General features: G+C 56.4%; 22 protein-coding genes. 5 read left to right on the top strand and 17 right to left on the bottom strand.

The genetic code is table 11. From position 1 onward, the window contains the following. The 11 genes from WCO56_11480 to WCO56_11430 all read right to left on the bottom strand — a co-directional run. On the bottom strand, window positions 1-734 hold a 734-nt coding region (locus tag WCO56_11480), incomplete at its 3' end, for a hypothetical protein (GenBank protein ID MEI7730186.1). Window positions 735-906: 172 nt separating this feature from the next. Beyond that, window positions 907-1,788, bottom strand: coding sequence for a hypothetical protein (locus tag WCO56_11475; GenBank protein ID MEI7730185.1), 882 nt, complete (start codon window positions 1,786-1,788; stop codon window positions 907-909). 229 nt (window positions 1,789-2,017) lie between these two features. Continuing rightward, entirely contained in the window at window positions 2,018-2,449 is a 432-nt protein-coding gene (locus WCO56_11470) for a hypothetical protein (protein ID MEI7730184.1), read from the bottom strand. A 174-nt stretch (window positions 2,450-2,623) separates the two neighbouring features. Further along, on the bottom strand, window positions 2,624-3,535 hold the full coding sequence (locus WCO56_11465) for a hypothetical protein (protein ID MEI7730183.1): 912 nt from the start codon (window positions 3,533-3,535) through the stop codon (window positions 2,624-2,626). Window positions 3,536-3,696: 161 nt separating this feature from the next. Further along, entirely contained in the window at window positions 3,697-4,431 is a 735-nt protein-coding gene (locus WCO56_11460; protein MEI7730182.1) for a chitobiase/beta-hexosaminidase C-terminal domain-containing protein, read from the bottom strand. A gap of 124 nt (window positions 4,432-4,555) precedes the next feature. Next, window positions 4,556-5,146 (bottom strand): hypothetical protein, encoded by a 591-nt coding sequence (locus WCO56_11455; GenBank protein ID MEI7730181.1) that lies wholly within the window; start codon window positions 5,144-5,146, stop codon window positions 4,556-4,558. A gap of 1 nt (window position 5,147) precedes the next feature. Further along, window positions 5,148-6,038, bottom strand: coding sequence for a hypothetical protein (locus WCO56_11450; GenBank protein MEI7730180.1), 891 nt, complete (start codon window positions 6,036-6,038; stop codon window positions 5,148-5,150). Then, window positions 6,035-6,508, bottom strand: coding sequence for a hypothetical protein (locus WCO56_11445; protein ID MEI7730179.1), 474 nt, complete (start codon window positions 6,506-6,508; stop codon window positions 6,035-6,037). The genes WCO56_11450 and WCO56_11445 overlap by 4 nt, the downstream gene beginning before the upstream one ends. A gap of 170 nt (window positions 6,509-6,678) precedes the next feature. Beyond that, window positions 6,679-7,206, bottom strand: a complete 528-nt coding sequence (locus WCO56_11440; protein MEI7730178.1) for a hypothetical protein — start codon at window positions 7,204-7,206, stop codon at window positions 6,679-6,681. A gap of 104 nt (window positions 7,207-7,310) precedes the next feature. After that, complete coding sequence (locus tag WCO56_11435; protein ID MEI7730177.1) at window positions 7,311-9,425, bottom strand: phage protease; 2,115 nt, start codon at window positions 9,423-9,425, stop codon at window positions 7,311-7,313. Window positions 9,426-9,513: 88 nt separating this feature from the next. After that, complete coding sequence (locus WCO56_11430; protein MEI7730176.1) at window positions 9,514-11,535, bottom strand: DUF935 family protein; 2,022 nt, start codon at window positions 11,533-11,535, stop codon at window positions 9,514-9,516. Window positions 11,536-11,682: 147 nt separating this feature from the next. On the opposite strand from WCO56_11430, the gene WCO56_11425 reads away from it, so the two are divergent. From WCO56_11425 to WCO56_11415, 3 genes are all read left to right on the top strand, one after another. After that, window positions 11,683-13,635, top strand: a complete 1,953-nt coding sequence (locus WCO56_11425; GenBank protein ID MEI7730175.1) for a glycoside hydrolase family 97 catalytic domain-containing protein — start codon at window positions 11,683-11,685, stop codon at window positions 13,633-13,635. Between the two features lie 125 nt (window positions 13,636-13,760). Beyond that, entirely contained in the window at window positions 13,761-14,339 is a 579-nt protein-coding gene (locus WCO56_11420) for a hypothetical protein (protein MEI7730174.1), read from the top strand. A gap of 6 nt (window positions 14,340-14,345) precedes the next feature. After that, window positions 14,346-17,732, top strand: a complete 3,387-nt coding sequence (locus WCO56_11415; GenBank protein MEI7730173.1) for an SUMF1/EgtB/PvdO family nonheme iron enzyme — start codon at window positions 14,346-14,348, stop codon at window positions 17,730-17,732. Here the strand turns inward: WCO56_11415 and WCO56_11410 are convergent, their stop codons facing one another. The 6 genes from WCO56_11410 to WCO56_11385 form a co-directional block, all read right to left on the bottom strand. Then, window positions 17,733-20,882, bottom strand: coding sequence for a PEGA domain-containing protein (locus WCO56_11410; protein ID MEI7730172.1), 3,150 nt, complete (start codon window positions 20,880-20,882; stop codon window positions 17,733-17,735). It lies immediately after the preceding gene. Window positions 20,883-20,904: 22 nt separating this feature from the next. After that, window positions 20,905-24,390 (bottom strand): type VI secretion protein IcmF/TssM N-terminal domain-containing protein, encoded by a 3,486-nt coding sequence (locus WCO56_11405; GenBank protein ID MEI7730171.1) that lies wholly within the window; start codon window positions 24,388-24,390, stop codon window positions 20,905-20,907. Window positions 24,391-24,409: 19 nt separating this feature from the next. Further along, window positions 24,410-25,225, bottom strand: a complete 816-nt coding sequence (locus WCO56_11400; GenBank protein ID MEI7730170.1) for a hypothetical protein — start codon at window positions 25,223-25,225, stop codon at window positions 24,410-24,412. 25 nt (window positions 25,226-25,250) lie between these two features. Then, window positions 25,251-26,480, bottom strand: coding sequence for a hypothetical protein (locus WCO56_11395; protein ID MEI7730169.1), 1,230 nt, complete (start codon window positions 26,478-26,480; stop codon window positions 25,251-25,253). Window positions 26,481-26,630: 150 nt separating this feature from the next. Continuing rightward, window positions 26,631-28,397 (bottom strand): ShlB/FhaC/HecB family hemolysin secretion/activation protein, encoded by a 1,767-nt coding sequence (locus WCO56_11390; GenBank protein MEI7730168.1) that lies wholly within the window; start codon window positions 28,395-28,397, stop codon window positions 26,631-26,633. 42 nt (window positions 28,398-28,439) lie between these two features. Further along, window positions 28,440-35,327, bottom strand: a complete 6,888-nt coding sequence (locus WCO56_11385) for a filamentous hemagglutinin N-terminal domain-containing protein (GenBank protein ID MEI7730167.1) — start codon at window positions 35,325-35,327, stop codon at window positions 28,440-28,442. Between the two features lie 865 nt (window positions 35,328-36,192). Here WCO56_11385 and WCO56_11380 point away from each other — a divergent pair. Beyond that, window positions 36,193-39,642, top strand: coding sequence for an NPCBM/NEW2 domain-containing protein (locus tag WCO56_11380; GenBank protein MEI7730166.1), 3,450 nt, complete (start codon window positions 36,193-36,195; stop codon window positions 39,640-39,642). Window positions 39,643-39,737: 95 nt separating this feature from the next. Continuing rightward, entirely contained in the window at window positions 39,738-40,292 is a 555-nt protein-coding gene (locus WCO56_11375; protein MEI7730165.1) for a histidine phosphatase family protein, read from the top strand. Window positions 40,293-40,710 lie beyond the last annotated feature (418 nt).

Here is a 40,710-nt window from a genome sequence, read left to right as displayed (position 1 = left end):
TCCATATCCTCGATTGATAATGCCAGCTTCGGACGCACCATCGCGGTTACCGCCGACATCGGCACCCCGTGGAACAGTAAATAGATATACCTCGCACGGATCACGCAGTACCGCGTCCCGTCTGTTCGGGTGCGTGTAAAATACTTTTGGCCGCCGTCCGCCGACACATAATCCGCATTTCCCTGGGTTACCTCGTAATACATTCCAGGGATGGCATTCGTCCAGGCAAAATAACCGCTGGATTGGAAGGCGTAATCTGATAAATCCTCCCACTCCGAGTATGCATTCAACCACCGAAACACTGGCGCGTTTTGAAACGCATTATCAAACCAGGCGCCCAGCACCTTCAGTTTACTATCATATAACGCCACCGCATTATCCGGCGCTCCCATAAACGCCCCCGTCACCGCATTCGTCAGCCCCAAAGCGATCCGGTTCGTGGCCGCCACCAACGGTGCCGTCGTGGCGGTCACCAAATTCGTCAACTCCTGCCGCGTCGCCAGCCCCACCACATTCGTCGCCACCAGATTCGTCACCCCCGCCAGCACCCCCGGCAGCGTATTCGAAGTCACCAGCCCATTCCGCGCCACAAAATTCGTCGGCCTCACCACCGTCCCGGTGCCATCCTCCATCACCGTCGAATACCAATTCGTCGTCGCCCCCTGGCTAACCATCGCCAGCATCAGCATCACTCCCACGCCTCCCATTCTTCCCAAAAAGTGTTTCATCTTCATATCTTTCTGCCCGTTCATTTTTCTGCAAGTTTATTCGTCTTATCCGTGCCATCCGTGTCATCCGTGGTTAAAATTTTCCGGTCTTGGTCTTCATTTTTCTGCCCGTTCATTTTTCTGCAAAATTCCCGGTCTTTTGTCTTTCATTCCGCATTCCGCATTCCGCATTCCGAAATTAAGTGATCTGCTCCACCACCAGCACCCCATTATTCACCCGCACCGTCCGGTACTGGCCCGTCGCCACATCCTGCAGCCGCAACCAAACGAACTCCGTCCCGCCCAACTGCTGATAACGCGCGTCGGACTGCTCCGCCGTGAAATACGCCTCCGCCCTCACCACCGCCGTCACTGGCTGTAGTTGCGTGCCCAAAAGCGTGACGTAGGTATCCGCCGCGACGAAGGCACCGTCCACGACCTCCTGACCCCCCGTGCCCGGATTCAACAACTTGATATCGTTCGCCCCGCGGTAATACGAATAAGCCCGCCCCGGCGTCAGCCCCTCCAGCACATACAAATCCCCCGCCTGAAACACCGCCCCCACCGGCACCAGCGTCCCCCCCGCGATCACCGGCCCCCCGCTCGGCGTCCCGTCCTCGAACACCGTCAGCGGCCCGCCGTAGATCGTGATCCGCCGCGCCGGGCTCCCGTTCGTCAAATAACTAATCGCCAGCCAGAACGTGCGGCTCGCTGCCCCTCCCAGATCCAGCGCACTCTCCAGGTTCGAGAACGCCACCACCGCGTGTTGGCTCGATCCATCATCCCATGCCGCCTGCGAGAGCGCCTGGTTCATATCCGCCGCCGCCACCGTTCCCGTCGCCAAAATCGTTGGTGCCGCCGCCTGACCGCTCAAAATCTCCACCGTCAAACTCGCCAGCGCCGAAATATTCGTGATCACCGTCTCCCCGTCCGCCTCCAACAGCGCCACCTCGAACCGCACATCATTCCCTCGCCAAAACCCCGGCTGCTGCCCCGTGAGACTATTCGCCACCCCGGCCTGCCCAGGATACGCCCCCACAATGCACCCAATCCGATTCCTCAACTGCGTCAAAACACTCATAGTTCTTTATGATTTCGGAGTTCGGAGTTCGGATTTTCAACATCCGTCCCATCCGTGTCATCCGTGGTTAAATTTCCCGTCTTCCATTCCGCAATCCGCATTCCGCAATCCGCATTCGGTGGTTCCGTGGTTAAAATTTTGATTCTGGTCTTCATTTTTCTGCCCGTTCATTTTTCTGCAAGGTTCCCGGTCTTCCATTCCGCATTCCGCACTCCGCACTCCGCATTCGCTAGCTCCAATCCTCACTTACCCAATAATGCTTATACGCCACCGTGGTCCCCGCGCTCGAACCCATCACCGGTTCCACCGCCTCAAACACCGCCACCGCACTCGTATTCCATCCATCCACCGTCACCGTCAGCACCCCCGACCGGCACACCTTCTCCGCATACGAATGCCGGAACTCCACCGCATCCTTATACGTCTCGAACGTCCGCGTCACCGTGAACGACCCATCATACTTCCGCGATCCCCGCGCAAAAATCTTCTCCGCCTCCCCCCGCGCCTTCGCAATCCGGTCCACCTCGATGCCCACGCGCGGCCCCTCATAATCCCGGATTGGCAGCCCGGCCAGATCATCCCCCAGCACCAGCGTCTGCTGGCGCGTGGTAATGCCACCCCCCGCCGCCACCTCCTCCGTATATTTCCAGGTTATCTTCACGGTTCACTGTTCACTGATGACTGATAACTGATCACTGATGACTTGTCTTCTCTGTGTTCCCTGCGTTCTTTGCGGTTAAATCTCTTCGGTCTTTATCTTTCTGCCCGTTCATTTTTCTGCAAAATCCCCGTCTTCCATTCCGCAATCCGCAATCCGCATTCAATGGTTCCGCAATCAGGCAATGAGATACGGCACATTCGGCCTGCCGGTCGTAAACTTCCGCCGCGTCACCAGCTCAATACTCCTAAACCGGTCCTCCTTGATCCCCCAAATCGGGTCCAACTTCTCCATCACCAGATTATACAACGTGCAGCTCACCCCCGTCCCCGTGATTACCAGGTCCGCCCCCGCATCAATCGCCCCGCCGATGGCTTTATCGAACGACCCCCCATTCAACAGTCCCACAATGTCGTCTTCCGAGAGACTGCGCGGCGTAAAACTCACCTTCGCGCTGATCTCTTCCATCGTGAAATTCACCACCCCAAACGTATCGGATGTCACCTCATCCAACTTCCAATCCGCCGAGAGTTCCCAGCCTTCCTTCGTCTCGATCGCCGTCGCGCCCAGCGTCCCAACGTAGGGCTGCGTCTGGACGTCCGCCGACGCGAACGACGTATCATTGAAAGTATTCGTCTCCCGTTTACAGAGCGAATCCGCCGTCCCTGGGGCCGTCGCATACTTGCCCAGCGCCGTGAACTCCACCTCCCCATAAATCTGCTTCGCGGCCGAGAGCCGGATCGTGGGCGCTTTAGTAATCCCCGCGCCGTAGAACGTCCACATCTTCTGCGTCGTGTCCAGCGGCTGAATCACCAAATCCTTCTGTGTGGCCGGCATGATCGTCGCCCCCAACGTTTGCGCCAGCGAGGCGTAGGGCCAGAGACTCGTGAACCACTTCCCCACCGGCGTGAACATGATCTTCGCCATCCGCCGCTTCACCCGGCGCGATACCACCCCGTATTGCCCCGAGTTCACATCAAACAACTCCCAATCAATCGCGGCCTTGATGGGTGCTTCCGTGTAAAACACCTGGCTGTTAAACGTCACAATCGCAGGCCCGCGCGTAATCACTATCGTTGGTAACGGCATATTTGGTTCTTTCTGTTCTGTTTTTTGTTTGTTTTCTATCCGGTCTTAATCCTGTTTTTATCCTGTCTTAAATCTTCGGTCCTATCCGTGTTAATCTGTGTTTATCCGTGGTTTAAATTCTTCGTTTTTCGTCTTCATTTTTCTGCAAAATTCCCGGTTTTCTATGTGTACACACTCTGCGTCACATCCCCCGGCAGCCACCCGGTCTTATACCCCGCCGCCCGCACCGTCTTCGCCGCCGTCACACTAAACGGCGCTGTATATAATATGGCAGCCGCATTCCCCGAGCGCGGATAAGAGCCGTCGAGGGTATAATAAATCGCCGCCCCCGCCGTATTACAGGCCAGCGTCACCGTCACCGGGTACGTCTGCACCCCCGTTGCAGGGCTGATGCTCACCGCCTGCAACTTCGCATATCGCCCCGGATCAGACTCCCGCGTCGTGAACCGCACCTCGTATGCCACCGGCGCGAAACCATCCTCCACCGGCACAATAGACGGTCGCTCTGGGCACAGCGCCACGAACCGCCCCTGGCTGGCGAAATGCTTCAAACAGCGGTGTACCCGACGCGCCAACGTCAGCGCCTTGATCTGCGTGCCCGTCCCCGCCACATTATTGATCTTGGGATCCACGCACACCCGCACCGCCAAGTGGATATCCAGCGGCCCGCCCGGCGTATCCGGGTTATCATCATTCCCGATCGGGCTCAGCACCACCAGGCACGCCCCATACGCATCCTGCTGCCCGCTCGTCAGCCCGAGCGCGATCTGCACCTCACTGGCCAAGTCCCCCTTCTCCTCGTCGAACACCGGGATGCTCGCCAGATACGTATCACTCCGCAGCCGGTCCCCAATGTCCGCCTGCATATCGCTCAAAATTGTCTCGCACGGGTCCATAATTTTCTTTAGCTATTTCCCCTGTCCATTCGGTCAATCAGGTCAATCATGTCTTCGGTTAAAATTTCCCGGTTTTTGGTTCCCATTTTTCTGCCCGTTCATCTTTCTGCAAAATTTCGCGGTCTTAATTCAGTCGTTTCGCTATTTCCGCGTCCAGGTAAGCCTCCATCCCGCGCCGCCCCGCCAGCCGGATTTCCGCATCACTCGGCAACAACGACCGGTCCTGCTTCAACGTCACCGATGGCACCAGCTTATAAAACAACCGCACCGCACCCCCCTCACTCTTCGCCAGGTACGCCTTGCCATCCTTCGCCTTCAGGACGAACAGCCCCGGCATCCGGTACGCCCGTTGGTTATACGCCTCCGCCACCAGTGGGATCGTCAACGCCTTCTTCCCGGCCCCCGGCACAATCGTCACATCATGCTCGGCCCGGCTGATCCCCGGATGCGCAATCGTGATCTCCGCCCGTTGCCCGTCCGCATTCAGCCCGATGTTGTCCACCGCCTTCTCCCAGAACCCGCTCGGCGCCGCGCCCAGCCGCATCGCCGTGTTATGCCGAGTCCGCGACACCTCCGCCAGGTGATCCCGGATGCCCTGCTGCACCGATTCGCCAATGGATTGGTGCAACGCCGTCCGGTCATTCAACTTGCCCACCACCTCACGCATCGCCGGTCCAGCCCCATCCAGCACATTGATTTGGATGCCCACGCCCATATCACTCCCCGCCTTTCTGCCCCGCGACCATCATCTCATCCTGCCTGATCAGGATGGCATTCTCCGCGCGCGCCCGCTTCAGCAGCTCCAAATCAAACCCCTCAGTGCTCACCTTCACCCCGTCATTCAGCCCCGGCCCCTTCTGTCCTTGCTGTCCTTGTGGTCCTTGCGTTTCCGGCAGCTCGATACCCAATGCCAGCGCCTCGGACCGCCGCACCGCCCGCCACCCCATCCCCGAATTAAACGCAAACGGCGGATACGGATTATCCAGCCCGTCATCAAAGATGCCGCTATCGCCCAGCGTATCCCACACCTCATCATCCTTCGCCGCGATCATCCGGCCCTCGTACAGCGTGCCCCCGGCCCGCACCCACCGCTCCGGCCACGAATCCCCTGGCATCTCCGTCAGCGCCCCGCCTTTCCCGCGTTGAAACCCGCGCGGCACCATCCGGATCCCAATCCGCACCAGCTCCCACGCCGGGAACTGCCAACGGCTGGCCGGCGTCTGCCCCTGCTGATGCAGCGCCCAATTCCCCGCCGTCTTCAACCCCGTCTCCAATTGCAGCCGGATTCGCTTATCACTGCTCAGATCCGTCAAATCCCCGCGCACCGCCCCGGATTCCACCGGGTCATACCCCAGCGAATCATACAAATCCTGGAGCTTCGCCCGCGCCGTCGCCTCATTCGTCTTCCCGCTTGCCAGATCAGCGATGGCATCCTTGAGCGCCTGGATTACCTCCAGATTCGTCAACCGCGCCGAAAACACCGACCGGCGGCGGATGTCCGCCGCGATTCCCTGGAGTTCCTTGGAACTCAGCTCCGTGGGCATCAACTTGCGCGAATGCAGATACTGCATCGCCGCCTCCCACGTCATGCCGGAATCTTCCATCATGAATTCGCTTCCTGGTTCGGTCCGGTAAACTGCGTGCTGGCTGGCGGCACCGGGTGCGTCCGCATCACCAGCTTGTTCTCACTATTCCACTGCCCCGTGGGCCGCTGCACCCCCGCCGTCGGGCTTTCCACCGCAAATTCCTGCTTCGAGATCGCCTTCAGCTTCGCCTGGGCATCCGTGAACGCCTGCTTCCGCGCCTCCGTCTGCAAATTCTTCAACGCCGGAAACGCGATCAGGAACCGCCACCGCGCAATCGCGATCACATCACTCGCCAGCCCATCCGGCACCGTCGCGGATGCTCCCACCGGATAATTCCCCGCCGCGATCGCCCCGCGCACCTCATTGATCGCCCGCGTCAAGATCCCCGCCAGCGACGACGCCGTCCCCGCCTGGATCCCGTCCAGGATCGTCTTCTCCTGCGGCGTAAACTCACTCAGTACCTCATCCGCGCTAATCGTCGCCCATGCCATAAATCTGTGTTTATCCGTGTTTATAATTCTTCGTCTTATTTTTCTGCCCGTTCATTTTTCTGCAAAATTCGGTGGTCTTCATTCCGCACTCCGCACTCCGCATTCCGCATTCAATTGGCTCCGGCGGTAACCCCTCAGAAACCGCCGGAGCCGCCCAACCCTCGGCCCCGCTAAGGATACCGGATCGGGATGATCTTTGGGCTCAACCCGCACAACACATTCGTCAGGTTGCCATTCGCCCCGGCATTACTGTTCGTACACGAGCGAATGCCGATCCACTGCGCCCCCTGCAAAAACGCCGATGGCAGATTAGTGAAATACGTCTGCGCCCCGTTGCCCACGATCGAGACGGCAATCGAAATCACCGGCGTCCCGGTTTCAAACGCATTATACGTGCTCGTCACCGTCGGTGGATTCTGCGACGCACTCCGCACCAGCGTGATCGTCACCGTGCTATTGGTGTTCGTCGTGCTGTACCCGCTGAAATAAAATCCAGCCGCGTCATAATTCGCCAGGTTGATCGCGCCCCCCGTCTGCATATTCAGACCATTGGTGCCCGCCACATTCGTTGGCCAGGCGTAGATCGTATCCCCGCCCGCCACCGTGTTCGTTAAGTTAAACTCCGCCGCCTTCGCCGGAGTGACCGCCGGGGTCACCACCGCCAAAATCAGCCCAACCGCTAACAATAATTTTTTCATATCTTCGTTCCTATTTTTCTGCCGGTTCATCTTTCTGCAAAATCCGGGGCGGTAAAATTGCTCGCCCGCCCCGTTATTCATTCATCCTATTCGTCCTATAGGTCCTATTGGCTCGTCATCAGCAACCCGCCGCGCTTATCGCCCACCGCCGCGCCCAACATCACCTGGATGCGCCACGTCGCCATGCCCAGCTTGTGATCCACATACTGCACCAGCGTCGCGCTGATGCCCGTGTCCGGCGAAGTGATCGTCATCACCGAGCCGTAGCTCGATCCGGGCAACGCCTGCGTGTAGTCGTTGCTCGTGCGGGTGGCGATCACCAGCCCGGACTTGTGCCCGGCAAAGCCGACCATGTTGGCCGTGGTCGGCAGGTTCGGAGCCTCGATCGGCTTGAACCCGGCCAACTGCGGGATCAGGCTGTCCGTCACGATCTCCGGGTTCCGCTGCCCGGCGTAGAACGTCACCAGGCTCGGGTCCTGCGCCAACTGCGCGTGATAATCGCTGTTCAACAACACAAACCGGTTGTTCAGCGGCACCTCGTTCGGGTTGAACACCGCGTTCAACTTCGCCAGCGTGCTGCGCCCAAAGTCGCCCAGCGCCACCGGGTACTTCGCGTAAGCCTTCGGGATTTTCGTCCCGGAAACCGCCGCGTACCCGTTGAAGTTCGCCAGCAACAGCAACGCATAGATCTTGTCCACGAAATACTTGGACAACGCATAGCTGGCCGCCGGGGCCTGCTCGTCGAACAACCGGCGCATCGTGCTCGCCAGTTGGTTCGAGTTGAACGTGATCGGCACGCCCACATGCTCGTCCAGGGTGATGGATACATCCGTGGCGGCCGCCGTCGGGCTCGTCCAACCCGTGGTCGTGTTGTACGTCGCGGGCGTCGGCACGCTCACGATCCGGCTGATCACCGATTGCCCATACTGCGCCGGCATATCACTGAAATCCGTGCTGATCGCCGAGAGCACCGGGAATTGCAGCTTGAACAATTCCAGCGTGCGCTGCGCAATGAGCGACCCGGCCATCGTGCCCTGGTTCGTGTCCGTGCTGTCCGCCGCATAGAGCGGCATATCCAGCACATCGGCGTTGTTGCGGATGTCGCGGGCATAGAGCGCGGCGCATTCGCGGGCGATCTCGTTGCGTTGCGATTGGCCGAGCAGGCCATGATCGCGCACCTTCGCGGCCTTCGCCGTGAGCTGCTCGTATGCCTGCATCACCAGCTTCGGGCCGGGTTTCGCTTCCAGTCGCGGCGCGGCCCCCGCCGTCAACCCCGATTCCATCGCCGGGTTCGCGGCCATCCCCTGGAGCATTTCCAGCGCCTCCGGGTTTTCCGTGATCTGCTTCACCCACTTGGCTTGCAGCTTATCATTCTGCGCCGGGATCGCCCCACGCTTCACGGCAGCGGCCACCGCGTCTTTGGCATCCTGCTCCCGGCGGGCCTTCAACGCCGTTTCCAGCTCCAGGATTTTGGAATCCTTGGCCTTCAATTGATCACTGTTATCTGCGGTCAGCGCGGCCGCAGCCGTTGGTGTTTCTTGTCCCATAATACGTACTTGGTTGTTGTTGTTGGTTGCAGCCGCCACGGGAACCACCACGGCCCCCCCAGCGGAAATCTTCTCGTTCGGAGTCCCGGCTTCAGCCGGTCTTAATTTTTCTGCCGGTTCATCTTTCTGCAAAATCTTCCCTTCCTTCGCCCACAGCGGTTCAATCTCCTTGAACGCCGGCTCATTCACCAGGCTCCCCAGGCACAAATCCGCGTCCGGCTTGCAGATCACCTTCGCCGGATTCGTCCGCGTCACATAAAACACCGGTGAAAACGCCCGGAAATTCTTCCCCTGGATCGCCTCCGCCCCCGCCTGGCTCAACTCCACCCGGCAATACACACCGGGGGCCTCGCCCGTTTTCCAATAAAACCCGGTCGGCCATCCGCTCGCCTCCCGTTCCTCGTGGTTAAAATCGAAATACGCCCGCTGCTTCGTCCGTCCGTTCACCGCCTGGAGCTGCTCATTCAGCGCCGTGGCCGCGCCGGGCTCCACCACCACCGCCCGTTGCGCCAGCGCGCCGCCCTGCGTAAAATTCCCCGTATGCTGTCCGGCGGGCATCACCATAAACTCGATGACACTCCCCGCCTTCAAATCCCCCTGCCAGTTGCTCGCCACCGCCATCCGCGCCTTCAGCGGTTGGTTTTCTTCGCTTACTTGACTTTTATCATTCATTGTCGTATGTTCTTTTTAGCCTTAACTGAGTGCTGACAGCAGCCATACTCAGAGCGGGCGACCTGGGCGGCTGTTCCACCTGTACGGTCTACCAATCTCTTCCATGTGTCAGGGTTCCCTCTCTTAATTTGTTGGACTGAGTAGCGCGCTCAGTATGGTAAAATGAAATCACGTCTCCTGTTTGGTCTGTGACAAAACCAACATGATACCGACGCTTGTTATTTCCGTCCGCCGATACGCGCAGATAATTCCTTTGCCAGCCCTTGTCCCACTGTTCCCTGGGGTTTTCCCCCGTTGCAATGGCGTCGTTAATCCGCCGCAGCCTTCTGTCTTGCTCTGCTTTGGAGTAGCCCTCATGTTCCCAGTGTTCGATCACTTTTTTAGTGAACAAAAGCTCTCTTCCAGCATAATCTTTTATTTTGAATCCGGACGTGAGCTTCTGTCTCGCTTCATTGGGATCCATTTCCGGACTCGCTGGATCTGCTTTTATCTTCACCGAATGAGGCAATCCCAATTTGCTCCAGTCCCCAGTATTCCCAATCGCACCTTTATAGGTAAATTGTCCACGCTCATCACGCGGTTGCAGTTCCTCATCAAATTCCCCCGCCATCAGCGGTTCCTCTTCCCCTGCGTTCCCTGCGTTCCTTGCGGCCAATCCTTTTTGTCTTAATTTTTCTGCCGGTTCATTTTTCTGCAAAAGTTGGGCTTCCTCAATCCCCTGCACCCACGCCGCATTCAGCGCCTGTTGCATGGCATCCACGGTTTCCGTGTTCGCGTTCACCGTATCCAGCAACTCCGGCAACGCCGCCTCCAACTCTGCCAGCGCCTTCGCCTGCTGATCCTCCGGCAGCGCCAGCACCTTGGCCAACCGCGCACGCACCGGCTCCATATCCTTCGCCAGCGCCCCCATCACCGGCTTCACCAACCGCCCCGAATCCACCCCAAACCCACCGCTCTGAGATTTGAAATCTGAAATCTGAGATTTCCCCGTCCTGGCCTTCACCGTCTCCCCCTGTCCCTGCTGTCCTTTTGGTCCTTGTTGGTTTTCGCGTGTTTCGCGTGTTTCGCGTGTTTCGCGGTTTAAATTTCCAGTGTTTTCTTTTTCCAATTTTTCTGCCGGTTCATTTTTCTGCAAAATCGGCTGCTCAATCACCGGCATCTCCACCCCCTCATTCAGCGTCAGCCCCGCATCCCGCACCAGTTGCTTCACATCAATCAAGTTCGCCAGCGCCGGCGTCAGCGCCGCATTTTGCGCCAGCAACTTCAAAACCTCCTGCTTATACTCGACCGTCTTCTCCTCCTCCTTGTCACTCTCATACTGCGGCAACTCCGCCTCATCCCCGTAATTCAACCGCAAGATCGAAGGCACCAACTGCGTATTCAGCACCCCGGCCACATACCCGCACACCGCCTCCACAATCTCATGCTTCACCGTGGCGTGGACATCCCCCAGCGCCCGCGACCCGCTGTTCCCCACGTCACTCGTCAACGTCTGCCCCAGCACGATCAAATCACAATTCTTATCCGCCCGGTCCAGCATATCCCCGCTCGGGCTCGCCGATCCCGTCTTCCCGGCCTCCTTCAACTCCAGCGTCGTTCCCGCCGGAAACGCCGCCCAGGCATTCGACCCCATCCCCTCCAACATCGCGCAGATCGAATCAATCGTCGCCTGCGGCGCATTGGGATCATAATTCGCCCACCGAAACGGCAGCCCGAAAATCTGCGCCAGGTTCAACAGCCAATCCGCGCTGAAATTCGCCGCGCACCACCACCACGCCAACGCCCGCAACCGCGCCCCGCCCAGCGCCGTGCCCGACTTCGCCTTGCAGATCCCGATCAAAAACTTGTCCGGCGGAAACGCCCCCACCTGCGACGGCCTCGGCTGCATCGTCGTGGAAGTAAACACCCCCGGCGACAAACTACTTCGGTTTTCGGGATTCGGATTTCGGAGTTCCAGCCGCAGCCCCAGCCGCCCGTTCATATCCCACGCATAACACACCGGGTGTACCCATTGCGTCGCCTTCGGCGCGATGATCTGCCCCGCCTTGCCCGCCGCGCGCGATTCCCAAAACCGAGTACAAACCCTTTCAAAACCGCCCCTTTCAGACAAAACCTTTCCAAACCACCGCCCCGCTGCCAAACCCCGCCCCCAGCCCCATTTTCCCGGCTCTTTCCCCCTAATCCCCCCTCTTCCCATATCAGACTTGCACGTCGTCACCTCGGGTTGCCTTCGGGCCAACCCTCACTTTCCGCCAGCTTGACCTTACTCGTCACCGCCCTGACCCTTTGCCTGTCCCCGGCTACTTCCGCCAAAACCGAAAGCTGGTCGGTCACCTCCCCCAATGGGCAGGTCAAAATGACGGTCCAGCTCGCCAGCAAGGGGACCCTCACCTACCGCGTCGAACACGGCGCTGAAGGCCATCGCGCGGTGGTGATTACGGATTCCCCGCTTGGGTTTCGTCTCCAACCGGAAAATTTCGCGCGGAATTTGAAACTGAAATCCGCCAGTGAACTGCGGATCATCGAAGAAGCCTACACCATGCCGCACGGCAAACGGCGCGAGTGCCGCAACCAAGCCCAGCACCTCACCCTGGCCTTCCGTAATGAGAACGGCCTGCCGCTGGAATTGGATGTGCGCGCCTACAACGATGGCGCAGCCTTCCGCTACCGGCTTCCCGGCTCGGGTTCGACGGCCCATACGATGGAAACCGAGGCCACAGGCTTTGGCCTGCCCCAAGACGCCCGCCTCTGGATGCAGCCCAGCGACAAAGCCACCACGTATTCCCCTGCGTATGAAACCTATTATGAGAACGAAATTCCCGTTGGCACCCCCGCGCCGCTCGGTTTGGGCTGGGCGTTCCCCGTTCTGTTCCGCACGGCGGATGCCCAACACTGGGGTCTGATCACGGAAGCCAACGTCGGCACCAACTTTTGTGCAAGCCGCCTCTCCAGCACCGCGCCCAACGGGGTGTACCAGGTCAGCCAGCCAGACCCGGCGGAAGGCAACGGCTCCGGCTCCAGCAAACCAGCCTCTACGCTGCCATGGGAAATGCCCTGGCGCGTAGTCATCCTGGGCAGTTCGCCCGCCGCCATTGTGGAATCCACCCTCGTCAACGATGTCTGCCCGCCCAGTCAGCTCAAAGACGCCAGTTGGGTGCGGCCCGGACGGGTTGCCTGGAGTTGGTGGTCTGACCCGCCCAGCCCCAAGGATGGCATGAAACAACGCAAATTCATTGATCTCGCCGCCGAAATGGGTTGGGAATATTACCTGGTGGATGCCAACTGGACCATCATGGACAACGGCAACATTCATGACTTGATCCGTTACGCCAAAAGCAAAAACGTCAGTGTCCTGCTCTGGTACAACTCCGGTGGTCCGCATAATGTGGTCACGGAAAAACCACGGGACTGCCTCTGCTATCCCGAGGTGCGCCGTTTTGAATTTGACCTGCTCCGCCAATGGGGGGTCAAAGGCGTCAAAGTGGATTTTTTCCAAAGTGACAAACAGGATGTCATGGCCCAGTACCACGGCATTCTACGGGATGCCGCCGATTACCAGATCATGGTCAACTTCCATGGTTGTACCCTCCCGCGTGGCTGGTCGCGCACTTGGCCGCACTTGGTTGCTATGGAGGCCGTGCGCGGCGCCGAATGCTACATCTTTGCCCCGGAATTTCCCGAGAAAGCGCCCGGGCAAAACGCCATCACCCCCTTCACCCGCAACGTCGTTGGCCCGATGGATTATACCCCAGTCACCTTCTCCGATAACAAATACCCGCACCAAACCACCTGGGCGCACGAATTGGCGCTCTCGGTTGTGTTTGAATCTGGTTGGCTGCACTTTGCAGACAAACCCGAGGCCTATTTGAGCCTGCCCGCCGCCCCCAAGGAATTCCTGAAGCAAGTCCCGACCACTTGGGACGAAACCCACGTGGTCGCCGGTTACCCAGGGCAGGGCATCGTGGTGGCGCGACGCAAAGGCACCCTCTGGTTTCTGGCCGGCATCAACGGCCAGAAACAACCCCGTGAAGAGACCCTCCAACTTGGTCCCTGGCTGGGCACGGGCAAGTACCTGTTCACCCGCATTGGTGATGGCGAAACGCCGCGCAGTTTCGCAACCGAAAATCTGACCTTGGGCGCGGGCGATACGTTTCCCGTCAAATATTTACCGTGTGGCGGCTTCGCGGGCGTGCTGAAGCCGGTCCAGTAGGGCAGGTCAAAATAGCCAACGCCAGCGAACTTTTTCCATTTGACCCCGTTTTAAGGACCGTTTAGGATTTATGCCGGAATTGGCCGTTAAACATTGCTAAACAACGTCATTAGAAAGACACAGATATGCGGGCGCGATCCCACGTTCGTTTTTCCCCAACCGTGATATTGCTGGTTTTGGCGGTTGCCAGTCTCCTGCTGGCGGGGTGCCGACATCGAGTAGATGGCTTTGTCATTCCCAAAAGTGAGCCAAAACGGTATAATATCGAAGTTGTCCTGGCCAACAACCTGCAAAACCGCTCTGTGGTGGTGGATCTTGTGCCGGTGAACGCGGCCAACTTGGAACGTTGGCGCACCTATAGCATGACGCAGTACTGGCAGCGCGAGGATCCCATGCGCGCCAACGCCGATAAGGCGACCTTTAGCTTCGTAAAAAGCGCCTCGCAACAAACCTTGAAGCAAAGTGATGACGCCAAGTGGAGTAATTGGATGAAGACGGGCGCACAATACGTTTTAGTGCTGGCTGATCTGCCAGGGTCGCATGCCGATATGCCCGGCAATCAGGATGCGCGCCGCCAGATTCTGCCGCTGGACATCAACTATTGGCTGGATAAGCCGATCGTCTTGCACATCAAGGTCCAGGAAAGTGGCGTCCTGGTCACCACGCCCACCCGCCCTGGAATGCCGCGGCCAATCGGTTGGTAGTTCATTATGCGGGCCAGCCAAAACTTCGAGACCGTAACCAAATTATGGAGGGATGAGCATTCCCTGGTGGCACGCGTGCGTCCAGCGGGCTCGAAAGGCAAGGCCACGCTGACGCTCAAACAATACCGCCTCCGCAAGCCTTCCTATTTTGACGCGCAGGATGAAGCAACGCTGACCTATTCGGATGAGGCGTTCGCGTTGGAGTGCCGCAAACGCATTGAAGTCCAGAAACACGCCGGAAAATCTTCCAGCCACGTCGCCCGCATCAGCGAATCGTCCGAAGATGGCTGCGAGAACTGGTACGTTACCAAATTCTATCCCCTCTCGGCGGCCAAGATCCTTAACGCCAACTTCCGGCTCACCGAGCGGGCGTTTATTCGCCTGATCCGTGGGGCCACCCGTGGCGCGTTGGACCTGAAGCGGTCGTGCAACCGTTCGCACGGCAACCTGAAGCCGGAAAACATTTTGGTTAGCAATTACCGACTGGCCAAGGCGCGCGTGTTGGTGAGCGATCCCGCACCTGGCGGGGCCAAGGATGCGCAGACACTGGAGCGCAAGGATTTACAGGCCTTGGGGCGGCTCATGCTTTCCCTGGTGCTGCGCAAGCCGCTGACCGAGGAGCAGGCGACCGCGCTATTCCCCGAAATTCGCAAGCAAGCGGCGTGGGGGGAAGTCTGTGGCAAAAATGCCGACGCATGGGCCACACTGTGCGCCACGCTGCTGGATCCCAAGTTGGATAGTCGCACGTTCGGCCTCGAACAACTCTGGAAGAAAGTGCAATCGCTAACCCCACTGCCAGTGGGAGCGATCGTCAAAGGAATCGTTAGTGTGGCGTTCCTTGCAGGAATTGCCGCAGTGTTCCTGCGGCCTCCATTGTCGCCAAAAAATGGGGTGGTGAACATCGTTACCAAACCTGAGGGAGCGAATATTTCCGTGAACGGCGAGAAGAAGGGCAAGGTTACCAGTATCGCGCTCACCAATGGCACATATAGTTTACAGGCGGAGTACCCGGAGTACCCAGGGTTGGGTTCCATTCTCACCAACGGTTTCACCGTTAAAGCCGGGGAAACCAGTCATTGGGAGATAAGTTTCGCCTGTGTGGAATTACTGGTTAAGGTCATCCCAACCGACGCCCTCATTACCATGACCGATCCGCGAGGCACTATTTTAAAAAAGAATGCGGCCGCGAATGGGGTCTTTCGCAGCGGTTATTTAAAACCGAATACAGCGGTTGATCTGAGTGTGGAAAAGAATCCCCAAGACACGAATTCATATAGTTCAAAAGATATCCTATCGTACATCGTGTCGGACACCAACAATACCCTGAATATTCAGTTAACGAATCGAGTGACGACCACCACAGGCCCCGGCGAGCCCATCGACCTTGCGCTGATGTTGTATCCCAAGCCCACGAAGGAAACGGCTGGGAACTGGCAACAACTCGATTACCAGATCAAAATGGGTGAGGTGGTATTAACGAACGATTTAGTGGCAACCAGAGGCATTGCCGAGGTGACTTTCCCGGCGGAAAAAAAAGGGATGAAAGTACTCATCGAGGTTTCGCTGCGGCACGGCCGGGCACAGTGGGACAAATGGAGTACGAACTACGTCATCGGCAGCAGCGATAAGCTGCGAGTAGATCTGCCGTTTGTCTCGCTCAACATCGACAGCTTGCCGCCGCGTGCGGAAGTGACCATGGCTGGCGACCTTTTGTTGGGTGCCACGCCCATCAAGGATGTGCCATGGCCATCGGATCGGTTGCTAAACCTCAATTACAAATTGGATGGGTATCATCCCACAACCATCACCACCAACCTGCCGCACAACGGCACGGTAAACTTGAGCGCCAGTTTAAAGGCCATGGCTGGTTTCCTGCAATTTTCCAGTGATCTTTTCCCGGTCACCATTGATGACGGCAAGGGCACACAGTATTACCTGGCGAGTGGGTCACCGACCAACTTTCAACGGAATGCGGGTTCGCTAACCCTGGAGGCAGAGTACCAAGGCTGGTACGCCGGGGCCAAACCAAAAAAACAAACCACGACGCTGGTCAGCCGAGCCGGTGAAACGGCCGCATGGAATATCAAATTCCTTCATGGCAAAATTAAGCTTGAACCAGGATCGCCCAATATCCAATTGGAGTTGAACGATGGGGTTGTGACCAATGGCACGGCCTTGCTGGTGGTGGGTGACAGCAATTCTTTCCCCGTGATAATCAGCCAGGATGGCTATGAGCGAATCACCAACCAATTCGCCGCCGTCATGGGCCAGACTCAAACGATCACGCTGCCCAAACTGGTTGAACGCAAGGTGCTGGTAGCAATCGAGACGGATCCACCAAACGGTCAGGTCTATGATGATGAGAAAAATGCATGGGTGCCGGTAAAACAGTTGGCCAAGCTGCGCTGGGGACGCCGAGCGCTACGGTTCCAGCATCCGCAGTACGAACTCCCGGAGGCGCAACAGACCTACGACGTAAAATCGTCGGGCACCAATGAGCTGACCTTCAAATTCCAGTATGCGAAGGTGGCCGTGCAAAGCACTCAATCCGGCGTCTCGCTCTGGCTGAACGGCACCAATAAATTGAGTTTGCCCCAGCCAGAAATCATCCAACCCATCGCGGTCAACCTCACCTACAAATTTGAACGCAATGGTGTCGCAAGCAGTGTGAGTTGTCGCTGGGATAAGCCGCCATACGTTTTGACCGCGCCTGCTTTTTCCGAAAGCAAGCTGCTCAAATCCTGGCAAAACAGCGCCGACATCCGGCTGGGCTGGATTCCCAATGGTCCCGGTGGCGCAAACTGGCCCGGAAACAAATACATACCAGCCCATGCTGAAACCGGTTTTTATGTCGGGCAGAGTGAAGTGACCCAGGCACAATATCAAAAAGTCACTGGCAAAAATCCAAGCAAATGGAAGGATCGCGGGGATTATCCGGTCAGCAATGTGAGTTGGACGGATGCCAAAGCATTTTGTGAAGCCCTGACCGCCTTGGATCGGACGGCGGGGGTGATTCCGGATGATTGGTCCTATGCTTTGCCGACGTTTAACCAGTGGCGGGCATTTATGGGTGACCTTTGGCCCAATTTTCCCTCTAAAGCATCGGTGCGATTGGATTTGGTGGTATGCAATACGAGCGCAACTCCGGTGACCCAATATTCACCCGTGGGCAGCAAAGGCGAAAATAGTTTTGGTTTATATGATGTGCTCGGAAATGTCTCCGAATGGCGATGGGACTGTGTTGACGGACAGCCTTATGCAATCGGCTGCAGTTATGAAGCCGCGCCCGCGAGCCCCTTTCTCGAATTGTCGTATGAGAGCACCTCGGTCGCCACGAACGTAGTTGGCCTTCGGGTTCTGCTGCTGCCGACCAAAAACATTACTCCAAAATAATCATTTTTCAATCAGGATACAACGAAATCCACCAACGGTTGACTTGGTCTCGGGAGCTACGATGTTCGCAGAATCGTTCAAAATGCCGCTCACAACTTTTTTAGCACTGAAGACATCCATGACATTGGTATAACAGCCGCCTGCCAAATGCCATGTTGGCCCGGATGCCGCTTCGCTTTTGCACCATTCCTTGAGATTGCCCATGGTGAACGCCAGCCCATAACTATTGTCATTGGCCTTGGAGTGATCCATCGGCTGGCCGTCAATGTCACGAATCGCGTTATCCCTCTGCAATCTCCCCAAGCCATTCTCCTTGTCCCAATAGAAGGGTTCATCCGCAAAAATTTGCCATTGCTTCAAGGTAGGCAGCGTATATTCCGCATTCTCTGGCAACCGCTTGAGTTGATGCTCTTGGGCGGTAAGCTGGCGGCAAAATTCCTGTGCTTCCTTGACACTCACGGAATCCACCGGCAGATCCGGGCTCCACAGATTAGTCAATTTGGCTTGGTTAAACTCGCTGGGCTCCCGCTTGGTCACCTTGGAGAATTCATTCTGTGAAACCTCGAATCTTCCAACATAAGCTCCCTTGGTCCCTGGCAGATTGGGTATCCAGGTTAGAACCATGCCGATCGAGTTCGTAAACGTCCCTGCTTTCTTGAAACCGACTGTCATAGCAGGGGTGCCAGTGGGCATCGCTGCCACATTGGTGATAAAGTTACCCGTGATGTTCGTGGATTTATCGGGAACGATATACGCGCTAACAACGTTCGTTTTACCCCCTAACACCATCGTCAATTCCAAAGGCCCGGGCTTGAACCACCATCGCGTTGGGGTTTCAATTTTTTTATTGCCATAATAAACCACTGCGCCCGGCGGAGAACTGCTCAGTTCCGCCAGCCCACAACTGAATTCATAACTTATTTCCACCACGCCCGCCACATTGGTGCCACGTGTCTCTTTCGGATCACTCAGATCATACTGGCGGAGATATACTCTGGGTTGGGGCGGGAGCTGATTACGGTTGGTAATTTGGGTGATCGGTATTCCCTGCTCCCTTTTCGGATCGGATACGATTTCGGCTCCGGGCGGAAAGCTATCCAGTTTCACCCGCAAATGCTGGTCTTTCTCCAATTGCAGGGCAAGTTGATTGAGTCCTGGTTGCGCCACGTAATTGGTTATCAATGGGGTATATCCCTCCGCCGTGACCACATACGTTGCCTTAAAACCTGCCTTTTGGAACAAGTACTTGCCAACCGATAGGCTGACCTCCTGCTTGTTGATTTCCAACTTGGCGTTGGGAGGTATCATCGTGATCAACAAATGCCCACAGTCGCAGCGAAAGTCGGCCAGAACCTGCGCTTCCGCTTTAACCGTTACCGTGCTTTCCGAAATAATGTCATTCGTATCATCGCGAATCACTTCTTCCAACAACTTGGCCTTGAACTTATACGTTCCCGGCGGATACGGCAGGACAAGCATTTTTCCCGGATTCACAGGCCCCCCCAAAGCATTTCCGTTTTCGTCCAAATATTGCAGTTTGGCGAACGCATTGGAAAACAACACCGTGCCTTTTAGTTGTTCCAATTGTAGCTTGACAGTCTTATAGCCGTCTTTGGTTACGACAACCTGAACATTGGTTGGACAATATCCACGCGCTGCCAGTCGAAATTCAACCGATCCCACCGGCACCGGTAGATCGTTCAGCGGAGTAACCCCCAGGCTACGGGTGCCCATCTTAACCTCGGCTCCGGGTGGGTCGCTGATCAGGTTTACCGTACCGGAAGGGAAGACCACCTTCCACGGAACCACCTGCTCGTTTTGAATTAAAAACTGGTTCGTTTGATCTCCAAATCCGGGAGCTTTGGCGATCAACGTCCTTTTTCCAGCCGCCAAGGATAATGTTAATGGGCTCCGCCCATCCTCCGGCACAGTACCCAAACTGCGTCCGGTATGATCTACGATTTCCACCGCCACCGGAGAACTGGTCACGGAGAGAGTGCCCGTTCCACCCCTGCCCAGCAAAGCCATCAATAACACGCCCAACAGCCCCAGCACCGCAACGCCAATCCCCACCCACACGTACCACCGCTTGAACCACCCACCTCGCAGCACGGAAAGTTTATCGTAGATTCCCGCCATTCCTTCCGGCGACTGCGCTTCAACGGGTTTAAACGCCAGCGACTCCGTCGGCTGCCCAACCTGGAATGCGGCGATACACCGACGTGCCCGCTCCACAAATTCCGCCGTCAACTCATAGGGCACATCGCTGGCCACTGGAGTGACTTTGGTGTTCACGCGCAGACAATACCAGGAATCGACCCGGGGCTCACCCACGATGGCATCCACCCAGTTCTGGCCCAATGGCAACACGAGCAGGAGCGGTACCTCCGGTGACAGTTGGGTGGATAAAAATTGTTCCCAAAACAACAGCGCCTGAAACGGCGAGGCGGACTGGGCGGGCAAACGAATTTGTTGGGGACGCAGGCCGTCCGGGCTGGTTTGCGCAGAAAAACTCCCCAGCGCGTACGGGCCAAAATGCTCGCTGAGCTGGTACAATACCCGTAACCAGCCTTCGCTTTCTTTATCCAACAAGGCAGGCGTCGGCTTGGGCCGGACATCCGGGACCTCGCCAGCGTCCACCGGGGCATCCGGCGCCACCGCGATTTGATTCAATTCCTCGCGATATTTGGCAATGATGCTGCGCACTTCCTGGGCGGTCTTGACCTGCTGGCAGGCGGTTTCGATTTCCTCGAGCTTGGGCACCATCCGCAGCAGCGCTTTTCGCAGGGGCACACCCTGGCACTGAGCGCAAACAATCATGGGATAGGCCGCGCGACCAATGCCATCGGAGGACGGCCACATACGGCCCAACATGAATTGGCCCGCCCGTCGCCAAAGAAAGAGATGCCCGAATTGTGACAGCCGTTTGCCATCCTCCAGCTTGGTCCAATCCCCCGAATCAATCTGCTTGCCGATCCCCTCGACGTACATGAGGGATTTCGCGATGGAAAGCGTGCCGGTATCCAAACCGACGTTGTCCATGTGGTCATTCCAGCCGGGATGTTTACCAAACGCGGCTAAAAAAACTTTGGGGCGCCGCTCCGTTTCGGAGGCAGCAGCCTGCAAAAATTTATCGTAAAACGCGCTCATAGTACACCTTGCCAACACCAAATTACTCTAATTTCGACGGCCATTCATCGGGCCTGGGTAATTCGCGATCAAAGCGGATTTCCAAAGGCAACTCACTTTTGTTATAGTCGGGCAAATCCATCACCAAGCGAACCGTGAAACCCCGGCGGTCCAACCCGCGCTCCGCCGGGAACGGCTTTTTACCCAAATAGAGTCGCAACATGGCCCAGCGATCATCCATAAAAAATCGTTTTTGCAGGGAATTACTATCATCATTTTCATTCTCCGCCACCACGACCACCAACATGTCATCCAAAACCAGTGGCGCATCAAGGTTGAGCGAGGTGGTGGAACCGAGGATTATGCCCCGGTATTTACGAGTCTGGGTTGAAAACTGAGCGCCCCGCCAATGTTCACGCCATTTCTGGCGTTCAACGGATTTGTCCCAGCCCAAAAGAGTAACGGTGACCGCCGGCAGCCCCTGCCCGGAGCCGGAGAGGGCCCGGGTGACCTTTAACACGGATTCCACCAATGCCTTCCCCTTGTTCCATTCTCCGCCGCCGGCCATTACGGCTTGCGATTCCACCTCGCTGTTTTGAAAATCGAGCTGGTATAGGCCGAGCGTATCTTCCAGTTCCTTGAGTTTATCGTTTAAATCCGCCGGGGTTGAATAATCCAAATTAGCCGTGGCATCTTTGAACAACGGAAAGGCTTCCCGCGCCGCGAGGTATTCGCGCATTTTTTTAAGATAATTATCAAAGTACGCGCGTCGGCACCCGGTGGCGGTGAGCTTGGCATAGTAACCGGCAATTATCCCTGCTTCGGTTTTTAGTGGCCCGGAGTATTCCCCGATTCGTTGGTCAATCGGTGCAGCCAAGGTCTGGAGCGCATCCGCCAATGGCCGTCCTTTTCGTCCCGGCTTGTCCGACATGGACGGAATGCTCGCGCTGGAGCGTTTGGCATCATCGTAAAGCTCCAGCCGGACTTTGATGTACTTTTCGTTGGTTTTCCATTCCATTAAAAATTTCTCGAGCCGCATTTTCTCGGCCAGCGCTTTTTCATCCAGTTTGGCTTTTCGCAAGGACTCCTGCTGCGCCTCCGCGAGCCGTTGGCGAATATCGCCGAACAGTTTGCAATCCGAATATTCAAGCGCGGCAGTGTTTGCCACCCTATCCAGGAGGGTCATTTCATCCGTCAGCACTCCCAAGGCGCCCCCGTTTTCGCCACCCAGCCCCCCCGCCCTGGTAAGGTCCTCATACCGCTTATTCATCTCGACTTTAGCCTGTTTGAGCGTGTCGTATCGGGGGTCCACGTCCACCCCGGCTTGGGCGGCTTCAAACAGTTTCTTCTCCAGTTCGAGATAATTTTGGTAGCAAGTTTCGAGCGCCTTAAGCTGGCTCAGGCGTTCGTCGAGTTGCCGGCGTTTGCCGTCATCAGCTTGCGCCCGATGATCGAGGCTCCGGAAAAAAAGATCCAACCCGGCGTTGATTGCGGGATGATCGGCCAATGACTTGGAAGGGGATGAAATTTCCGCCAGCTCTTTGGGTGGCCACTCGACCTGGACCTGTTTATTTGAACCGTAGGTCCAGACCATGGCGGCAACCAAATTAGTGAGCGTGGCCGAGTCGGCCATCGCCGGATCCGGGGCGGCAAATTGGTAGAGGGGGCTGATAAACTGCTCCGCTTGGCCCCAAGTCAGGCCGTTCATTCCTGGGTGGCGCTGCCTTTTTTGAACGTCTGCTTCGAGCTGGATCAACGCCATCAACGCCGGGCCAAGGTTGGTAGCGGACGCATCCGGACTTGCGGGCCGGCTCATTTTGCGGCGGGCGGCACCCAACAGCGGCCTGATCACACTGGCCTCAAACACCACGCGCTGGGCGCTGAAGCTGTTCTGGTTGTATTCATCCACCAAGCCGGGGAACATCCAATTGCGATCCAATTTTCGCTGCGCGATGGCAACCAACCCCGTGTGATACTCCCCGACCGGCATGACGACCCCGCCCACCTCGATGTTGGTCATTGGAATAAGGTCATAATTCCCTCGATCCAGCGGGGTAAATAAACCGGCTTTGAGGACATTGCCTTCCCACCCCAGCCTGGTGGCCGCACTCCAATAATCGCTATGCCGTTTGATGCTGTCGCGTAAACTGCCCACACTCAACCAAGCCGCTACTGATAACACTGCCAGCGCGGCAAAACCGGCGGTAAACATGGCCATTTTCCATGAACGACGCGATTTTTTGGGGCTTTTAATGCTGTTCTCGACGATCAGGCCTTTTTCCTGGAAGATTTTCTTGAGGAATAAATCCTGGAGGAAACACGGTTTCGGCACCGGCTTGGTCTCACCCACCTCAAAGCCCAACGCGGCCAGCAATTCCTTGTCCGGTGCCCAGCCTTGGGGGCGCATCGCGGAAGTAAAATAAATGCCACGCAAAAACAACGGCGGCAGACCAAAGGCATCCTGGGTAAAAATGTTATCCAGATACACTCGCAACGTAGTGGACAACTGGGCCATACTAGCCGGGAAACTATAGAGCACGTCCACTTCATCCACCCGGCGGTTGTCAGTGGCCACCGGCACCGGGTCTTGCAGAATCCCCATGCACCATTTCCTCACCTCGCTGGTGATATCCGTCAAGTACTGATCCACCAACTCGGTCTGAAAAGGTTTGTCCAGCGGATCGGGATTGGACCAGCCAACGATTTGTTTGAGTGATTGGAAATTTGACATACTGTCAAAAAATTCACGAAATCCCGTAATGAGGTCGCATTTGGTCACCAAAATGAAGACCGGAAACCGCACACCCAACGCCTCCTGCAACACATATAGTTGCCGGGCAATAATCGCGGATTTTTGCTCGACCTCTTTGCTGGAGTCTTTGATCAAGCTGGTGGATGGGATCACCAGCAACAGCCCGTTGATGGGACAACGGGGACGGAATTCCTTGATCAAACGCAGAAACTCCTGCCACTCCGTGACCTTGGCCCCTTTGGCATCTTCAAACATCAGGCGGCCGGCGGTGTCGAGCAACACCGCTTGGTTTGTGAACCACCAGTGCATGTTGTACGTGCCACCCGTCCCTTGTAACTTATCTTGCAGCCGCGCCGGAAAACCAACGGCACTATGCCGGATGGCTTCGGTTTTACCCGAGCCAGTCTCACCAACAACCACATACCACGGCACCTCATATAAATTCTTACCACATGTCTTGTATTCTTTAATCCCATCCAAAAAAGCATCTTTCACCCGGCCCAAGTTGGCAATCTCTTCCCTCGACAATCCATCCATGCTCACGCTGCCCGACAAACTGGATACCACCTTGTTCAAAAACCGGCTGCTCTGCGATGCCCGGACCATCCCGATCCAGAAAAAACCCAGCCCCAGCCCCAGCGTTACCAGCAACAGCAGCATCAGCAAAAATTTCCATTGGCCCGAAAAATAGGCAATGCCGACTCCCAACAGCAGCAAGGTCACCACGCTGATAATCACCCAGCGGCCCCACGCCTGCCAAAATGCACTTTTTTCCATAATAAATTACTTTTGGGATTTATTTCTGCGTGCCGACGTTTTTGATTTCCAGCAACGATTGTTGCAACGCCTTGGACGCGCCACGGTACATACTCACATAGAAACCGCCCACCGCCAGAGCGAAGCAGACAAACAGCACGCCGATCAGCTTGACAATGGTGCTGGGGGCTTCGGAAAGAATCGCAGTATCCGTATGATCATACGCCTTGGGGGTGATGCGGTTGTGCGCCATGTTTCCCGCAGAATTAGTGGCAATCATGGGCGTGATGTACGAAGCAAGGTCCTCCATGCATTTGTGCCAATAGTCCGGATTGTTCGGCTTGCTCCCGGTGTAGCCCAAGCCAATGCAGATATAAAAAACCGGCAACAACTCCAGCATGTCTTTATCCCCATCATCCACCGCCCGGATGGTGCTTTCGAGCAATTCAATAAATTTCTGATCGCCAGCCGCTTTCTGCGCGTCGGGGGATTTCTTTTCTCCGGGCGATTTCGGTTCTTCGGACGACAACTTGTTGCGCTCTTGCGCCAGCCAATTATCCCGCCACTTGGCGACGAATCCAAGCTTGCTCTGGGCGATGATATCATCAATAAATAAGACCAATAGCGTCTCGGCCTTGCGCGCCAGGGGAATCAACCGGGAATCGGTGCGACTCGTGCGCAAGAACACGTCCAAGAGGGTATTCACCTTGCGGCGTGTGCTGTCAAAATCCATCACGTTGGCCTTAGAGCGAACGCTGGTCTCGGCCACGCTGCACATTTGATTTGCCGCGCGCGCCACCCGGTTCAGCTGGCAGACATACTGAAAGATGGGCTCGGTTAATTCGAGTAAGGTCATACAGTATTATTTGTATTTACAATCGTTATTCATCCGCCCCCATCACCAGCGGTGCTTCACCAGAATGGTCATCGGTGTTTTCCGCCGGCGGACTCGCCCGGCTGCCGGGGGCCTGTCGCATCAACGCTTTGACCCCTTCTGCCCAAATGGCATTCATCTCCGTAACCATCGCTGGCACATTCAACTTGGTCTGCGCATGGTCCTTAAAAATCAACCAACTTGCCGCGTCCAAGCTTTCCAACATCTTCTTAGTGTCAAAGGCCTTGGCCTGGATAATTTCCGGGTTGAGTGGGTCACATACTTTTTCCAAATATTGTGGCGCAGTCCCACCCACCGCCACAATCATGGCCGTGCCCAGTGAGGTAGTCCGCTCGACGCATTGCCGAATATCCTGTGGAGTCCACGTCGAATTATTGTCTTTCAAAAAACCTAGCGCCAATTCCGAGAGTTCACGGTGCTCTTCCTGGATGCCATCCGGGTTCATTTGAGCCCAGATGTTCCAGATCATCTCGTATCGAATGACTTGTTCGAGCAAAATTGCCAGCATTTCCACCGCCCGGTTTGCCATCACCCAATCCCCGGCGGTGATGCCAGACAGGTTGGTTAAACTCGCCGGCCACTGCACACTGCTGGTCGGTTGAATGATCCGGCCATCCGTCGGCTTTCCCGTCGGCTTTTCCAGCGCCAACCCGGCATTGGCAAGGCGTTTAGCAACGGCTTCGTTTTGCTGTTTGGTAAAGGTGGGAACCAGCTTGATCAAGGCCTCCAAAGGTGGTTCGGATGGGCGCTCTTGGTGAATAATGAAACCAGCCGCCGCTAACTGTTCGCTATAATGCTTGCGTTCCTCCACGGTAAGGCTGCCCGCTTCCTGAATCAGACGCTCAAGCGGCGAGCCATCCGCTCCGTCAGGCGGTTGGCGCATGACTTCAAGCTCGTTGACCAACTGCTGTTTCTCCTCCTGAGACAAGGCCCCGATCATTTCCAAAATGGACGCAACGGAAATAACTGGTGCGTCATCGCCGGGCAAAACCGGCTTTGGCTTTGCAGTGTCAAAGGGAAAATCCGGCATCTCCTCCTTCAGCGCGCTACAGTAGGCCGAGTGTTGGTCGGCGGGAATTTCCTTCAGCGCTTCGGCCAACGCTTCTTGCTGGATGGTATCTTGAACATTGCGCGAGTAGGCTGCGCTGCGCTTGCGCAGTTCCTCGATTTGAATGGCGAATTTAAACGCCCACCGGACTTCTACTTTAGCTGCCATAGTAATGATTTGATGCGATGCGCCAGTTGCTGTGGCCGATTATCGTTCGGTATCGTCATCCGTACTTTCGCGGGCAAACAAAAGGCCCGTTCAGAACTTCGCAGTTGCCTGAACGGGCCATAAAATTGCAACAATTAAATGGTATTATGCCTAAAAACTCAATACGGCAGAGATATGCGCCCGCGAACGCTTTTGGTCAGCACCAGGCGCTGTAAGGATCACACTGTCGCGGACCAATTGCCAGCCGTATTCCGCCCGCACTTGGAAATGGGTCGTCACCTGCAGGTTTATTCCGCCGCCCACCGAGGCAAGATCGGCATGGGGGTTCGTTAAATCACCGTTTACGGTAATGGCGCCACGATCGTAAAAACCATACAATTGCGTGGCCACCGGAGTGGAACGGTCCTTTGACAACTGGATGAATGGCGTCCGCAACTCCGCGCTGACGCTATAACCACGATCCCCGTTGGCAATACGCTCATTATACCCGCGCACCGTGCCAAAACCACCAATCCCAAACTGCTCACTGGGCACCAACACATTGGGGCTGTATTGGTAAGAGCCCTTGGCCACCACGGTCCAACATTTGGCGGAACTGTTATTACGCCAGTCGGTGGTCAGCGGTAATTTTATCACCCGTTTGCCTTCGGCGCGAACCAAGAAGAATTGTAACTGAGAACCGTTGCGGATGAGGGTATAGGATTCCTGCATCTTCTGATCGTGCCATGGGCTGTAATATACATTGCCGTTGAAGGTCAACTCGCCGAGTGAATCGTTTAAGGCACCCGAGTAGCCGCCGACAAACTCCCGAACCGTGGCCATGGAATTAAACATTCCGGTGCCACCAAAATCAGCATCGTTATTAAACTTCTTATAATCGTAACCCGCCGACAATTGGTGATTATATTTGCCGATATCAAACAAGGGCAAGGTATAACGGCCACCCACTTGATAAAACCAGCCGTTGACGTGCGCGATATAATTACCAAGCGTGGTCAAATCCGGTTGAAATTCAGTATGGACACCATACAAGGTGATGGTATGACGCCACGGCAGCGGCAGGATATAACTGCCATAATGGGATTTGTAACGATCCAAATCGAACCCGCTGGTGTACTGATAGTTCAGTTGATGATCCAACCCAAACAGGTTGCCATAATTAAATCCGCCAAACAGCGAGTGGCGTCCGAGAATTTCGCTGAGGGAATCCTCATAACCGACATAGGGGCGCAACGGGAACCGATCATTGACATTGAAAATCAGGTCGGTGCTGCCTTCCCCAATGGAACTCTGCTTGTAACTGGCCGTCACTTCGCGAAACATGGGATTACGGTTCATCCAAGCCAGATCATTCAATAACCGCCGCTCGCTGATCGAACTGCCTGGCTTCAAATGATTATTGTTCTTGATGAATTTATCGCTGAACCATTTTTTACCCTCGTTATTGACAATCACCGCGCCAACTTTACCTTCAATCACGGCAATCTGAATACTATCCTCAATTTCTTGCACCGCTAGAAACACATCCACCACAGGGTGGTCTTTGGCGCGACAATACAAAATAATGTCGCGCTGCATTGCGTACAGCGATTGTTCGCTCAGCGGCTTGCCCAAATAAGGTTTCAAGGCCTTGACAAAATCCCACTGATATTTCAGGAAATCAGGTCCCTCGACCGTAACCCCTGGCTTCAAGTCCTTGCGCCCGGCCGTAACCACCTTGGCCGGCGACGCGACAATCACGATGGACTTCAGTGGCTTTTCCGCCACCAACTTGGTCGCATCGCCTTTAACCGTTTCCGCTGCGGGTGCGGTTGCGGCGACAGGTTTGCGCTCCGGTGGCTTGGTCGCGTCTGGTTTGCGCTGTTGACTCCATGCCGCCATGCTGCCCAACAGCAGAATCGTAATCGTCAGTTTCATATTTTTCATAGCGAGTATAATTAGTGAATTATGGTTGGTGGATTAACGAGTCGAGGCCACTTGCTTTTTCTTTTTGTATTTGCCTTCCTGGTCAATTTCGGAACTCCGGGTTGAAACCCCGGCGGGCCGGGCTCCCGCTGACTCAGTGGATTCAACCTTCGCCCCTTCAAACGTGGGAAGTTTCACATTCGGCAAAATGGCGACCAGAATATCCTGCAAGCCAACCGCCCCAACGCTCACGCCATTGTCATATACAAACGCCGGCGGAGGCCCAGACGCTGCGGTAATTGAGCCTTGGTAATGTATGCGCCCAATTAAATAAGCGGTGACATTTGCCTGGATACCACCATCGTAATTTTGATCCCCAATCGTGGTTATCGTCACCGTTCCAGGATCTGAAGATGTAACACCAAAATTCGCCTTTCCTTTTATCCTTAACGCCGACAAACTGTACACTGCCGTGCTGTCGCCCACGAACGTCGTATTCGCATTCACCGTCAACACACTTGCCGGACCAACAACACCTTTTTCAAACTTCACATTGGCTCCAGTCAGCGTGGTATTCTGCGACAAATCCACCTTGCCTTGATAGTCCTGATTACCAGTGGTGGTAATCGCTGTGCCACTGACATTTAAAGTCGCATCGTCCTTCAATGTCACTGAGGTTGCGCTGATGTTGTTATTTACCACCACAGTTCCGGGAGCATCCGTCGTCAGTGCGTTCACTCCAGTCACCGTACCATCAAATGTCGTTGCGCCACTTGCGTTAACCGTCAAGTTCTTGCTCCCGCCAGTCACTGCCTTTTTCAAAGTCACATTGGCTCCGGTCAGGGTCGTATCCTTCGCCAAAGCCACGGTGCCTTCGTACAACTGATTCCCGGTCGTCGTCACGGTTGAACCGTTCAAGGTCGCCGCATCTTTCAAGTCCACCGAGCCAGCGCTCACCGACGCATCCAGTGTTACGGTGCCCGCCGCATCCGTCGTTAGTGCATTCACGCCACTAACCACGCCGCCAAACGTCGTCGCGCCACTCGCGTTCACTGTCAAGTTCTTGTTGCCACCAGTGACGGTGTTGTTCACCGTCACATTGACTCCGGTCAGGGTCGTGTCTTGCGCCAAAGTCACCGCGCCATTATAGGTCTGATTCCCGGTCGTCGTCACCGTAGAACCATTTAGAGTTGCCGCGTCATTCAAAACCACCGTTGCAGCGCTCACCGACGCATTCAATGCCACGGTCCCCGCTGCGTCCGTCGTCAGCGTATTTACCCCACTCACCGCGCCGCCAAACGTCGTCGCGCCTGCTGCGTTCACCGTCAAACTCCTGTTGCCGCCAGTGACTGTGCTGTTCAAGGACACATTTGCTCCATTCAGTGTCGTGTCTGACCCCAAGGTCACTGCGCCATTGTACGTCTGATTACCAGTCGTGGTCACCGTGCCACCGTTCAAGGTCGCTGCATCATTTAACGCGACTGAGGAAGCACTGATGGTATTATTCACCACCACCGTGCCAGCCGCATCCGTCGTCAGGGCATTTACGCCGCTCACCGCACCATTCAGCGTCGTTGCGCCTGCCGAGTTCACCGTCAAATTGTTATTACCACCGGTCACCGTGCCGTTCAACGTCACATTCGGTCCCACCAGTACGGTCGCGCCAGCCAGGGTCACCGGATTGGCATAGGTTTGGCCCGCCGAGGTCGTGATCGTGCCACTCAGCGTGGCCGCCGTATCATTCAGTGTCAGGGTGCCCACCGTCACCGGCCCCTTTACCACCACGGTGCCAGCAGCATCAGACACCAGCGTATTCACGCCTGTTGCTCCGTCCACCGTCGCCACTCCCGAGGAATTCAAGGTCAGGTTGTTGCCGCCACCCGTCACATTCTTCACCGATACATCCACGCCAGTCAGGGCCGTATTTTGCGACAATGTTAACCCGCCATCATAGGTTTGATTGCCGGTAGTCGTCACCGCCGGAGAAGAACTCACGTTCATGGTGACCGCGTCATGTAGGGTCACTGAGCCAGCGCTGATTGTATTATTCACCACCGTGGTTCCGGCGGCATCCGTCGTCAGGGCATTCACACCGCTCACTGCGCCATTGACCGTCGTTGCGCCGCTCGCGTTCACCGTCAAATCGTTATTACCACCGGTCACCGTGCCGTTTAACGTTACATTCGGCCCCACTAGTACGGTCGCGCCAGCCAAGGTCACCGGATTGGCGTAGGTTTGATCCGCCGTGGTCGTAATCGTGCCACTCAGCGTGGCCGCCGTATCATTCAGTGTCAGGGTGCCCACCGTCACCGGCCCCTTTACCACCACGGTGCCAGCAGCATCAGACACCAGCGTATTCACGCCTGTTGCTCCGTCCACCGTCGCCACTCCCGAGGAATTCAAGGTCAGGTTGTTGCCGCCACCCGTCACATTCTTGACCAGCACATCCACGCCCGTCAGCGTCGTATTCTGGGCCAGCGTCAAACTGCCATCAAACGTCTGATTACCGGTAGTGGTCACGCCGCCGTTGTTTAACGTGACCGCGTCATGCAAGGTCACCGAGTTGGCTGCAAGGCTATTATTCACCACCGTGGTTCCGGCGGTATCCGTCGTCAGGGCATTCACGCCGCTCACCGCGCCATTCAGCGTCGTCGCGCCACTCGCGTTCACCGTCAGGTTCTTGCCAGCGCCAGCCACCGTGTTGTTCAGCGTCACATTCACTCCGTTGAGAGTCGTGTCTTGTGCCAACGTCACCGCGCCATTGTAGTGCTGGTCAGCCGTGGTCGTCACTGTGCCACCGTTCAACGTGGTTGCATCATTCAACGCCACCGAACCGGCGCTCACAGCCGCATTCAGTGCCACGGTGCCCGCCGCGTCCGTCGTCAACGCGCCCACGCCACTCACCACGCCGCCAAACGTTGTCGCACCACTGGCGTTCACCGTCAGGTTCTTGCCAGCGCCAGCCACGGTGTTGTTGAAGCTCACATTGGCTCCGACCAACGTCGTATCCTGCGCCAGCGTCACCGCGCCATACAAGTATTGATCCCCAACCGTGGTAATCGCTGTGCCACTCACATTCAACGTCGTTGAATCATACAGCGCCACTAAACCGGCACTGACCGTATTGTTCAGCACCACCGTTCCGGGCGCATCCGTTATCAGCGCGTTCAAGCCACTCACCGCACCGTTCACAGTTGTGGCACCGCTGGCGTTCACGAACAGGTTCTTGCCAGCACCAGCCACGGTGTTGTTCAGCGTCACATTCACTCCGGTGAGGGTCGTGTCTTGCGCCAAAGTCACGGCGCCATTGTAGGTCTGGTCAGCCGTGGTCGTCACCGCGCCACCATTCAAGGTCGTCGTATCATTCAGCGTCACCGATCCCGCGCTGATCGTATTGTTCACCACCACAGTCCCGGCGGCGTCCGTCGTCAACGCATTCACTCCGCTCACTGCGCCATTGATTGTTGTTGCACCCGAGGCGTTCACCGTCAAATTGTTATTCCCACCGGTTACCGTGCCGTTAATCGTTACATTCGGCCCCACCAGCACCGTCGCACCTGCCAGGGTCACCGGATTGGCATAGGTTTGATCCGCCGTGGTCGTAATCGTGCCATTCAAAGTGGCCGCCGTATCATTCAGTGTCAGGGTACCCACGGTTACGTCCTTCACACTTACCGTCCCCGCCGCATCCGTCGTCAAACTCGCAAGCGCCTGACTGCCGCCCACCGTCCCGCCAAAGGTCGTCGCGCCCGCCGTGTTTACCGTCAGCGTCCGGTTGTTCGCGGCGGCATCCGCGTTCACCGTACTGGCAAAATTGATATTTCCACTGCCCGTGCTCGCCACCACCGTATTGGCCCCCAACGTCACGGCGTCATTGTACGTCTGCGCACCCGTGGTGGTCACCGCACCACCATTAATCACCGTGCTCCCCGCAGCATCCGTCGTCAACGCATTCACGCCGCTAACCGCGCCATTGAACGTCGTGGTGCCAGAGGCATTCACCGTCAAGTTCTTGCTGCCACCAGCGAGCGTGTTATTCAACGTCACGTTGGCACCAGACAACGTGGTGTCCTGCGCCAAAGTTACCGTGCCATTGTAGGTCTGGTCACCGGTCGTCGTGATCACTGTGGACGGACTCGCCACATTCAGCGTCGCCGCATCATTCAGCGTCACCGAACCGGCACTGATCGTATTGTTCACCACCACAGTCCCGGCGGCATCCGTCGTCAACGCATTCACTCCGCTCACTGCGCCATTGATTGTTGTTGCACCCGAGGCGTTCACCGTCAAATTGTTATTCCCACCGGTTACCGTGCCGTTAATCGTTACATTCGGCCCCACCAGCACCGTCGCACCTGCCAGGGTCACCGGATTGGCATAGGTTTGATCCGCCGTGGTCGTAATCGTGCCATTCAAAGTGGCCGCCGTATCATTCAGTGTCAGGGTACCCACGGTTACGTCCTTCACACTTACCGTCCCCGCCGCATCCGTCGTCAAACTCGCAAGCGCCTGACTGCCGCCCACCGTCCCGCCAAAGGTCGTCGCGCCCGCCGTGTTTACCGTCAGCGTCCGGTTGTTCGCGGCGGCATCCGCGTTCACCGTACTGGCAAAATTGATATTTCCACTGCCCGTGCTCGCCACCACCGTATTGGCCCCCAACGTCACGGCGTCATTGTACGTCTGCGCACCCGTGGTGGTCACCGCACCACCATTAATCACTGTGCTCCCCGCGGCATCCGTCGTCAACGCATTCACGCCGCTAACCACGCCATTGAACGTCGTGGCACCCGAGGCATTCACCGTCAAATTCTTACCAGCACCAGTAATCGTGTTCAACGTCACGTTGGCACCGGACAACGTGGTGTTCTGCGCCAAAGTTACCGTGCCATTATAGGTCTGGCCAGCCGTGGTCGTCACCGCACCACCATTCAGCGTCGCGGCATCATTCAGCGTCACCGAACCGGCGCTGATCGTGCTGTTCACCGCCACCGTGCCAGCCGCATCCGTTGTCAACGCATTCACTCCGCTCACTGCGCCATTGATGGTCGTGGCACCCGAGGCATTCACCGTCAGGTTTTTGCCGCCACCCGTTACAGTAGTCACCAGCACATCCACGCCAGTCAGGACAGTATTTTGCGACAGCGTTAATCCGCCATCATAGGTTTGATTACCAGTGGTCGTCACCGCCGGAGAAGCACTCACGTTCATGGTGGCTGCGTCATGGATGGCCACCGAGCCGGCATTAAGCGAGCCATTCACCACGGTGGAGCCGGCCGCATCCGTCACCAAACCGTTCACACCGGTAAGCGTCCCATTAAACGTGGTAACTCCGCTGCCATTCACCGTGAGGTTCTTATTTCCACCAGTGACATTTCTCAACGTGATGTTTGCTCCCGTGAAAGTAGTGTTGGCACCCAATGTCACACCATTTATAGTCTGATCGCCGGTCGTCCTAACAACACCTTTGGCCAAGGTAATGCCACCATTGAACGCAACCGAGCCCAGCGGCGTGATACTACCAATGGTTTCATCCGCATTTGCGCTGCCACTCACCACCAAGGCGCCAACCCCGTCCACCTTGCCAGCAAAATCCGCCTGCCCGGAATTGTTCACGGTTAGATTATGCCCGTTGCCGGTGAGGGTACTAACGAAGGAGATATCGGTACCGGTCAGGATTCGGTTGCCGCCCAAGTTCACCGCACCTTGATAAAACTGAATTCCGGTGGTCGTTACATCGGCATTCAAATTCGCCGCCTGACGAAGCAAAAGATTATTGGCGGCCAAGGCGGCGTCCACCGTGATAACACCCGATGCTACAGCAAGGTCCAAATTGCCCGTGCCGGTGCCGTGAACATTGACGGCACCCGAATCCAATATGTATGCTGAACCGCCGGACTTGGCATAGCTGATGGTATTAACCGCCGTATTGATTCGCGACGGTGATGACCCGAAATTACCCGCCCCATTCAACGTCAACGTGTCCGCCGACAAAACACCAGTTCCTGACACCGCCCCCGAATTGTCCAAACTAATCGTACCGGCGGTACCGGCATCGATGTCCCCAGTCAGCGTGACAATCTTGCCGGTAATGGTGGCATCCACCGAATCCCCACCGTTTTTCGCGGTCAAGGTCGCACCCGAATCCTGAGTGATGTCGCCATTCAGACCCGACGTGGTATCCGTAGCCCGGAGAAATACCCGGCCGTTGACGACGCCAAATTTGGTGGCGCGAATTGCGCCGCCGTTATTGATGGCCAACGCATACGCATTCCCGCCCGCCGCCTTTAATTCAGTCGTGGCAGCTTCAATCACACCCGCTGCCGTGTTGTCCACGCCCGTGCCGGCCGTCACAGCGCCAGCGACGACGGTCAGACGTTCATCACCAGAGGGCACCAACTCGATGGAGGTCCCCGCAGCCAAGCCAACTTGGTCGGCAGTAATGGTCCCTTTGTTTACCACTTGGCGGGCGATCAAGTACACTTGGCTGCCAACACCCGTGCCAGCGATGGTCCCTCGGTTTTCAATCGTGGTGGTGGCACTGCTGGCAAACGTCAGCTTGGTGCCGTTCTGCAGTGCAGTGTCCCAAGCGGCATCCGTGATATCGTGGGTGGAAGCAACAAAGTTGTTGATATTAATCTGGCCGCTGGCACCAACCAGAATTCCGTAGGGGTTAATTAAATATACCGACGCGTTGCCTTCCAGCGTGCCGTAGATTGAAGAAGGATTGGCTGCGACCACACGATTGAGCACTGCGCCGCCGGCGGGCTGCACGAACGTGACCTTGTTGCCGGCAGCAATATTAAAGTCGGTCCAATTGATGGTGAGGCGCGTACTGGTTTGGGTGATGGTAAGAACCCCGGCCACTGGCGCTGGGATGGTCCCAGTCCCAATGTTAATAACACCTCCTGTAGGTAAAGTGTTAGGCACCCCAACCACTGTCATACAGGGTATCAAACTCATTGACACCAGCGATAAGAACAGACTTTGTTTTTTCATAATCGTTCGTTTATTCCACTCTCTAACTTCGTTTAATTTACTCTACCTCTCGCCAAATTTATTGCGGTACTCTAGCCATAAGCCGTTATCTGTCAATAGCAATTTATAAAAATAAATTGACCGCCGGCCAGGCGTTTTATCAAGATTCCGTTTTGGCCCATGAGTACGTCGCTGGTTTGACTGGGAATCGCCTGTTTAATTGTCAACCTAAATTAACATTACGCGTTGTGGGACATGGCTAAAATTCCCGGTTGGTCGCAGAGCGGGCGTTACCCCCAATGCCATTGCGGAAACGCACCGAATTTTCAACCATAAGGCCGCCTGAAAAATATCGTCACTCGGCGTTTAAACGAAACAACGCTGCCCGTGGCTCATTGAACTTTGGGTATTGTAGCTGGGAGAAAACTTCCCCTCGAAGCCCCGACTCAAGGGACACATGATTACTGAATGCAAGGTATTAGAGCCATAGCTAATTGCACAATAAATGATTTGAACATACATGAGGTAAAAAGACCTCAAGAATTCCCATATTCCGCTATGTTTTTGAAATTTTATTACAAATACCGGTCCTGCATAAAAAATTATAACAATATTTGGAATACGTTGATTTGTTTTGTGGTAAAATTTCACTCTCCAAATTTGGATTGATGATTTGCGCCAACACTTACGTCAAAATAGCGTAACGAAACAAACGTAATGGCTTGGCTCAATGTCAGGGTCGTCAATGATATGGCGGTATATTTCAGGCAACTCATTGTTGACAAGGATAATACGTTTGGCATGTACATGAACCATAATGGATAATTTTTATATGCACAATAGCGACCCCCGGCGGCGACACCGGGTTGCCATTCTGTCGGGCTTGATATTCATTGGCATCCTGACTTTAAACAATCAAGCTGCCGATACGACGCACCACGATGCTAAAGATTCGTCCGCCCATAAGGCCAGTTGGGCGGACAGCATGGCCACCCTGCGAGCCAAGCACCTGTCTTCATTCCCTAAAGGCACCGAACCTAGTGTGCCAGGATTCCAGCCATACAACAGCGGACCCATTTCCGGCAAGAGCGCGGCGCAACGGGTAATCATTAATGTCACCGGCCAAAAAGTGCTTCGGCTATTGACCACCCTCGATAAGTCACCGGCAAACTGTAACATTTGGGGCGAACCCAAGCTGATCGCCAAAGATGGCACTGAAACCAAATTGACCGACCTGAAACCAAGCCGGATCACGGTCGGTTGGGGCAAGCTGTTGTTGAATACCAATTGGCAGGGACACCCACTACGGATTGGTGACCAAACCTTTGCTTACGGTCTGTGGGTTCACGCCAATAGTGAATTGCAATACGATCTGGAGGGCAAGTATGAGCGGTTTGAGACATTCATCGGCGAGGACAAGGAGCGGGCCGATGGCATGGTGCAATTCACCGTACTCGGCGACGAAGCGCGAGCGCCTGAATTCTGGAACACCCTCGCACGGGAGTACCCGGTACAATCAAGTTGGCTGAAAGAGGCGGTGCGGGCGGATGGCATCCAGACTTGGGTTGCGCGGCGTGAAACCGCCGTTTTTGAGCAAGACCTGATTCGCACGGCGCTAAAACAACTCAGCCCGAGTGACCCACCGTATCGCAAGGAGTTGGATACGCTGACCCAAACCGGCACACCGCCCGGCAGCCCGCGTTGGCTGGAACTCTTTGCGCAAATCTGCCGCTATCGGGAATGTGCCATGCTGCTGCATTCGCTCAATACAGAGGGGGCACACGCGACGCTGGAAAAGGAATTGGACACCCTCGCCATGGACCACGCGGTGGAGGCGGACCCGCGCTGGATGGTGCTCCGCCAGCGGTTGATCCAGGCGGCGGAACTGGACCGCCAGTTTGCCACGTTAAAACATGACCTGGGCCAACGCGCCACATTTGACAAATATGCAGCCGAGACTTATCGGCCGGAGGCGTTGATTCATACGGGCGACCGCGATCCCGCAGATATTGTACTGCGCCGCACCCAGGCGTTGCTGACCGATCTGCAGAAGCGAAGCGCGACGCCCCGGCTGCGAACCTTTGAGGCCAACCTGACCCGGCTGCAACACGCGGCGGCCACCACGCCAATCACGGCGACGCCGGCCCGGCGCGCGTTGTTTGATGACGCGTGCGCGCTGCGGCGCGAGCTTGCGTTTGCCAATCCGCTGCTGGATTTTGATCAATTGGTGTTTATCAAGCGGCACCGGGCAATTTATGAACACATGTGCGACCAGTTTTACGGCATCTGCGCCAATCCGGGCGGCGGATTATACGTCTTAAGCAATGCGTTTGGCGCCAACCCACAGGTGCGGGATGTGCTGGCGGCAGCGACGGTGGGCAATGGCCGATTGAAGGGACAGACACTGGCTGGCGGACCGGTCGTGCCACCCCGCCTTGCCTATAACGGGACAGGCACGCTGACGGGCGGACCCGCCGAGGGCGGCTCCTTCCTCTCGCCCAGTCTTTCGTACGACGCCCGCCAGCTTCTGTTTGCCTATGTCGAGTGCCAGGGCGAAATGACCCACCGTGCGCATACGGATCCGACGCGCGGCCACTGGGACGAAAGCCGGTGCTATCACATATTTAAAGTCAATCTGAACGGCACCGACTTGCAACAGATCACCGACGGCACCTGGAATGACTTTGACCCGTGCTGGCTGCCGAACGGACGCGTGGCGTTCATCAGCGAGCGGCGCGGCGGGTACCTGCGGTGCGGACGGGTATGCCCGCTTTACAATTTGTACGACATGGCGGCGGATGGCAGCGATATCAACTGCCTGAGTTTTCATGAAAGCAACGAGTGGAACCCGAGCGTCACGCATGACGGGCGCATCGTTTATACGCGTTGGGATTATGTGGACCGACATGGTTGCACGGCGCACGCGCCCTGGATCACCCGGCTGGACGGCACGGACTCGCGCGGGTTGCACGGGAATTTCGCGCCGCGCCAAAGCCGTCCGGACATGGAGCTTTCCGTCCGCGCGATTCCGGGCTCTTCAAAATTCACAGCGACAGCGGCGCCACATCACGGGCAGGCGTTTGGCTCGTTGGTGATGGTGGATCCGCGGGTGGCGGATGATGACGGCATGGGGCCGGTGAAACGGATCACACCGGATGTCGGTTTTCCGGAAAGCCAGGGCGGGCGACAGGTGTACGGCACCCCCTGGCCACTCAGCGAAGATTATTATCTTTGCGTGTATGATGACACGATGATCGGCACCGCCGCCAAAAAGCATGGGGGCGGAGATTACGGAATTTATCTGGTGGACAGCTTCGGCAACAAAGAACTCATTTATCGCGATCCAGACATCGGCTGCCTGAGCCCCATTCCGCTGCGGCCCACCCCCAAACCCATGGTTGCCGTCTCCACGCTGGCCGCCAATGAACCGATTCGCAAAGCCATCAGCCCCGGCGCGCCGGGCGAAGCCACGATGGCGGTGATCAATGTGTATGACAGTCTCAAAGCCTGGCCCGAGAGCACCAAAATCAAGGCGTTGCGCGTCTTCCAATTGCTGCCGATGTCCGTGCCGTCCGGCAGTCCGCCGCACCAGACCGGCAAACGGCTCACGGAAGCGGGGGATTCGGTGGTGCCGGCCCGCTGGGTATTGGGAACCGTGCCCGTGGAAGCGGACGGCAGCGCCTGCTTCACCGTCCCGGCGTATCGCGAGGTGTTTTTTCAGGCGCTTGATGAACGCGGCCTGGCGGTGCAGTCCATGCGCTCGGCAACGTATGCGCGGGAGGGCGAGCAATTGCTTTGCATGGGTTGCCACGAACACAAGTCGCGCGCGCTCACCCCGCCCGCAGAAATGCCATTGGCGTTGCGGCGCGCGCCATCGCGCCCACAGCCCGACGTGGATGGCTCGAATCCGTTCAGCTACCCGCGCCTGGTGCAACCGGTGCTGGATCGGAATTGCGTGGCCTGCCACGCGGAAAAGAAAACGTTGAACCTGGCCAAAGAACCCATTCAGAACAAGTGGTACGCCTCGTATAACAGCCTGATCAAATACGGCTTCACCAGTTATGGCAACGGGTACCGTACCACGCCCGGAAAATTCGGCGCACGCGCCTCGAAGCTGCTGGAACTCCTAGACAAAGGTCATTATGCGGTGAAGCTCTCCGAAGAAGAGTTGCACCGGATCGCGCTGTGGCTCGATTGCGCCTCGCTCTTTTACGGTGTGTTTGAGCAGGCCCCCGGCGAAGCGCAACTGCGAGGCGAGATTGTGCGCGCCACGCTGGAATAGCCGCCACCCACAAAACATTGCCATTTATGTAGTTTGGGTTACATTTGTGTGACCCGGCTGTGAACCCGCAGCCTGGCGATTGCACGAATGATGCTATGTTGGCAAACCGTTTGAAATGCTGGTGGCTGTTTGGGCTGTTGCTCAGCAGCTTGATGGCCACGGCGCAACCTGCGCGGATCATCGTCATTCGCCACGCGGAAAAACCGGAGAATTCAGAGGATGCACACCTTTCCGAGGCCGGCCGAGTTCGGGCGCGCAAGCTGGTCAAGTGGCTGAGCCAGGGAGCCGCGCTGGGCACCAATGGAACCCCCACGGCCCTGTATGCCGCCCAGCCCACTCGCAACGGGCACAGTATTCGTTGCGTGGAAACGCTCGAACCGCTGGCCAACCAGCTTCAGTGTCACCTGCGGACGCCTTACCTCGCGTCTGAATATGAGTCGCTGGCGGCGGACATCCTGCGCGACAAATCGTTGCAGGGGAAAAATATTGTGATCTGCTGGACCCACGATTACCTGCCCCAACTGGCCGTTAGCCTCGGGATAAATAAATCACTCAAATGGCGCAGCGAGGATTTTGAAAGCGCCTATATTATCACGTTCGCGAAAGGCAAAGCCGCGTTAAAAATCAAGCGTCAGGAATTGGCGGATTAGCGGGCGAAGGTTGCGCTGTTGATGGACAGCGGTTGCCACAAGCGCGTTGGTGCGTTACGAATAATACAAGATGGGCAGGGTCTGTGGTTCCGTACCCCCTCACCTGTTTCCTCTCCCTCGGGGAGAGGATTGCATTATCCGGCTGAGGGAATCGGCTTAATCGCTTCACTTTCTTGCGGGTAATTCCGCGGCCATGAGAACACCCGAACCGCCGCTTCCAGCTTGAACCAAACCGAGCTTGAGGCAGCCCTGCCCCCCAAAACCGCACGTTAAAATTTGGTTGTTTTCGGGACTCAAATTGTGGTAAGCACGTGTTCACTTGATGCAAGCAGACGATTAAACCGGCGGGCCAGTCCCGCTAAAATAGAGCCCGTCCCGGAAAAGCCGTTTTCAAAACATGCATAAGATAAGCTATAAG

Source organism: Verrucomicrobiota bacterium, assembly GCA_037139415.1.
Lineage (GTDB): Bacteria > Verrucomicrobiota > Verrucomicrobiia > Limisphaerales > Fontisphaeraceae > JBAXGN01.
The sequence above is the reverse complement of the archived record's forward strand: the minus strand, read 5'-3'. Positions and strand labels throughout refer to the sequence as shown.

What these genes read in the sequence shown, in the direction of transcription:
- WCO56_11440 (MEI7730178.1), bottom strand. Translation starts at nt 7,206, where the DNA reads ATGAAAAAATTATTGTTAGCGGTTGGGCTGATTTTGGCGGTGGTGACC.
- WCO56_11390 (MEI7730168.1), bottom strand. Translation starts at nt 28,397, where the DNA reads ATGAAACTGACGATTACGATTCTGCTGTTGGGCAGCATGGCGGCATGG.
- WCO56_11475 (MEI7730185.1), bottom strand. Translation starts at nt 1,788, where the DNA reads ATGAGTGTTTTGACGCAGTTGAGGAATCGGATTGGGTGCATTGTGGGG.
- WCO56_11465 (MEI7730183.1), bottom strand. Translation starts at nt 3,535, where the DNA reads ATGCCGTTACCAACGATAGTGATTACGCGCGGGCCTGCGATTGTGACG.
- WCO56_11385 (MEI7730167.1), bottom strand. Translation starts at nt 35,327, where the DNA reads ATGACAGTGGTTGGGGTGCCTAACACTTTACCTACAGGAGGTGTTATT.
- WCO56_11405 (MEI7730171.1), bottom strand. Translation starts at nt 24,390, where the DNA reads ATGGAAAAAAGTGCATTTTGGCAGGCGTGGGGCCGCTGGGTGATTATC.
- WCO56_11450 (MEI7730180.1), bottom strand. Translation starts at nt 6,038, where the DNA reads ATGATGGAAGATTCCGGCATGACGTGGGAGGCGGCGATGCAGTATCTG.
- WCO56_11455 (MEI7730181.1), bottom strand. Translation starts at nt 5,146, where the DNA reads ATGGGCGTGGGCATCCAAATCAATGTGCTGGATGGGGCTGGACCGGCG.
- WCO56_11395 (MEI7730169.1), bottom strand. Translation starts at nt 26,480, where the DNA reads ATGGCAGCTAAAGTAGAAGTCCGGTGGGCGTTTAAATTCGCCATTCAA.
- WCO56_11375 (MEI7730165.1), top strand. Translation starts at nt 39,738, where the DNA reads ATGTTGGCAAACCGTTTGAAATGCTGGTGGCTGTTTGGGCTGTTGCTC.
- WCO56_11445 (MEI7730179.1), bottom strand. Translation starts at nt 6,508, where the DNA reads ATGGCATGGGCGACGATTAGCGCGGATGAGGTACTGAGTGAGTTTACG.
- WCO56_11435 (MEI7730177.1), bottom strand. Translation starts at nt 9,425, where the DNA reads ATGAATGATAAAAGTCAAGTAAGCGAAGAAAACCAACCGCTGAAGGCG.
- WCO56_11400 (MEI7730170.1), bottom strand. Translation starts at nt 25,225, where the DNA reads ATGACCTTACTCGAATTAACCGAGCCCATCTTTCAGTATGTCTGCCAG.
- WCO56_11410 (MEI7730172.1), bottom strand. Translation starts at nt 20,882, where the DNA reads ATGAGCGCGTTTTACGATAAATTTTTGCAGGCTGCTGCCTCCGAAACG.
- WCO56_11415 (MEI7730173.1), top strand. Translation starts at nt 14,346, where the DNA reads ATGCGGGCCAGCCAAAACTTCGAGACCGTAACCAAATTATGGAGGGAT.
- WCO56_11380 (MEI7730166.1), top strand. Translation starts at nt 36,193, where the DNA reads ATGCACAATAGCGACCCCCGGCGGCGACACCGGGTTGCCATTCTGTCG.
- WCO56_11460 (MEI7730182.1), bottom strand. Translation starts at nt 4,431, where the DNA reads ATGGACCCGTGCGAGACAATTTTGAGCGATATGCAGGCGGACATTGGG.
- WCO56_11420 (MEI7730174.1), top strand. Translation starts at nt 13,761, where the DNA reads ATGCGGGCGCGATCCCACGTTCGTTTTTCCCCAACCGTGATATTGCTG.